Below are 57,671 nucleotides of genomic sequence, written 5' to 3' on the forward strand. Positions count from 1 at the left end.
TATTGAACAGCAATGGATAAACTGCCATATGCCTTAGTATTAGGTTGAGCAGAAATACGATCTGCCACTTCTTTTTGCATCATGACAACAAACTCACTAAAAGGAATTTTACTAGCAATCAAATGCATGAGAATTGGTGTTGTAATATAGTAGGGTAAGTTAGCGACAACTTTAATGGGAAGATTAGGATTTTTAAAATGTTTGATTTGACTACCTAAATCTGTTTTTAAAATATCTTCATTAACAATAATCACATTGTCAAAATCTCTTAAAGTATCTGATAAGATGGGAACTAGGCGCTCATCAATCTCAAATGCCATGACTTCTGCTGCATTTTCAGCTAAAAACTCAGTTAATGCTCCAATTCCTGGACCAATTTCAATAACATTGACTCCTTCATCAATCTCTGCTGTTGCAACAATTTTTTGAAGAATATTAGTATCGGTTAAAAAATTTTGACCAAATGATTTTTTAAAAGTAAAACCATACCTCTCTAGAATGGCTCTTGTCACACTATAATCTGCTATTCTCATGTTTTTCCTTTTCATACTTTGTTATAGACTTTTCCACATCTTTCAATAAAATCCCGAAAAGTTCTAATCGTTTTAACAGTTGTTTGCCATTGCTATAGCCAACACGTAACTCTTGCCCGAGAAATTCTCTACGTCTGCGACTATCCTTTGATAAAATCAATTTGAGACGAACAAGGTCTGACATGTTAATATCGAATTGATTGTCATCATCAAACGACTGTGTTACGCCTTTTAATGCTTTTTCCAGGTCTTCAAAGCTAGCATGTTCCACCCCAAGTGAACGCCCTTTTGTTTTAGATTTTGGTCTTGCCTCACTTTGGTTTAAAAAGGCGTGTTTAAGGGTTGGTATAGCAGTCATAAGCCTTTTTCTAATTCGTTCTCCACTATAATCTGGATCGGTAAACACAATCACTCCTCGCAACTGATGCAAACGCTCAATCCTTTCAATATCATCTTCTGTTAGGGCGGATCCTTTTGTTTCATAGGTATCCACCTCATAAAAACGCCTCAAATTAACTGAGTCATCCTTACCCTCAACCACAACGACTTCTTGTATCTTAATCTTCTTAGTCAAGTTTAAATATCCTTTTAGCATTTTGATAAGAAGCATCTGCCACTTCTTCCACTGATATTCCTCTTAATTCTGCAATTTTTTCTACAATATAGCGTGTATAGGCTGGCTTGTTTTCACGACCTCTTTTTGGAACAGGTGCTAAATAAGGTGCATCTGTTTCAACTAATAGTTTATCCAAAGGAATATTTTTAGCAACTTCTTGGACATCTCTCGCTTTTTTAAAAGTAACAACACCTGAAAACGAAATCATCATCCCAAGGGCAATCAATTTTTCAGCCATTTCTAATGAACCTGAATAAGAGTGCATAATACCTCCATTTTCTCCAACACCTTCTTCCTTCAAAACTTGATAAGTGTCTTCTAGAGCGTCTCTTGTGTGAATAACAAAAGGCAACCCATGGTCTTTAGCCAGTTTAATTTGTCGTTTAAAAACAGTCCTTTGAACTTCTTTTGATGCTGTCATCCAGTGGTAATCAAGGCCAATCTCACCGACAGCGACCACTTTCTCATCTGACAAATGAGACTTCAAAAAGTCCTCAACCTCATTAGTGTATGTTCCTGCTTCTGTTGGATGCCAACCAATGGTTGAATATAAATTAGAATATTTTTTGGAAAGTTCAAGACTTCTTTCAATCGTTTCTTGATCAAATCCAACAATATTCATCTTGATGACACCGAATTCTTTGGCGAGAGCTATTTCCTCTTCTTCACGACCCAAAAAATGAGAAACATTTAAATGAGTATGGGTATCAAAAATCTTCATCATTGCTATGAAATAGGTGGTTTTTCTAGTTATGCTAAAACACCTATTTTCTTCCTTTCTAACACTTACTATAATACTTATCTATGATTGGTTTTATTTATTATATCATACTTTCTATCTTCTTTAGCTTATCTATTAAATAAGAGTTTTTCAACAAAAAAATCAACAGGCTCGAGTTCCCGCTGATTTTGTTTTCATATCTTCTGTTATTATGCAGACAATACTTTGCGTCCTTTACGACGACGGCTTGCTAATACGCGACGGCCATTTTTTGTTGCCATACGATGACGGAAACCATGCTTACGTTGACGACGAATTTTACTTGGTTGAAAAGTACGTTTCACTTTGAATACCTCCTCATTAGATTTTTGTATTCGTTTAGCCGGCTATTTCTTTGATCAGTTACTAAACATACTAAACCATTCTATAATAAATGAGAAAACTTGTCAAGCTAGCCTTTCTTTTTTTTGAGTTTATCATTGATTTCTTGCACCTGTTTTTTAGAAATTAAAAACATGATAAATGAAATGGCAAAATAAATGATGAAAAATTGGATAATAAAGCCTAAGTAAACACCGATATTTGACCCAAAATCAACCCAATGATTAAAATAATTCATGGCAAAAACGATAAGAAAAACAACCGTTAAATGACTAAGAGATTTTTGTAAAAAAGACCAGCGTTCTATCTCATAAAATAGTGATGCCAAGCCGATAAAACCACTTAAAACAACTGTTATTATTATTTGTTGAACAGTTTGTACGGGTATTTTAAAAACTAAAAGGCATAAAATGTAGATAATCATCCCAATCCCTATCCCAAAAATGTAATGTGTCCAATATTTTTTCATAATACTTCTCCTTATAAGCCTAAACGGGCTTCTAAATCTTTTAAATACCTACGACTAACAATGGTTCTAATATTTCTATCTAATCTAGCCGTCATATTCCCTGAAAAACTGGCTTCTAAATAGTTTAAATGATTGATGTTGATGATGCTTTGTTTTGAAACTTGGACAAAATCAGGATTTTTCAAGCGATCCTTAAATTTATAAAGACGGTCATTTGTGCGAAGTGTCCCTGTCATAGTTTCTAAAATGAGTTGTGTTGCGTCAACATCGACTAAAATCAATTCTTCCACTTTTAGGAGGACAATGCGATCTTCTGTTTTAACTGGAATGACATTTGGTGTGATGTCTGAAAAAAGTTCTAGATAGTGAAGCAAATCAGCCACTTCTTTATCATAGCTTGCTTTTTTGATAATAATTTCTAACTGTTTTTTTGAACGATCTTCTTCAAAGCGACAATCCATTTGCAACAACCTCCTTTTTCACTAATTTGTTTAAACTAATCAGTATAACACTAATAAAAACAACAATAATCACTAATACTATGGCATCTTCTCTAATAGTTGTCAAGTGCTCCCATTTCACTCCAATACCAAGAAATTCTCTCATTGGTTTTGTAAGACCATGAAAATGATTGTCTAAAAGAATCTGACGGTACAAGGAAGATAAGTAAAGGGCGGGTGTGTAGCTCAAAATTTTTTGAGCAAGAGTTGGTAAGACACCAATACTAATGTAAGTACCCGCTAAAAATCCAGCCAAAGTTCCTACGATATTACCCAAAACCTCCAAGGTACTACTTTTTTTAATAAAATAGAGTACTAGCATGGCCATTAACGAGCAAACAAGAAAAGTCAAACAAACGGCTAAAAACAATAAAAGCAATTTTTGAACAGACAAGATTAGTTGATAGTGGAGATAAAAAGTGACTAGACTCACTAGAGAAATAAGTAGTTGCATCACTATTCCAATCATTGTAGCACTAAAAAAATAAGAAAGTTGCAAACCAAATAATCCAATTTCAGTTAATAATAAATCCGCAAAGACTTGACGTTCTCTATCGTAGACAAAACATGAAACCGCAGATAAAGTGGTACTAATAGCAGCCGTTGCTAGAACACCTCCCATCATCCACAAGTCTAATAATTTGTCAGAGTCAGCTAGTGCAGAAAAAGCTTCTAGCAGATTATCTCGTAGAAATAAAAGATACAGTCCATAGCCGATAAGGGCTCCTAACATCGAAAAAAAGACTCTTGCTTTATTACTAAAATAAAGACTGATGTGACGTTTCATCAAAGTATATATCATTTGATCTCCTTTCCGGTCAGCGCCATAAAAGCATCACTCAAAGTGGCCTTTTGATAGTTAAAATCAAAAATATCATCCTTGTGATAACTTAAAATAGTGATAGCATCTTTTATTGTCATATCTTCAAAAACAAAAGTATCTGCCTCTATCAGCCTTGCCTTTTCAAAATGATGATGAGACTTTGGACGACAAGTAATGGTGAGACGATTTTTAGCATAAGTAGCTACCAAATCAGAGACTTTCCCTTGAGCAAGGAGTCTTCCTTCTTCCAGAATATACACCTTATCTGCTTCTTGAGCTTCTTCGAGATAATGAGTGGTTAGAAAAATGGTTAATCCTTTTTCTTTCAAACGACTCAAAAATTGCCACAAAAGTGTTCTCGTTTGTATATCTAAGCCCGTTGTCGGCTCATCTAAGAATAAAATATCTGGTTGATGAAGAAGGGCTCTGGCAATATCAACACGACGTCTTTGTCCTCCAGATAATAGACCATAGCGTTTTAACAAAAGTGGCTTTATTTCTAATAAGTCAAGTAACTCGTCATACCATTGCTTATTTTTGTGTTGATATAAGGCAAAGCGCGTTTTTAAATTTTGTGCCACAGTTAAATCACTGTCTAAAACACTCTCTTGAAAAACAACACCAACGGTCAATCCTTCTTTTTTAATCATTTGACCTGAACTAGCCTCTAAAAGACCAGTCAATAATTTCATTGTTGTTGATTTTCCTGCCCCGTTTGTTCCTAGATAGGCGACCAATTCTCCTTCAAGCAATTCAATGGTAAGATCTTTCAGTGCTTGATTTGTTCCAAACGATTTACTGAGATGATTTGTTTTGATAAGCATCGTATTTCTCCTTACAGTCTTATCATAGCAAAAAGAAAAAAACTTGACACAAGAATCAAGGTAAGTGGTCAATTTATCACGATAAGTGGTTTAAAAAAGATATTAAAAAGATTTTCAACTAAGAGAAAAGTCGTTAGAATACTCTAACGACTTTTTATTATCATTTGCTAATTATTCAACACTCATCAAGTATGGATAAACAGGTTGATCTCCTTGGTGAACTTCAATGTCTAAATCATCATAAGTTTCCTCAAGATAACTAACAATCTTGTCTGATATTTCTTTTGAACCGTCTTCACCGACGTAAATGCTAATAATCTCACTATCTTCATCAATCATCTGATTGAAAGTTTCTTTAAGAGCACTCTCCATATCAGGGTTTGAGACAACAATTTTACCATTAACCATTCCTAAAATATCATCTTTTTTAATAGCTAATCCATCAATGGTAGTATCTCTCACCGCTAAAGTCACACTACCACTAGTCACATCTGATAGACTCTCAGTCATGGCTTCAAAATTTTCTTCTAGTGAATTTGATTCATTAAAAGCTAAAAGACTGGTAAATCCTTGCGGGATAGTTTTTGTTTCAATGACTTTAGTTGGCACATCAACAACCTCAGCGGCTGTTTGAGCAGCCATAAAGATGTTCTTATTGTTAGGTAAAATAATAATGTTATCAGCATTAACTACCTCAATCGCTTTAACAATATCTTCTGTTGAAGGGTTCATTGTTTGTCCACCAGAAATGACATAATCAACACCTTGTGATTTAAAGATATTTGCTAAACCATCGCCAGCAACAACAGTAATAATACCATATGATTTACGCTCTTTTGGTTCATCATCAGTTACTTTTTGAACTTGGGTGTCATGTTGATTTCTCATATTATCAACTTTAACTTTCATCAAAGCACCATATTTGAGACCTTCCTGAATGACAAGGCCTGGGTCTTCAGTATGAACATGGACTTTGACAATCTCATCATCATTGACGACTAAAAGAGAATCACCGAGATTGCTGAGATAATTTTGAAATTCATTGTAATCAAATTCTTTCACATAGGTAGGACCTTGTTTAAGGCCAACCATTATCTCTGTACAGTAGCCATAAGTAATATCTTCAGTTGCTACATGACCAATAACAGCTTTATGATGTTCAGCGTTTATCATCTCACTCATAATAGCAGGAGTAGCCTCAAACTCTTCTGATATCATATAATCACCAGTTAAAGCTGATAAAAAACCCTCATAAATGTAAACAAGACCTTGGCCACCTGAATCAACAACACCAACTTCTTTAAGAACTGGAAGTAAATCGGGAGTCTTAGCTAAAGCGGCTTTGGCCCCATCAAGAGCAGCACGCATAACTTCAATAGCATCATCTGTTTCTTCTGATTTTTTAATAGCAGCTCTTGCCGCTCCTCGAGATACTGTTAAAATAGTCCCTTCAACAGGTTTCATAACAGCATTATAAGCGACTTCAACGCCTGATTGGAAGGCTTGCGCTAAATCTTTACCACTGAGCTCTTCTTTTCCTTTAATGCTTTGGCCAAAGCCACGAAACAATTGTGATGTAATGACTCCAGAGTTTCCTCTAGCACCCATTAAAAGACCTTTAGAGAGAATTTCTCCCACTTCACCAACTGTTTTAGCGGGTTTTCCGGCAACTTCTTTAGCACCATTTTCCATAGTCATACCCATATTAGTCCCGGTATCACCATCAGGCACTGGAAAAACATTTAATGAATTGACATATTCTGCTTGTTTGTTAAGACGAGTACTTGCGGCTTGTACCATTCCTTGGAATAAACTTGTTGTAATATTTGACACTAGTCTTCTCCTACCACCTTGATATTTTGGACATAGACATTCACCATATCCGTTGAAATTCCCAATTGGTTTTCAAGATTAAATTTAACACGTTCTTGAATATTTTTTGACACTTCACTAATTTTAACACCATAACTCATAACAGTGTAAACATCGATAGAAATGCCTTCTTCTGTTGATCTCACAACAACACCTTTTGCGTAGTTTTCTTTGCGCAAAAGAGCTTGAAAGTTATCTTTTAGTGTGCTTTTACTTGCCATTCCAACAACACCAAAAATTTCTGTTGCTGAACCGCCAACGACTGTTGCAATAACATCGTCCGACAATTCAATTTGACCATCTTTTGTATTAATTTTTACAGTCATATTTGCTACCTCAAAAGTTTTTATTACCTTATTTTATCATATTATCAAAACATTGTAAAAAATTCCTTACCTTTTCAATTATCTCATTATTTTTTTGATTTTAAGCAATATAAAAAGAGCTTGCGCCCTTTCCATGAAACAAGAAATCTTGTTTTAACGTTTCTTAAACACGTTCTACTTTTCCAGATTTAAGTGCACGAGCTGATACCCAAACTTTTTTAGGTTTACCATCAATCAAAACAGTTACTTTTTGAAGATTTGGTTTAACAGTACGTTTTGTCTGGTTCATTGCGTGTGAACGGTTGTTTCCTGATACAGTCTTACGACCCGTAAAGTAACATACTTTAGACATTTGTGTTTCCTCCTACGTAGAATATATAAGGATGTGCTAGCACCACATACCGTAGTATTATAACATAAGCTAAAAAAGATAGCAAGGACATTTTCTGAAATGTTTTCTTAAACGGCTTACAATAGATATGAGCCATCAACATAAAAAAGAACCCACCTTAAACGGTAGGCTCTTATAATAACTTATGGCTAGGCTTTGTTTAAATCAGAGTGAACATTTTCTCATACAGAATTTTATTTTTAATGTGCTGGTTGCTGTTGAGTGATACAGTGAATATTCCCTCCTCCATATGCAACCTCTTCTGTACGAACACCTATAATTTTATGCTCTGGAAACATTTTTTGTACTTGTTGAAACGCAAGCTTATCATTTTCGTCTCCATATTGAGGTAAAATGATACCACCATTTACAATGAGAAAGTTCATATAAGAGGCAATCGATACTTCTCCTTCTTCACGAGGTAAAGTACCTTGTACAAAATCAATAGTGTCAGCTCCTTTTAGATAACATGGTTTTTTTGTCAAACAAAGTTTATGAATTTTTAATTGACGTCCCTTAGCATCTGTTGCTTGTAAAAGTGTTTCATAAGCTGCTTTTGCTTCTTTATAAAATGGATGATTGACATCATCAGTGTAAATACAAGCTACTTCTCCCGGGCGAATAAAACAAGCCACATCATCAATATGACCATTTGTTTCATAAGGGTCAATACCATCTTTTATCCAGATAATTTTTTCAAGGTTGAGATGTTCTTTTAATTTTTCTTCAATTTCTTCTTTTGTCATTTCAGGATTGCGTCCCTCGCTTAGAAGACACATTTCAGTTGTAATAAGAGTTCCCTCTCCGTCTACTGTAATCGATCCTCCTTCTAAAACAAAATCTTCTGTTCTATAACTATCTACATTTTCAATTTCACAAATTTTTTGGGCCACTTGATCATCGTTTGCCCAAGGGAAATAAAGTCCGTCAAAAAGCCCTCCCCAAGCATTAAAAGTCCAATCGTTTGCTCTTATTTCTCCTTTGTCATTGATGACAAAGGTTGGACCTGAATCTCTAACCCATGAATCATCACTAGTAATTTCCACTACTCGAATATTTTCTGGCAATTGCGCACGCGCATTTTGATACTGACTAGGATTAACACACATGGTCACTGGTTCAAATTGACGAATAGCTTTTGCTACATTTACAAAAGCTTTCTGAGCCGGCTTAGCTCCTTCTCGCCAGTTATCTGTTCTTTCTGGCCAGACCATCCAAATTTGTTCTTGTTTTTCAAATTCTGCTGGCATTCTAAAGCCATCTTGTTTAGGGGTTGTCCCTTCAATACGTTTAGCCATAATGAACTCCTTTCATTTTTTAATTTTTTTTACTGTTATTATAACTTCACCTAATATAATAAAGATAAATGATCCTATTGTTATCGGTAACATAGATGTCAATGTTTCAGTGTCAAAAGATAACGGAAAAGCTGTAAAAATCAAAGAAATTAAAATGATAATCATAGGAACAATCACCATGATTTTCAACATCAAATCATTTCCACCAACTTTAAAAGGACGAGATGTATCAGGGTCAATTTTCCGCAAACGATAAAAGGCTGGAAATACTGGTACATATGAAAGTAAGAACATAACAAGATTTAATGAAAAAAAGGACCAGAATAAGTCTTGATTGGGTAAAAATGGCGCTATAATCACTACAAAACTTGCGACAAAACCATTCATAAGAGCTGCGCCGGTTGGCATATTGTCTTTTCCACTACGCTTTAAGAAGAAAGATGGCATATCGCCATTTTCCGCAGCGTAACAAGCAGTATTATTAATACCTAAAGACCATGAAATCATATTACCAAATAATGTTAACAAGAATAAAAGAGCCATTAGAATGATAAACCAGCCACTTGTGGAATTTGTTAACAATTTGAAACTGTCCATCATACCACTACTTGTTGAAATTTCATCAACAGGAATAGCTACTCCAATTCCAAAAGCAGAAAAAATATAAATTGCTGCAATAACGATACCAGCCACGATAATTGATTGTGGAATTTGTTTCTTTGGATTCTCCATATCATCTGCAAAAGTACAAATAACTTCAAACCCTAATAAGTTAAAAATGATAACAGATATGAAAGATAAACTATTCAAATCAAAGCTTGGCAACAACGATTTTAGACTCATTTCATTAGCCATTCCTTTTGTAAAAGCAACATAAAGGCCTAATAAACCCACTAGCATTGCTAAAATCATTTTTATAACAGCAGCACTATTTAATATCCATAGACTATCACTAACAGGATAAAAACTAATCCATACAATGATCCAAATAAAAATCAACTCTATCACTATTGCCCATATGGTGGAGAATTCAATACCTGTTATCGTTGTCAATAAATCAGGAACCATAACAGCTAAAGAAGCTAACCACAACGGGAAATTAATCCAATAATACCATGAAACACGTGATCCCCATCTATGACCGAATGCTTTTGTAACCCAATCATAAATTCCACCCTCACCAATATAGGTCGTTCCTAATTCTGAAGAGATTAAACCATATGGTAAAAGAAATGCAATTAAAAGAAAGAGCCACCAAAAAAACTGTGAACTCCCAATAGCTGCAACAGGCGCTGCGGCCTCAGCTACAAATACCACACAAATAACAGATAAAACTGCACTAAATAAACTAAATTTTTTCTTACCTTCCATCTTACTCATCCTTTCTGATAAGTAGGGAAGCAGGAGAACAATCTATAAAGGTTCCCCAACCTCTAATTGTTTTTTTCCTAATAAAACTTCCAAATCTACCTTTGCTTTTGCTTGTTTGTCTAAATCATATGGATTTTGCTTGTAATAATCATTTAACAAGTAAACTAATAATCCACGAATAGAAGTCAATCGATTCTCAGCTTCATCAAAACAGATAGAATTAGTACCATCCATAACTTCATCCATTACTTCTTCACCACGAGTCGCAGGCAAACAATGCATGAACTTACAATTTTTGCCAGCTTTTGCCATCATTTCAACATCAACTTGATATTTAGGGAAAAATACTCTCATACGTTCTTCTTCAGATAATTCAGATTCATAAAGACCATACCAGACATCCGTATAAAGAAAATCTGCACCTACAATAGATTCTTCATTATCAGTTACAGTATATCTTCCACCTGAAACCGCACAAATTTTATCTAATTTTCCTTTGTGCATATCATTCAATTGGAACCCTTTAGGACCAAAATGAACAAATTCCATCCCCATTTTGGTTGTGATTAGACCAAGTGAAAAACATACTTGCGTTGCATCTCCAACAAATACAACCTTGCAGTCTTCCAATTTTTTACCTTTCGGTATATTCTCCACTATTGTGCACAAATCTCCCAACTCTTGAGTTGGATGATTATAATCTGACATTCCATTAATGACTGGTACAGAAGCGTATTTAGCTAAAGCAACAATACTTTTATGTTGCTCAACCCTACTCATAATAATATCTGTTAGTCGTGATATGACTGTAGAAGTGTCCTCAATTGTTTCATGACCTCCAAGTTGAATCTGTCCCGGTGCCAAATATTGGGCGTGCCCTCCAAGTTGTGTCATCGCAGTTTCAAATGATACTCGAGTACGTGTTGAGGATTGTTGAAAAATCATCCCTAATGTTTTATTTTTCAAAAGCGGGGGATAATAACCGTTCTTGATACATGCTTTAATTTTGAGGGATAACTCTACCAGATAAAGCAATTCCTCTTTTGTATAGGTTTCTGTTGTAATATAGTCACGTTTTGTCATACTCAACGACCTCCTGCATTTGATAGTCTTACTTTATAACATATTGTATGCGTTTACAATAAGATTCATGGTATAATCTAGGATTAAATTATTTATTTTACTGAAACGATGATTTCAATAATAGTTTAATAAAAGTTTACAGAGATAACCCATGAGTTTAAAACTCTCATATATCAAATTATGTTATAATTTAAGAAAAGGTTTACGGAGGTGGAGTAAATATATGGCTGAATTAACTTATCTATACAACACTTTCATCATAATTGCTTATGTAGCAGTTTTTACACTAGCAATTGCCAAAAGTTTAAAAGAAGACAATTCTTCTAAAAAAAACTTTCATCAAATACTAGCACTCTATTTTATATTCTTTATAATTGATAATACTATTATTTCAATGACAGAGTTAATCTTCTCATTTTCGAAAGTCTATAATCAAACCTTTTCCGGTATGCCTTTTATAAAAACTATTGTTTTTACCGTCAATAATTTTTGCCAATTTTGGTTAATTCAATACATTGGAAAAACAAAACTAAGAAGCTCTCACTATGTACTGGTCATACTAATTTCATTATGGATGGCACTCTGCTCATTATTTCCAAATTCTGCCTATGCTGTATTTTTTTATTATTTTCCCAACCAATTACTCTTATTTTATACTGGAACTTTAGCTTTTAAGAATTTCAATAAAAATCAAACAGTCTTCTATTTAAATCAACTAGGATGGATTTGTATTGTCTTTGCAATTCTAATCTCCATAGAGGATTTCTTTGTTATCTTTAATATAGATAATTATCATTTTCTTAATATCAAAATACAAAATCGTAATTTTTCTGAAGATATTTTTTCTCTTTTTATTTCCGGAGAAGCATTACATTACTACTTGATAGATAAACAATATAGTTTATTTTCAAAATATCCAATAGGAAGCAAAGAATTATTTGAATCCAATGACTCTCTTAACTTATTCTTTGATAATTACCAATTAACTGATCGTGAAAAAGAAATTTGTGAGCTTATTCTTAAAGGAAAAAATAATCAAGAAATCGCACAAGAGCTTTTTTTATCTGTCGGTACCGTAAAAGCTCATATTCATAATATTTATTCAAAAATGAATATCCATACTCGAAAAGAATTCTTTGATTTAAAAGAAAATTTTTTAAAATCATATCGCAAATAATTTATTATCAATCTTTGCTATTATTAAAAAGCCTGTCATTCAATTGATGTCAGGTTTTATTTATTATTTTCTATATTTAATATTAATTCTAAAAATTTCATTATAAATAATAAAAAAGAACCCACCTTAAACGGTAGGCTCTTATAATAACTTATGGCTAGGCTTTGTTTTCTGAACCGAAAACATCGATACGTTCTTCAATAGCTTCTTGAACAGCTTTAATACCTGGTGCTAAGAATTTGCGTGGATCAAATAATTTTTTCTTGTCGTATTCTGCTGGATTAGCATTGTAGTCTGCTGCAAATTTACGAGTAGCATCTGAAAAGGCAATTTGACCTTCAGTGTTAACATTAACTTTAGCAACACCTAATTTAATTGCTTCTTTAATTTGCTCATCAGGAATCCCTGAACCACCATGTAAAACAATTGGCACACCTGGAAGAGCTTCTGTTAATTTCTTCAAGTGATCAAGGTCTAATCCTTCCCAGTTTTCTGGGTATGGTCCATGGATATTTCCAATACCTGCTGCTAAAAAGTCAATACCTGTTGCAACCATTTCTTTAGCATCTTCAACTGGAGCAAGCTCACCCTTACCAATGATACCATCTTCTTCACCACCGATAGTTCCTACTTCAGCTTCAACTGAAATACCTTTAGAATGAGCTAATGCAACTACTTCACGTGCTTTTTCTAGATTTTCTTCAATTGGTAAATGAGAACCATCAAACATGATTGATGTGTATCCTGCTTCGATAGCTTCTAGTGCATCTTCGTAGTGACCATGGTCTAAATGAATAGCTACTGGAACTGTGATGTTCATTGCTTCAACTAAGTTAGCAATAAGGTTACGAGCAACGCGATAACCACCCATGTATTTTGCAGCTCCCATAGATGTTTGGATAAGAACTGGAGCTTTTTTAGCTTCTGCGGCACGCAAGATAGCTTGTGTCCACTCAAGATTATTTGTATTAAATCCACCAACAGCATAACCGTTTTCACGTGCTGCCTTGACGAATTTTTCTGCTGAAACGATTGGCATTTTAAAAGCCTCCTCAATATTTTTTAGGATTTTTCCTATTACTCGTTCATTTTATCACATTCTCTCTAAAAACACCAGTCTTTAGAAATCAGAAAAAACGCTTTCTTAAAGGGAAAATAAAAAAAACCAGCAAAGCTGGTTCTAATTTGCGGAGAGAGGGACTTGAACCCTCACGACCTAAAGCGGTCACAGGATCCTTAGTCCTGCGCGTCTGCCAATTCCGCCATCCCCGCGATTGACAACACAGTAAATTATATCAATTTCTTTATTTTCTGTCAATATTATTTATCGTATTTCTTTAAAAAGCTAGCAATTTTTTCTTCATAGGTCTTAATGTCAGTCGAAAAGGTTTTAGCGTGGTCTGCTCCCTTAACAATATAAAGTTCTTTTGGAGCTGCAGTGGCTTCATAATTCTCATAAACCATTTCAGTAGGAACAAATTTATCCTCTGAACCATGGATAAAGAGAATTGGTCTGGTATTTTTTTCTAATTGTTTAATTGAGCTAGCTTCTCCATAGGTAAATCCTGCACGAATTTTTGACATAGCAGAAACTTGATATAGAATTGGAAAAGCTGGTAAGTTGTACATATCTTTTGCTTGATAAACTAATTCATCCCAAACACTGGTATATCCAGCATCCTCAATGATTGCCCTTACTTGTTTAGGGAGTGCCTCTTCTCCGCTAGCCATCATGACTGTAGCTCCTCCCATTGATAAACCATAGAGAATAATATGGCTGTTTGGGTTAGTCTCTACCAAAATTTCTGACCACTTAATTATATTGAAACGATCATTCCAGCCATAACCAATGATTCGTCCTCCACTGTCTCCAGAAGCAATATTATCTGGCATCAAAACATTATAGCCTAATTTGTGAAACAACCAACCATAAGCCATCATTCTTTCTTTGCTTGATGAAAAACCATGAACAATAATAACTGTTTTCTCAGTCTTTTTAGGAGCCTCTACATACCAAGCCACCTGTTTGAGTCCACCATTTGTCATTTTTAGGGTTGTCTTTTCTAAAGCTGCAAATTCTTTCTCATAAGCATAGAGAGGATCTGTTTTAGGAGTTGGCTTATTATTAATAAACGACTTTTCAGCTCTTACTTGGGCTTCATTAAAAAAATAAAAAGTTACCGCAAGAGAAATCGTACTTAAAGTACCTATAACAATAATAATGATTTTTGATAATGTTATCTTTTTCATAGTTGTTATTATAACTTATTTCAAATAAAAGATAAAGAACTCCAAACCAATTTGAAGTTCTTTCTTTTACACTATTGACTATTTTTAACAGCAGCTGTCACAAAAGCAGTGTATAATTCTTCTGGACGGTTTGGTCGGCTATGAAGCTCTGGATGGTACTGTGCTGCCACAAAGAATTTTTTATCAGGCAATTCAACAACTTCCATCAAACGATTATCAGGTGAGACACCTGAAAAGACAAAGCCTGCTTCTTCAAACTGTTCACGGAATTTAGTATTAAATTCATAACGATGACGGTGACGTCTTTGAATCACCTCTTGATCACTATAAGCTTTAGCAGCAACACTACCACTTTTTAGTTTACATGGATAAAGACCAAGTCTTAACGTACCTCCCATATTTTCAATATCAATTTGATCACGCATAATATCAATAATTGGGTAATCTGTTTTAGGATTAAGTTCTGCAGAATTAGCATCTTCTAAGTGTAAAACATGTCTTGCAAACTCAACACAGACAAGCTGCATGCCAAGACAAATCCCTAACATTGGAATATCCTTTTCACGCGCATAACGAATGGCTTCAATTTTACCTTCTGTACCCCTTTCACCGAATCCACCAGGAACAATGATACCGTCTACCTCAGATAATAAGGTGTCAACAGTCTCTCTTGTGACATCGTTAGAATTGATCCATTTCAAGTCAATCATTGAATCATTAACATAACCAGAATGTTTGAGTGCTTCAACAACTGATAAGTAAGCATCAGGCAGTTCTACATATTTACCAACAAGCGCAATTCGAGTTTTCTTTTTAAGCGACATGACTTTATCAACCATTGCTATCCATTCACTCATATCAGCTTCTGGGACATCAAGATGAAGATGATCACAAACAATTTGATCCATGTTTTGAGCCTGCATATTTAATGGGATTTGATAGAGATGTTCAACATCACGTGATTCGATAACCGCTTCTGGTGCGACATCACAAAATTGGGCTAATTTATTTTTAATACCTTGCTCAACTGGTTTTTCTGTTCTAATCACCAACATGTTGGGTTGAATCCCCAATCCTCGTAATTCTTTAACTGAATGTTGAGTTGGCTTAGTTTTCATTTCACCAGCCGCTTTTAAATAAGGTAGTAGAGTTGTGTGGATATACATGACATTATCACTACCAACATCTGATTTCATTTGGCGAAGAGCCTCTAAAAATGGTAGACTCTCAATATCACCAACAGTACCACCAACTTCTGTGATAATAACATCAGAGTCTGTTGTTGAAGCAGCTCTTTTGATTTTTTCTTTTAAAGCATCTGTAATATGAGGAATGACTTGAACAGTGGCACCAAGATACTCCCCTTTACGTTCTTTTTTTAGAACCTCACTATATATCTTACCTGTTGTAACGTTAGAATATTTATTGAGGTTAATATCGATAAAACGTTCATAATGACCTAAGTCAAGATCAGTCTCAGCACCATCATCTGTTACATAGACTTCACCGTGCTGATAAGGGCTCATGGTTCCTGGGTCAATGTTGATATAAGGATCAAATTTTTGAATTGTTACTTTTAAACCACGATTTTTAAGTAGTCTTCCTAAACTAGCTGCTACAATCCCTTTACCGATAGAGCTAACAACACCACCCGTCACAAAAATATACTTTGTCATCTTCTACTCCTTTAACAATCTTTTAAAAATAAAAAATGCTCCCTAATTGCTTAGGGAGCTTAGTCGACCTCAAAAAGAGGTGCCCAATAAATAATATAAACTATCTTAGAAGATTTGTCAATCGTCAATTAACTAAATCTCATCTGAAGCATCATCATCTGAATAGTCATCATCGTCATCTTCTTCCTCATTAATAACAACATCCTCATCAAGTTCGTCTTCTGGAATGATTTCATTTAACTCTGAATCATAGGATTCTACTTCTGATTTTTCATCTTCTGGATCATCATCATCATACTCCAAATCATCGCTATTAGTATCAAAGTCCTCATCTTCTGGATCATCATCACTATAATCGATAGCATCATCATCACCATCCATAAAGGCATTGACTCTCTTTTTCTTACGTTTTGGAGCACCATCTTCTTCATCTTCTAGAGTGATAATCTCTTCATCAATCTCATCAACCGCATACCAAGATCGAAGTCCCCATTTATTTTCCCCTAGTGGAATAAAACTACCGTCAGTATTCAAATCCGCATAAAAATAGGGTAAACCTTCACGAATGTCAGCGTCTGATTTGCCTAAATAGCTTTGAATGGCGTTAACAAGATCACTAAAGTGCATTTCATTGTCTCGGCCACGCTCTTCTAAAATGGCACGTGCCACCTCAATCATTGATAATTCACTTTTTTCTTGCCCAGCAAATACTCTTAATTCCAAAGTTATTCTCCTTATCCTTGTCATTATTCTTTATTTTACGCTAAATTTAATGTTTCGTCAAAACTTTTTATCAAAAAACAAGATTAGTTAAAAACTTTTCAGCATTATGGCAACTATTAAATATTAACATTTAAATAAAATGAATTGACTACTACAAATGAAAAAGCCAAAGCTAATCATACGATAGCCTGACTTTTAAGAATAGATATTATTTTACTTTAACTGTGCTTGTAATAAGTTCCACAGCTTTTTTCATCATAATATCATGTTTTAACATATCTTCTGACAATAGTGAGCGTACTTGTTTAACATCCATATTGTAGTCTGATGCCAAAGTTGTGATTTCATTTTCAATTTCTTCATCAGTTGTTTCAAATTTCTCTTGTTTTGCAATAGCCTCAATGACAAGATTAGTCTTTGTACGTTTTTCAGCATCTTCTCCATATTGTTTATGAAGGTCCTCTTCAGTTGTCCCAGTTAATTGATAGTACATTTCCGGTGAAATCCCTTGACGTTGCATATTACCCATAAACTCATTCATTGCTCTATGCACTTCGTCGTGAACCATCTCTTCTGGTAAATCAACAATCTCAGCATTTTCAACAGCAAGTTCCAAAGCAGCCGTTTCTATAGCATCTTGATAAGCTGTTTCTTTAGCTTCTTCTAATTCTTTACGATATTTAGCTTTTAATTCATCAAGTGTTTCCACTTCTTCATCAATGTCTTTTGCCAACTCATCATCAAGTTCTGGTACTTCTTTAGTCTTTACTTCATGAATAGTTGTTTCAAATTTAGCAGGCTTTCCAGCCAGGTCAGCTGCTTGATAATCTTCTGGGAAAGTAACCTCAACAGTCACACTATCACCAGCTTTAGCACCAACTAATTGGTCTTCAAAACCTGGGATAAATTGACCGCTACCAAGCTCAAGTGAGAAGTTTTCACCTTTTCCACCATCAAATTCTTTGCCATCAACAGAGCCAACAAAGTCAATGACAACAGTGTCACCATTTTCAGCAGCGTCTTCTTTAATAATTAATTCAGCAAGGTTTTGACGCTCACGTTCAATTTTGTCATCAATTTCACTGTCAGCAACAGCTTTTGTTTCTTCTACAGATACTACAAGATCCTTATAATCTCCTAGTTTAACCTCAGGTTTAGTCACTACTTCAGCAGTCAAAACCCAGTCTTTTCCTTTTTCCATTGAAACGATGTCGATTTTTGGCTGAGTAACAACATCTAAAGCAAGTTCAGCAACAGCAGCTTCATAAGCATCAGGAAGGACGCTATTTAAAGACTTTTCATACAATGCTTCTTCACCAAAACGTTGGTTAAATACTGATCGAGGAATATGCCCTTTACGAAATCCAGGTACAGCTAAATCTTTCTTTAATTGATTAAATGTTTTGTCAAGAGCTGGTTTAATTTTGTCTTGACTAATTGTAAATGTGATAACACCTTTATTTGTTGATTTGTTTTCAAACGATGTAGACATGAAGTCATTCTCCTTAAATAATATGATTACAGTTTAGTTTATCATATTTATTGCATTTTTTAAACCATTTTATATGAATTCATTAGATTTTTCCTATTTTGAAAGTGATGCACGAATGGAAGAATAATATTATTAAAATAATTTTTTCAATGCTACTTGTGATTTATTATAAAAAATTTGTTACACTAATAAGGATGAAAAGGAGTTATTATGTCACAATCTATAAATTATTGGAATCAATTTTTTACTAGTGAATTGATAGAAAATATCATTTCAAAAAGTATTTCTTTAATCATTCTCATCATCTGTTTTTATATTGGCAGATGGATTTTTCAATTTTCAATCCATCACATTTTCAATCGAGTCTTATTAGCATCACAGGTTGATGACAAAAGAAGAGAAACCTTGCTAAAACTTTTTCAAAACTTATTGAATTATCTTCTCTACTTCTTTTTCATTTATTCCATCTTAGTTATTCTTGGGATACCTGTCTCTGGGCTATTAGCTGGTGCAGGAATTGCTGGAGTAGCTATTGGCTTAGGAGCTCAAGGTTTTCTAACCGACGTTGTCAATGGGATATTTATTCTTAGCGAGCGTCAATTGGATGTCGGTGAAAATGTTGTTTTAGGAAATATTGATGGTATAGTTACAAGAGTAGGCATTAGAACCACTCAGATCAAAGATTTTGATGGGACTATGCATTTTATCCCTAATCGCAACATCACTGTTGTTAGTAATCTCTCGCGTTATCCGATTCGTGCAAGAATTGATATTCCTATCTTTCCTAGCACAGATGTTACTGAGCTTAGACGTGTCATAGAACAAGTCAATCATGAAGAGACATCCCATTATCCAAAAATTACTACTGCGCCTGAAATTTTAGGTGTCACAACTTTACCTAATGGTCAACTCGTTTTTAGAATTGATATTTTTGCTAAAAGCGGTTTTCAACTACCAATAAAATATACTTTTTATACGCTTTATCAAAAAGCTTTAACAAAAGAAGGCGTTTTTAAAGAAGGAGAATTACCTTTGCTACACAAACAATAAGTTGAATCGTCATCAGTAAAACGATTCAAACAACAATATCCACTTTTTTCAACAAATTTATGAACTAAAAAAGCCTGGATTAAAATCTAGGCTTTTTCTTATTTAAAATTTACGAATAGGGTCTTTAGCATACTGGGCTCTTTGTCCTCCAATTAATTTTGGACGGCTAGATAGAGCTGTGACATGGGCTTTACCCAATTTTCTCATCACTGGTCGAAGAGGTACTTGAACATGCTTAATATGCATACCAATACTTGTATCTCCAATATCAAGACCAGCAAAAGCAACCACGTGTTCCACTTCAACAGGATCCTTCATATATTTAAAAGCCGCCATTTGGCCACTTCCACCAGCATGAAGAGTTGGTAAGACACTGACAATTTCAAGATTGTGTTTTTCAGCATACTTGCGTTCCACAACAAGTGCACGATTGATATGCTCACAACCCTGTACTGCTAAATAAATCTTTTTTTCTGATAAGGTATCTAAAAGCTCTTTCACAACGACCTCACCAATTTCAAGGCTTGAAGTTGTTCCGATATGATTGCCTAAAACTTCACTACTTGATAGACCCAAAACAAATAATTGGCCACTTCCTATCTGACTTCGTTCAATGATATCAAGGCTTATTTTTTGAGTTTCTTTTCTTAATTCGTGTAAATCCATTTTAACCTCTTACTCTTTTTTATTAGTGGTTAGTCGAATGTTTTTTAGTTTTTAAGACGTTTTAAGGCTTGGCTAACACTGAAGCCAACAGCCATTCCTACCATATTTTGCAATAAATTACCATAAATATCTGATAAAGCAGCACCATAACCATACATCACAATACTAGCCAAAAAATAACAAAGTACCATGGTAAGTGTCGCAAAAATTAATCCAAAAACTCTTTTTCGTCCAGTCCATCCAGCAAAAAAACCTTGCCCGCCGTGAGCAATCAAACTAATAAACATCCAGTTTGGATAGCCTAAAATAAGGTCAATAAGAAAACCAGATAATCCACCGACAATGGCACCTTCTTTACTACCAAAATAAAAGGCTGTAAAAAAAATACCAGCATCTAATAGTGTCAAAAATCCAGTTGGTGTTTTAATTTGAATGTAGATTCCTAGAATAATACTAAGTGAGGTAATAATTGCAAGTGTTGTTAATTGTGATAAATTAGTTTTTTTCATCTTGTTGTATAACTCCATATTCATTAGCATTAGCAATTGCTTGGTAGACAAAGTTTTTGGCGATTCGTGTTGCCAAAAGAGGGCTCTCTCCCTTGGCTAAGAAACTTGATAAGGTTGATGCGAATGTACAACCAGCACCTGTATTATTCATGGATAGGAGTGGTTTTTTAAGTTTAACATAATCTTTCCCATCATAAAAAAGATCAATAGCTTCGTTTTGATTGAAACGCGAACCACCTTTAATAACTACCATTTTAGCACCAGCTTCATGTAATTGTTTAGCTGCTTTTTTCATGTCCGAAAAAGTAGTAATTCTAATATCAGATAAAAGTTCAGCCTCTTTCAAATTGGGAGTAATGATAGTTATATAGGGGAAAAATGATAAGAGGAGTTTACGCATGCTTGATACTTCAGCATCATTATTCTCTTTAAAAACAAGGACAGGGTCTAAAACAATAGGCGTGTCTTTCTTTATTTTTAGAAAAGCCAATGTTTTTTTAGCAATCGCCTCATTGGGTAAAAGACCAATTTTTATAGCAGAAAATGATATATTTTTCAAACTATCAAGTTGTTTTTGAAAAACAGTTTCATCAATCGCTGTTATTTCAAACCCAGAATCAGAAATAGTAGCAATGCTGGTTAGTGCTAAAAAACCAAAGAGATGAAAATGATGAAAAGTGGCTAAATCAGCTTGCAAACCTCCACCACTCAATACATCACTTCCAGCAATGGTTAAAATATAATTAGTCTTCATAACTAATCTCCTTTAGGTAAAGACCATTTGGTGTAGCAGTTGGTCCTGCTAAGCGACGATCTTTTGAAGCAATAATCTTTTGAATCTGATTGATAGGCATTCGTTTATTACCAATCTTCAGAAGTGTACCAACCATATTTCTCACTTGCTTGTATAAAAAGCCGTTCCCTGTGAAAACAAAAGTGAGAAAGTGACGACCTTCATCATAACTAACTTTAGCAGTTGTGATTGTCCGTACTTTATTTTCAATAGAGGTTCCTGCTGCTGTAAATCCTGTGAAATCATGTGTTCCCTCTAAATCTTTAATAGCTTGTTTTATTAAAGAAAAATCGATCGAGTAGGGAAAATGAGTAGCGTAATGACGCATCATTGGATTTTTTGGTCGACCAATATCGACTAAAAATTCATAGGTTTTGGTGTGTTTTTGATAACGGCAGTGAAAATCATCAGAAACAACTTCTATTTTTTTGACATCAATATCATCAGGTGTTTGAGTATCAAGTGCAAAACGTAGTTTTTCAAGATCACGAAGATTAGGGAGGTCAAAATGAATGACTTGACCATAAGCATGAACACCTGCATCCGTTCGACCAGCTCCTTGAATAAGGACTTTTTGCCCGCTATTTATTTTTAATAAAGTTTTTTCAATTTCTTCTTGAATGGTTCTTTGATGAGGTTGTCTTTGAAAGCCGGAAAATCGACTGCCATCATAGGCTATGGTTGCTTTATATCTTGTCATGCTTAAGATTATAACAAGATGACTATAAATAAGCAACTATGTTTTACTGAGTTAAAAATTTTTAACAAATCTCAAATTAATATTAAAAGAAACTCAAAAAGTCTAGTTTAACTAGACTTTTTATTATTTTATTCTCCTTCAAAAACATCTTTGACTTTATCGAAAAGACCTTTCTTCTTAGGATATACTTCCTGACCACTTGCTTTAGCAAAATCTTTCAATGCTTGTTTTTGAGCATCATTTAATTTGGTAGGTGTTACTACATTAACCGTTACATGTTGGTCTCCTTGAGTACCACCTCTTAATCTTGGTGCTCCTTTGCCTTTTAAACGGAAAATTTTACCAGTCTGTGTGCCAGCAGGAATGGCCATGTCAACAAAGCCATGGACTGTTGGAATTTCAACTGTATCACCTAAAGCTGCCTGAACAAAATTAATATTTAGTGTGTAGTAAATTGTTGAACCTTCTCGTTCAAATTGTTTTGATGGTTTAACATTAACAACAATATAAAGATCGCCATATGGGCCACCGTTAAGACCAGCTTCTCCTTGACCTTGAAGACGAATTTGTTGACCAGTCTCAACACCAGCAGGAACTTTCACAGAAACTTTATGGGCTTGTTTCTCATGTCCAGTTCCATGACAAGTTTGACAAGGAGTTTTAATTTCTTTACCTGTACCATGACAGACATCACAAGTTACTTGACGTCGCATCATTCCCAGTGGTGTTTGCGTATCAACATTAATAGCCCCTGAACCATGACACTTTTGACAGGTTATTGGACTAGTTCCAGGCTTTGCACCTGAACCACTACAGGTATGACAGATTGCTTCTCGATTATAACGAACTTCTTTTTCGGCACCAAAAACAGCTTCTTCAAAGCTTAAATCAACGCGATACTGTAAATCATCTCCTTGACGTGGTGCATTAGGATTACGAGTAGCACCCCCACCAAAGAAACTTGAAAAAATATCCTCAAAACCACCAAAACCAGAACTGTCAAAACCGCCAAAGCCAGAGCCACCAAATCCAGAGCCAAAGCCACCATTAGCACCAGCAGAGCCAAATTGATCGTAATTAGCTCTCTTTTGTTCATCACCTATAGTTTCATAAGCTTCCTGAACTTCCTTATATTTTTCTTCAGCACCAGGTTCTTTATTAATATCTGGATGATATTTTTTTGATAATTTACGATAGGCTTTTTTGATTTCATCTTGGGAAGCATTTTTTGAAACACCCAATCGATCATAATATTCTGTATTATTCATCTTTTATCCTTTACTATTGAAAAATTTAGACGAAGCTCTTGCCTCGCCTAAATTATAATCAGAAATTATTTTTCTGTAAATTCACCATCAACGACATCATCATCTGAATCAGTTTTTTCTGTAGTAGCTGTATTTTCTGCATTAGCTTGTGCTTGCTGGGCTGCAGCCGCTTGTTCATACATTTTAACTGCAAGAGCTTGTGCTTTTTCATTTAGAGCTTCAAGCTTAGCTTTCATATCTTCAAGATTTCCTGATTCTTGAGCTGCTTTTAATTCATCAAGAGCTGATTGAGTCGCATCTCTTTCTGTATCAAAGCCTTTTCCTTCAGTTTCTTTAAGTGTTTTTTCAGTTGCAAAGATAGTTTGGTCCACATCATTTTTAAGGTCAACTTCTTCTTTACGTTTAGCATCAGCTTCTGCATTAGCTTCTGCATCTTTCATCATTTTTTCAATTTCTTCATCTGTTAAACCACTGTTTGATTGGATAACAATAGTTTGTTCTTTTTGTGTACCAAGATCTTTAGCCTTAACAGAAACAATACCGTTTTTATCGATGTCAAACGTTACTTCAATTTGTGGGATACCACGTGGTGCTGCTGGAATATCTGTTAATTGAAAACGACCAAGTGTTTTGTTATCAGCAGCCATCGGACGTTCCCCTTGAAGAACGTGGATATCAACAGCTGGTTGGTTATCTGCTGCAGTTGAGAAAACTTGAGATTTAGATGTTGGAATAGTGGTATTGCGATCAATTAATTTTGTAAAGACTCCACCCATCGTTTCAATACCAAGTGATAGCGGTGTCACATCAAGAAGAACGATATCTTTCACATCACCAGTAATCACACCACCTTGGATAGCCGCACCCATGGCTACCACTTCATCAGGGTTAACTGATTTGTTTGGTTCTTTTCCAGTTTCTTTACGAACCGCCTCAACAACTGCTGGGATACGAGTTGATCCACCAACTAAAATCACTTCATTGATGTCGCTTGCTGAAAGGCCAGCATCTGAAAGGGCTTGACGAACAGGACCTTTAGTACGTTCAACAAGATCAAATGTCAATTCGTCAAATTTAGCACGTGTTAAGGTCATCTCTAAGTGAAGAGGACCAGCATCACCTGCTGTGATAAATGGTAAACTGATTTGCGTTGAAGTCACGCCTGATAAATCCTTCTTAGCTTTTTCAGCTGCATCTTTCAAACGCTGAACAGCCATTTTGTCCTTAGAAAGATCGATACCATTTTCTTTTTTGAATTCTGCAACAAGATGATCAATAATTTTTTGGTCGAAGTCATCCCCACCAAGTTTGTTATCTCCTGATGTTGCCAGTACATCAAAGACACCATCGCCAAGCTCAAGAATAGAAACATCAAATGTTCCACCACCAAGGTCAAAGACAAGTACTTTTTCTTCATGGTCAGTTTTATCAAGACCATAAGCTAAAGCAGCTGCAGTTGGTTCGTTAACAATACGTTCTACTTCTAAACCTGCGATTTTACCTGCATCTTTAGTTGCTTGACGTTGTGCATCATTAAAGTAAGCAGGTACAGTGATAACTGCCTTAGTTACTTTTTCACCAAGATAATCCTCAGCGTATCCTTTAAGATATTGAAGAATCATTGCTGAAATTTCTTGTGGTGTATATTCTTTACCATTAGCAGAAACTTTTTCACTTGTTCCCATTTTTGATTTTATAGAAATGATTGTATCTGGATTAGTCACTGCTTGACGTTTTGCAGCATCACCAACAATGATTTCACCATTTTTGAATGAAACAACTGATGGTGTTGTGCGATTTCCTTCTGGATTAGCAATAATTTTACTTTCTGATCCTTCAAGAAGAGCAACTGCTGAGTTGGTTGTTCCTAAGTCAATACCAATAATTTTAGACATGTAAGTTACCTCTTTTTTTTATTTTCTTATTACTAGTTTTATGACATCTCGGTCACAGTAATTTATTATTTTATTATGTAGTTTATACTTAATTGTAGACAATAACCATAGCTGGCCTTAATAACCTATCATGAAGTTTATAGCCTTTTTGGAAAACTTCAGCAATAGTATCTACTGGGTGATCTTCATCTGCTGGCAAAGTTTGTACTGCCATGTGAAGATTATGGTCAAAGTTTTCAGTAGCAACAACTTCAACCCCCTCTTCTTTGAGTGCTTGTAGAAGACTTTCTTGAACCATTTCAATTCCTTTTTTGACATCCTCTGTTAACCCTTCAACTAAGAGAGCACGCTCAATATTATCAAGACTTGGTAGGATTTTTTTAGCTAAATCTTGTGATCGATAACGCTGTAGACTTTGTCGTTCTTCATTACTACGACGTTGAATGTTTTGTGTTTCTGCCATAGCCCTCAAATATTTATTTTCAAAATCTTCTGCTTTTTCTTGAGCTAATTCTAATTCTGTTTTTTGAGGTTGTGATTCGACTGTTTTTTCTTGCTCTACGGCTTCTTCAGTATTTTTTACTTCCTCTTCTTGTTGCTTTTCTTTTGCTTCTTTTTTTGACATATCCTGCCTCCTTTAGTTAACTTCATAATGATTGCTATTAAGATAACGATAATAATCTCCTAGTTTAATAGCTAAGACTTTAGTAACAATTGTTATAATACTAAACATTTTTTTATAATCCATATCTATTGGACCAATCAAACTCATCGTTGCAAAACCTCGATAAGGGATTAAAAACTTTTGACTAATAATACTAACATTGGCTAATGCTTTTTCTAAACTATCAGCCACTCGAATACTGAACATCTCTTCTTCTGCCATACTATTTCTAATTTCCAAGGAAACTAATTGAGGATTATCCAAATATTGGTAGGTAGTCAAATCAGCGTACGACAGTGATGCAACCTTTCCTGAGATAAAAATCAATTCTTTAAATAGCTGTTCAAAAATATAATCAAATAAATCAAGCACGTTGTCGGTTGTAGTAAAGTATTTCTGAATGACCTGAGGAATTTCTGTTCTTAGATTATAATGGATATCTAGGACTGTTTTAGAAACCAGTCGTGTTTCAACCAACATCTTTATTGTGTCTAAATCTTTTTTTAAAAAATTTTTTGGAATGGCAAATTGAACTGTTACTGGCTTTGAGCCATCTAGGGTTAATATTGCAAGAGCATCATGACTACTTAACTGAACAATATCAAATGAGGTTAAATATTGTCTAGTTGGTACAACATCTAAAACAATGCCCGTATAACCTGTTAGTTTCGCTAATATCTGAGAAGCCTTCTCAAGAATATCTTCAAGTTTAAAAGCTTCAAAATCAAAAGCTTTCACCACTTGATAAACATCTTTTTCATCTAGACAATCAATACGCAAGGAGTGTTCTACAAAGTATTGAAAACCTGATTTACTAGGCATGCGACCACTAGAAGTATGTGCTTTTTCAAGTAATCCTAGTTGCTCTAGTTTCGCCATATCATTTCTAATGGTGGCACTACTAGAAGAAATAGTTTTTTGTAAGGTCTTAGAGCCAACGGGCTCATGGGTTTGTGTAAACAATTCCACAATGAGATTTAAAATATCATTTTGACGTGGTGTAATCATAAACCCTCCCTATTAATTTCCAAACTAGTCAATAACAATTTTTAGCACTCTTACTTATAGACTGCTAAACTATACTCTCATTATACGCTATTCTAAAAACTTGTCAAGAGAAAAGCACAAAATTTTAGCACTCTTTAATTAAGAGTGCTAAATTATCGATTTTTTCTATATTGTCATTTATTGTATATCGTATCGTGTCAAATCCTCTTCATCAATCAAGTCAATAATTTTTGTAGCATACTGTGGATCACTACTAAAACCTATATCTTGTAGTAATTTTGCTGCACTGTGATAGTCTTTTGTGTCAAGTAAAGCCAAATAAAGATCTCCACCCCAAAAATCATCTTCTTGAATAATCATCATATAATCATAAACAGACTCTTCCCAAGAAGTATAAACTTTGAAAGGTTTTTGTTTCTCCTTCCAAATACTTCCATCATATTCATTGATAAATAATCTAATGGTTGGTTCGTCTTTTTTTGCTAATGTATTAAATAAATTATGATAATTTCTTGCTAAATAGCTAGAACCATTATTTGAAGATATAATGGCTTGAGCTATGACAACTGACGGCCTAATACCATAGGCTTGTGCAACTTCTTCAATTGTCGGCGCTATTTGTTGAATGAATTGGTCACGACTAATAGTAGGTATGGTCTCTTTATCTGCAAATATTATTTTAGGCTTTGAAAAAATGATATATACACTGCCTAAAAAAAATAGGCTAACCATGATAAGAATACTAAAACGTGAGAATCTTCTTCTCATTAGTTATTTCCTCTTAACCTTTCTACATATTCTTCCAAACTGAGATTGTTTTTTACCATGTATTTGGCAGACTCTACCCCCACATATCTGAAATGCCAATCTTCATAACCGATACCAGTAAAAGGTTTTTTCTCTTCATTGAAACGAAGAACAAAGCCATATTCTGGTGCCAAAGCAACTACTTGTGAGACAACTTCTGGATCACTTTGGTTGAGTAAATCGACTGTGCTCATATCAATAGCTAAACCAGTTTGATGCTCACTAGCTCCAGCAGGTTGTGAATATTCTTTAGCAAAATTTTCGGCTTCTTCTCTACTAATATTTCGTTCAGCCATTTCCTGCTCAACATAGCTGTTGAAAATTTGTTCTTGATATGCAACGCTGCGATAGCCTGATATTAAATGTTCATTTGGGTCAATAGTTTTTGCAGTTGCTAAAAACTCTCGAACATTTTCAGCAATTCGTGCATCAACTAAAATACCTTCTACTTCTTCCAATTGTGGATTTAACTCAGGTGTAATATTATCACGATTCACTAGTATCAATTCCCAATCATCTGCTGAAACGTTAGGAAGACTTGTTGTTTTTTCTTGATTGGTTGCTTCTGATTTTTCTGTTTTAGCTGTATCTTGTTGGGTCACTCTATCTTTTGACGTTGTTTTGTCTACTGATTTTGTTTGTTTCCAAAAGAAAGTAAAATAAAGACCAACAAAAACTACTATGATAACAAAAATAACAACTATTAAGCCTAGAGGAGATTTTTTTTGTGCTTTTCTATGACGTCTCTTTTCCATTTTTTGCTCTCAACTCCTTTCCTTTATGACGGTAACACATATCGGCAACTTTTTCTATCGTAAATCGATCATTTTCATAACTAACTACAGTTATACTACCATTATCAATTTCTGTTTTTTCTTGTTGATGATCGATTAACCAAAGCAAAGTACCTATGGTTAAACCATGACATACAACAATAGCGTTACCACCACCTTGTTTTTCTAATTTTTTAGCGATAGCTGTAAAACCATCAATAATACGCTTGCTTAATATTTCCCATGGCTCTGCCCAGTTGGCTGTGTCTACTTCAACAATACTTTGAGCCAGCTCTTCATAAGAAATATCTTTTAGAGAACGGCCATCTTTAAAAGCATCTGTTCGAGGTAAAATTCCATAAAACAACTCACCATCATAGGCACCATCTAAGCTACCAAAGCACCATTCTCGAATCCTTTTATCGCGAGTATATGGAAGAAATTTTTGATCTAATTCTTCCAAAATGATTGACATGGTCTCTAAAGTCCTACCACTATCACTTGAAAAAGCCTCTTTAAAAGAGATACCAGAAGCTTTTAAACCAGCTCCAAGTTCTCTTATCCCTTCTATCCCAGTTTCAGTGAGTGGAGTATCACTCCAACCTTGGGCTCTTCCTAAAGTGTTAAACATTGTTTTGCCATGACGAGCAATATACAAATTTATTTTTCCCATTGTCCTACCTCTCATCTTATTTTCTTCTATATTATATCAAAAATAAAAAGGACATAAAAGATTGGATCTAGCTCCCAATCTTTTATATCTTAATTTTTAAAACTATGAATAGGAGCAGGGATTTGTCCGCCTCTTTGAATAAATGTAGCACTAGAGTAGTGATTAACTTTCATAACAGGCGCTGAACCAAGTAAACCACCAAAAGTAATCATGTCACCTTCTTTACCCTTTGGAATAATACGCACCGCTGTTGTTTTGTGATTAATAACCCCAATAGCGGCTTCATCAGCAATCATAGCTGCAATTGTCTCATAAGGAGTATCTTCAGGAATAGCAACCATATCAAGACCAACTGAACAAATCGCTGTCATAGCTTCTAATTTTTCAAGATTTAAAGAACCACTTTTAACAGCTTCTATCATCCCTTCATCCTCTGAAACGGGAATAAAGGCACCTGATAGGCCACCAACTTGGTTACAAGCCATGACACCACCTTTTTTCACCTGATCATTTAAAAGAGCTAGGGCTGCTGTTGTACCATGTGTCCCTACAGCTTCAAGTCCCATTTCCTCAAGAACTCTTGCCACTGAATCCCCTATTTTAGGTGTTGGGGCTAAGCTAAGATCAACAATACCAAATTTAACTCCCAGACGTTCACTTGCCATTTGACCAACTAATTGACCGATTCTTGTGATTTTAAAAGCCGTCTTTTTAACAGTTTCAGCGACAACATCAAAGCTTTCACCTCTAACCTTTTCTAAAGCACGTTTGACAACCCCAGGGCCTGAGACACCAACATTAATCACAACATCAGCCTCACCAACGCCATGGAATGCTCCTGCCATAAAAGGATTATCTTCTACAGCGTTAGCAAAAACAACCAATTTGGCTGCTCCCAAATCAGATAATTGAGCTGTTTCTTTAATGATACGCCCCATATCACTAACAGCTGTCATATTAATTCCTGATTTGCTACTACCAATATTAACAGATGCACAAACTTTATTTGTATCGGCTAAAGCTCTAGGAATAGAGTTGATAAGAATTTTGTCACCTTTTTGATAACCCTTTTGAACTAAAGCCGAAAAACCACCAATAAAATCAATACCAATAGCCTCTGCTGCTCTATCTAGCGCATGAGCTAAAGGAAGATAGTCTTCACTATCAGTAGCAGCACCAATAATGGCTATCGGGGTCACACTAACACGCTTATTGACAATTGGAATACCTAATTCATTTGAAATCTCTTCTCCAATTGCTACTAATTTACCAGCTTTGTTAACAATTTTTTGGTAAATCTTTTCAGCGGCCTTATTGATATCAGAATCAATACAATCTAACAACGAAATCCCCATTGTGATGGTTCTGATATCAAAGTTTTGCTCATCAATCATTTCAATTGTTTCTAAAACTTGCCTTAAATCCATACTTATCCCCTTAACTCTTATAAACGATGCATTGATTCAAAAATTGTGGTACTTTGGATTTTAATAGAAACATTAATTTCTTTCCCATACTCACTCAATTCACGACGCAATCGATCAAAATCCAATTGATGGGGACTTGACACCACCATCATCATTGTAAAAAATTCATCTAAGACAGTTTGTGAAATATCATCAATATTTAAATCTAGGTCAGCTATCTTAGTAGCTACTTTAGCCACAATACCAGTCCTATCCTTACCAATAACTGTAACAATTGCTTTCATCCTTTTTCTCCTTGTCAATCATTGCAATATCTTACGAATGGATAGTAAAATTATTATCCTTCTAATATATTCATTTTATCATAGCTTTAGCTAAAAAAATAGCCTTTTAGAGAACAGTGCTAATATTAAGGCGCCCTAAAGTAATCATTAGTGATTTTATTATTTTGTAAAGATGATATTCAAAAAGTAAGTGAACCTTTTCTATCAAAAATAATTGATTTAAATCTTATCGTTTACTCACGCTATCGCTCAGCTATTCGAAATAGAGACTAGCTTTATTATGTTACACGATAAGCTTGGATATAAAAAGTGTTCTAGGGTGTTTTTTGCTTTAGAGAACTACTGAGCGATTTATTCCGAGAAAACTCTTGACCATAAGCAATGACAAAGGACGTCAGTCATTGGTTACTTGTGGTCAAGAGGAAATTGGAATAAAGAAAGCTGGCATGCTATAATAACAAATGCTTTAGTCGACTTTCTGCTAGCAAAGCGAAAGGAGTTGAAAGCTATGCGGTACGTATTCGACGTCTTACTTGCTATTTTGGCAAATGTAACGGCATATTACATTTGTAAGTGGTCAGATAGCAAGGGCAAAGACTAAAGCTAACCTAAAAACACCCGTTAATTTTCAAAGAACGTAAAAAAAGCCCTAGGGAACTGTCAATCCTTAGGGATTTGGTGTATCTATACGGTACGTATTCGTAACTATATTGTATCACGTGCTAAAGCACGTGTCAAAATTTGGAAATTTTACTTAAAAAATAATTTGTTGTGAGTGCGTATATGTATTTAATACATATACGCACTCGAAAAAACTTGAGCTTTAAGGTTTCGCTCGTTATGGATGTAGAAATGTTGGTTTATTAAGAACAAAAAATTGACTTAATGAGGGTGAGGCTACTACGACCCCTATTAGAATCCGTAGTAAGATTTTTACAATCTACGAAGTAAACCCTCCTTAAACGTATGTGGGGGTAATGGTTTACAAATTTTAGAGAGAGGTTACATTATTAAAAAAATAAAGAACTATCTCTAAAACGCCCTAAAATCGATTTTAGGGCGTTTTTTTTTAATGTCTAATACCAAATTAAAAGCTTTTTAAAACGCAAATATGAGCTTTTTAAGGGGTTCTAGTGGCGTATAAGAGAAAATATGTGGTATAATCTATGTGAGGCACCTCAGCGAATGCGGTCGGTGGTGTGTATCTCATTTTTGTCGGGCGACTGGAAACGGATAGCTCAAAGGGAACTTTTAAAGTTTCGGGTGTGGGACTGCCTTCAACTTCAAGTTGTAAAGACCCCCTAAATTTTAAAATGAGATTGACCCGAGAGGGTCTTTTTTTGGGCAAAAAAGGGGGCTACTACGACAGTCGCAATCACTATACTGAGCAAGTGGGAGGTGATTATAATGCGTATGTTTACCGAATTTTTAAGCACTATTATTATCTCATACCCCTTATTTTTTTGTCAATTTTTCAAGAGTTAATATTTTTTTTAGCTTTTTTTAGGAGTAAGATACTTTTATATATACTTTATATTACTTTAGGGAGGAGGAAAAGTCAGTGATATCAAGGGGTTTCAACTTCATTTATGACAAAAAAGTACGTGAGGATTTAGACGAATGGCAAGATTGGTTTCTAGGCTCTGAAAAGAGAATCCCTCCGGCAATTTTCAAAAGAAATTGTTTGACAGTTGGCGCTGAAGAGCTTGAGAAGAAAATTGGAGCAGAAATCTTCCTGAACACCATAAAGAATGGGCGGAAGGTTGTCGGATATGAAATGCAGATTATCGATAATAGACCACCGACAACAGCTGATATTTACAAGCAAGAAATGAAAGATTATCAAGCCAGTTTATTTAATTAGAAATTAGAATATCGTGTAACTCTTTTCACGTAACCTGTGTAATTTGCATTTTTGTAGTAACTTGTTACAGTCTTAAGCTGTCTGTTCTGAGGGTGTACGTACAATGTTGTTTTGTAGTATGCACCAGGAGCACTTGGAGCAATCATAGATATTAAGATAGATCCTATACTATAAGCAATGCCAGCAGGCTCCCAACCAAATCCTAAAAGCAAACCAATTACAGAATTAACTAAATTATTAGAATTAGCAGCCCCTCTGCTGTACCTTGAGATGTTCCCACATAATACCATTTATTCAGAGTAGGTGTAGAACGAAATGCAACACCATTAGAAGATGGAGTATCTAATAAAGGCATGTAGAATGAACCGTTCAGGTAAACTCCATCATTCCTTCTTTCCATGATGTCAATTGTGCCATCCGCATTGACAATTTTCACAGTTGTATCATTAACAGCTTCCACTGTTATGTCGGATATTCTAGAATCATAAGGAGCAACAGATTCAATGGTGTTCGAAATGTCGTTAGACAATGCATAAGCACTTACTGGCGCAATAATCTGTGGCAACAGCAAAGAAGACAACAATAAAACAGCAGCTGCCTTAAATTTTCTCATAAAGCGTTCCTCCTAAGATTTGATTTTTTGATAAGAATATTATAGCATGGTTGTAAGCGGTTAACAAATATTTATCCAAAAACAAAGTAAAGAAAATAAAGAGGGAAGTTTTATGAGAAAAAAAATAATAGAGTCATTCATTTTTACGATTACTTTTCAAATCATGATTTATATTTTTATATATAAAAATATTATCCCTGAAAATAGAGGAGTGGTTTTGATATTCTTCCTTCTGTCATTGTTAAACATAATCGTAACCTACCTAAAGCTAATAAAGAATCAAAAATAAACCTATAAACGTTACTCTTTTTTCTCGTTAAACCGGTTTTATTTTGAATCTCATTTCTCAACATGATTCACCACCTACTTTATTTAAAGGATAACATTGTCCCAAAGGGACAGGTAAAGTCTTATATTTATTATCATATAAAAAAGAGAGAGGAAGACCTCTCTCTTTTTTAATTAACTAATTATTTTTTCAAACCATCAATAACGCCTTCTACAGCATCTTTAGCGTCTGTTGCTAAATCTTTTGCTTTGTCAGCAACGTCTGCAGCTACTTCTTTAGCTTTTCCAGCTACTTTTTCAACAGCTCCTTCAACTTCTGTTTTTTTATCACCAGTTAAATTACCAATGCATTCTTTTGTAGAGCCTTTTGCTTGCTCAAAAAGACCTTCTAATTTTTCTTTAGACATAATTGTCACCTCTTTTTTTTATTTAAATAATCATATTTTTCTAGAAAAATAATTATTATTTAAGAATATTATAGCATGACTACCTCTCTTCTTCAAATATTATGTATTCTTTTAACAACATAACTTTCTTATAAAACAAGTCTAAACTCCTTTTAATACAAAATTAATTTTACTTTGAGATTAAACTACTAGAGGAAAATCAGTCTTAAGACTGATATATTTGTTCTACCTTAATAGTACAATGGAATTGTATACTAAAGTTAGGAAAAATTATTTTCTAATGATTGGCCACTATTGAAAAACCTTCTGATTAATCAGAAGGTTTATTTTGTTTCATTTATCAAGTGATATTTTGGAAAATAGAGGCTAACTTTTGTATATTCATTTTCTTTTGAATCTACCTCCATGTGATATTCCTTACCAAATTGCAATCTTAAACGTTGGTCAACATTTTTTAAGCCAACGCCACCACGGCTTAGTTTGGTTTGACTACTCTCAGACGATGGGGCAGTTGTAATCATCCCCTTACCATTGTCATAGACGCTAACGACTAGATGATTTTCTGTTTCAGTCACTGAAATCTTAATAAGCCCAGAACGATCAACTTCTTTAATGCCATGATAAATCGCATTTTCAACGAGTGGTTGCAAAATCAGTTTTGGTAACTGATAATCGCTATAAGTTTCTACCGAAGAAATCTCATAAGACAGTTTATCACCATAACGCTGTTGTTGGATAAAAAGATATTGCCTCACATGCTCTAACTCATCTCTCAAAGCAATTTTCTCATTGCCTTTGTTTAAGGCTAATCTAAAATATTTGGCTAATGATTTGGTGATTTCAACAACCTTTTCACTGTCATTAAACTCTGCCATCCAAACAATTGTATCAAGCGTATTATAAAGAAAGTGAGGGTTGATTTGACTGGCTAACGCTTCTAATTCAAAACGTCTGATATCTTGTTCTTTTTCCTTAATAGCCGTCATCAAACTATCAATTCTATCTAGCATATTATTAAATTGATGAGACAACTGCACTAACTCAGGAGAACCTTTTTCAGCAGCTCTTAGATGGGCATTGCCTTGACCAATTTCTAAAATGATGGCTTGTAAATCACGAATCGGCTGCAACCATAATTTTAAGATAAACCACATGGCAAAACCACTAATGATAACTGTTAGTAAACCAATCCCAACAAATGACAAGAGAATTTGCTTTTGAATCATTTGCAAGGAATCAAGTGAAGCAACTCCGATTAATGTCCACTGACTATCAGAAACTGGCAACTGATAAACAAAATAGTTACCATTTCCAGTATAACCATCTTTTTGTGTGATAAAAGGAGTCATTTCAGCCATCTTTTTTTTTGAGGAATAGACACTTTTTTGAGGATGGTAAATGAACTCTTTTTGGTCATCAATAATGAAAGTGAAGCCACTAGAACCTAATTTTAATTGATCTAAATAGGTCTCTAGAGTCTCATAACCTGTATCTAATCTTAAAACACCTAAATTTTCTCCCTTATCATCAACAACTTCCTGAGTGATTGAAATCACCCATTCTTCGTTTGAAACATCGGACATTTTTCTAAACGGCATAAGAACTGGCATTCCATTTTGATGAATAGCTTCTTGATACCAAGATTCTCTCATCATGTCATCAGAAGTTGTCATCACTAGGTCTTCATTAGTTGAAATGGTATCACCATTTTTGCCAACAAAGATAATTGACACAAAATCCTTATCTGTCTCTAGAATAGCCTGAAAGAGTTGATTGAGGTCTGATTTTTTACGACTATCAGCTTCTAAGGCATAATCTTTTAACTCTTTATTGGTTACCAAACTATTAGTAGTCTGTTGTAATTTTTGAAGATAGGTACTAATAAATTGTTGCCCTTGATTAAGGGTATCTCTGGTATTTTGTTCTGTTGTTTGACGAATAGCTGATGAACTGGTTTGGTAGTATAAACCACCTACGGTGACAAGCAAGACAAAAACAATAATAAAAACATAAATCACTAATTGGGCTAATAGTGGGTAGCGTTTCATTACTGTTCTCCTTTTTTAAATTGACGTGGAGTCACACCAACAACCTGCTTGAAACGTTGTGAAAAGTAGTTCATATCCTCAAATCCTACTTGCTCTGCAATTTCATAAACTTTTAAATTGGTTGTCAATAAGAGGCGTTTTGCCTTTTTTAAGCGTTCTTGAATCAAATAGTCTTGAAAACTCATCCCCAATTCTTTTTTGATTAAAACACTTAGATAATTTGGACTAAAAGACAGTTGGTTAGCTAAAGATTTAAGAGACAAATTCACATCCGATAGTTGGTTTTGAATCAATTGCTCAATTTCTGACTGTGGTGATTTTTCCATAAGACTTTCCAATTGCGTCTTTTTTTTAGCCTGTTCTATCTTTGGAATAATTTGATGGAGAATCTGAAGGACATCTTTTTTTGAGAAGGGTTTTAAGAGGTAATCATCAGCTCCGAGTTTTAAGGCAGATAAAGCATAATCAAAATCATCATAGCCTGTTAGAAAGACGATGTGAGTTTGAGGTAATTTTTCTTTGATGAGTCGAGCCAATTGAATCCCGTTCATAAGAGGCATATTAATATCTGTTAGGATAATATCATAGTGCTTCTCTTCAAAAAGTTGCCAGGCTTCTTGACCATTTTGTGCCTCATCAACACAAGTAATAGATAGTTTTTCAAAATCAACTAAAGAACGAATCCCACGTCTTACTAAAGGTTCATCTTCAACAATTAATAATGAATACACATCAGACTCCTTACCTATCAATCAACATACTCAAGGAGATGTCCATAACCTTGACTTTCCATTTCAGTTTTTGGAATAAATTTGACAGATAAGCTATTGATACAATATCTAAGACCACCCGCTTCTTTTGGACCGTCAGTAAAAACATGTCCTAAATGAGAGTCTCCTACTCGACTACGTGCTTCAATTCGTTCCATATTAAAACTGGTATCTTTTTCATAGTCAACCACATCAGGACTAATTGGACGACTAAAGCTTGGCCAACCACAACCTGATTCAAATTTATCTTTAGAGGAAAAGAGAGGTTCTCCGGTAGCAATGTCGACATAAATGCCCGACTCAAAATTATCCCAGTAACGATTTGAAAAGGCTCTTTCTGTTGCATTTTTTTGTGTCACATCGTATTCTTCTGGAGTGAGTTTTTCTTTTAATTCAGCATCACTAGGTTTTTGATATTGACTATCATCAATGACAGGATAAGAGGCTTGGTTAACATTGATATGACAGTAACCACCTGGATTTTTCTTTAGATAATCTTGGTGATGCTCTTCAGCTAGAACATAATGTTTTAAAGGCTCTTTTTCAACGACAATTGGTTTGTCATATTTTTGACCTTGTTGCTCAAAGACTTGATCGATGACTTGAACATCTGAAGCATCAGTATAGTAGATGCCGGTACGATATTGCGTCCCTCGGTCATTCCCTTGTTTATTGAGACTAGTTGGGTCAATAATCCTAAAAAAATGAAGTAAGATTTCCTTTAGAGAAATCTTATCTGCATCATAAGTCACATGTACTGTTTCTGCGTGTCCCGTTTGGGAGATTAACTCATATTGTGTTATATCACTTTTACCATTGGCATAGCCAGAAGTAGCATCAAGCACACCATCAACGCGTGAAAAGTACTCTTCGACACCCCAGAAACATCCACCTGCTAAATATATATCTTTTTGATTTATTGCTGTCATTTTCTTACCTTCCTTTTTTTTAGTAGCATCATTATCAGAATGATTAACAACAGTATTTTTAATATTCTCAATTGAGGATTGCGTCGTCATCTGATTTTTCCCGAAAAACCAAATCACTAAACCTAGCAGTATGAGACCACTCACAACCATTAGAATGATTTTAAATTTATTATCCATATTGTCCTCCTTATCATTATACCATTACTTTATTTCTTTTAATGTTTTTTCAATCTCATTTTTTTCCATAAATCCGATATGTGTTTTGGCTAAAACACCATCACTTCCAATAAAAGCTGATGTTGGATAGGAGCGAATACCGTAAGCTTTTAGTAACTCACCGTCATTATCTAATAATACTGGTAATTGATCATAACCCAATCCTTGATACCATTTCTTAAACTCACTTTGCGTTTTTTCACCATTATGAGTTGGGGCTACAACCGATAAGATAACATAATCATCAGAAGCCATCTCAGAAAGGTCAACGGTATCTTCTAAAGTTGCTAAACAAATAGAACACCATGATGCCCAGAATTTGAGATAGACTTTTTTACCCTTATAGTCCGAGAGGTGATAGGTTTTGCCATCAACACCTGTTAAAGTGAAATCTGGAGCCATTTCGCCATCATTCATTTTTGTCATGTCATCTGAAGCCTTCATTTCTGAGTCTTTCATATCAGTGTCTGAATCCTTAGCCATTTCATCTTTTTTAGCCATATTGCTAGTTGTTTTTGTTTCTTTAGACATATTTTCCTGGTTAGTGTTTGAACAAGCACCTAGAAGTCCTAAACAAACAAGACCTGTTGTTAATAATGTGATTTTTTTCATTGTGTTCTCCTTTTATTATAGATTTATAAAGATGATTCAAAAAATGCTGCAAGTGCACCTAATTGACCAGTCATTAATAGAATACCCATTAAAATAATCAATGCACCACCAATTTTTTTCATAGTGCTTAGATAAGGTCTAAGACGATTAAAATGCTTAAGCATAGTTGTTGAAGCTAATGCCATCAACAAGAATGGTAAAGCCATTCCTAAAGTGTAGGCAAGCATCAAAAAGCCACCTTGAACAGCACCACTTCCACCAGAAGCAGCAATTGCTAACACCGAACTAAGAACCGGCCCAACACAAGGTGTCCAGCCAAAACTAAAGGTAATACCTAGTAAGAAAGCACCATAAATATCATTTCTTTTTTTATTGGGATTAAAAGTAATACTTTTTTGCATTTGGAGTTTTTTAATGGTAATGATGTCCATTTGATGAATACCAAGAATGATAACAATAGTTCCTAGCACATAACGGAACCAATCGGCATATAAAACAGCTCCTAAAAATCCAGCTCCATAACCAAGAATTAAAAAAATAGTTGATAGCCCAGCAATGAACGAGAGGGTTTTAATGAGCCCGTGCCAATAAACCTTCCTCCCTAAAATAGTGATGGTTCGCTCATCGTCTGAATCCAATAAAATACCAACATAAACTGGAAGTAGTGGAAAAATACAGGGTGAGAAAAATGATAATACTCCAGCTAAGAAAACCGAAATTAAAAAAATAATTGTTTCCATACTGTCTCCTTTCTTTTATTATCTTTAGTATAATCTTCTTTTTAAAAATAAAATAGGAGGATTTTAATGGAAAAACTTGAATTTGATACGATAATGATAAAAAAGAAAGAATTTGATTGATCAAAAGGCTTAATTTTATAACCTTTTTGGAGATTTTTGTTTTTATTTTCAATATTTGAAGCTTTTTAGTATACATTGCCACTCATTCATGTTAATATAAGAGAGTAGAGTTTCAAGAGTTATATTTGTGGCAACATATTTTTTCTCAAGAGTTTACAAATAATAAGAGAGGAAGTATGTTCAATGACACAAGGTACAGTAAAATGGTTTAACGCTGAAAAAGGCTTCGGTTTTATCAGCACTGAAGAAAGTGGCGATGTTTTCGCACATTTTTCAGCCATTCAAACAGATGGTTTTAAAACTATGGATGAAGGCCAAAAAGTAACATTTGATATTGAAGAAGGCGCACGCGGACTTCAAGCAGCAAATATTACATTAAGCTAAAAAATTGTCTCCCTTTGGGAGACTTTTTTGTTGGTTAATTTTTCAAAAACAAAAACTCTAGTAACTTTACTAGAGTTTTTGGCAAATTGGATAGCAATAACTAGTATTTTTCGTTATCAAGCCTACTAATCTTTTATGTTTCTTAGAAATCTATTTTTTCAATAACTTCATCAAGAGTTGAAATGGCTCTAATCAAATAAAGTTTTAATTTTTTTGCCCCTTTTTCTGCCCCAAAGAAGCCCTAAAATATAATATAGTCACAAAAACCCTATGAAATCAAGGATTCATAGGGTTTTAAAAACGAACAAAAAAAGAGCACACAGCTTACATCGCTTAGGGCTGCTGGATTCCTCCCCTGACCCACTTCACGCAAAACTGTTGCTCCATAGTTTATTATAACAGAATTTAAAATTTCTGCAACTAGTCTTCTATCGAATCATTTTCAAGTGTCACGTTTTTCTCACGACGTTTTCGGAAAAAATCTTGCATGATTCGGGCACACTCTTTTTCAAGGATACCTGTTTCAACAGCAACACGATGATTGAGACGTGGATCGCTTAAAATATCATAAAGGCTACCTGCTGCACCAAACTTACTATTTTTAGCACCATAAATAACAGCTGGTATTCTTGCTAAACTAATCGCTCCACTACACATGACACAAGGTTCAATCGTCACAAATAGAGTGGTTTCCAGTAAACGCCAATTGCCTTCTGACTGGTTGGCTTCGTTAATGGCCATGATTTCTGCATGCATAATGGCTTGATTGCATTCTTCTCTCGCGTTATGCCCTCGTCCTATAATCTGACCCGCTTTAACAATAACACAACCGATTGGAATCTCATCTTTTTCAAGCGAACGATGGGCTTCTTTTAGGGCTTCTGACATAAAGAATTCTTTTTCAGCTTGAGTGTACATTACAATTCTCCTAAATCCCAAGATTTATGAGGATAGGCCAATTCAACCGGAATATCACCTGAGTGGTTAGCAGATTCTTGTCTTAGGGCTTCAAGATAATCAGCATCATGTTTTCCGTCTTTTGAAAATTGTGGCAGATGCGTCAAGACTAGTTTCTTCACTTCAGCTTCTTTGGCGATTTGACCTGCTTCTTTGCTGGTCAAGTGAGCAAAGTGATTTTCATTCCCCTCAAATAAATAAACATCTGCTAAAAACAAATCGGCATCCTTAGTGAAATCTGCCAAACCATCAAAATAGCCAGTATCTCCAGTAAATACAAGGACTTGGTCGGTAGTTCTTTCTTTAATTCTCATTGCATAACAAGGCACTGGATGAACCGTTTTGATAAAAGTGATTTCAAAAGGACCAATTATCTCAACACCAGAAACATTATAGGCAATTCCCTTGGCCACATCAGGAAAGCTAAGTTTAGCAAATTCGTTTTTATCTTCATCATGACCATAGACAGGTAGAAGTTTTGGCTGCCAAAGTGTTTTCGGATACAAGAGGCGGTAGTGAAATAAGACACCTAAATCAGCGATGTGATCTGGATGATAGTGACTGATAATTACCGCATCTAAAGCTAATGGACTAATTTCTTTTTCCAATTCATTGATGGCTCGACTCCCCACATCCATTAGCAGTTGAAAACCGTCTGAACCGGTGATAAGATAGCTCGTTGTCCCACCATCTTGATAAGGATAGGCTCCCCAACAGCCAAGAGTTGTTACTTTCATGCTTTTCTCCTCTTTTATTTCTGTGTTTATTATATCAAACTTACTGCTAATTAGCAGACTAATTGACAGCTTAATTTTTTTTAAAACAAGTTGTCACCTCCCACACACTTTAAAGAGACTTCTTATGATATAATAAACCTATGAAAAAGAAGAATAAATTACTGTTAATTGATGGCTCATCCATCGCTTTTCGAGCCTTTTTTGCCTTATACAATCAGATTGATCGCTTTAAAAATGCTACTGGTCTTCATACTAATGCTATTTATGGTTTTCATCTAATGCTTGATCACATGATGAAAAGGGTTAAACCTACTCATGTTTTAGTGGCTTTTGATGCCGGTAAAACAACTTTTAGAACTGAGATGTTTTCAGACTATAAAGCTGGTCGTGCTAAGACGCCTGATGAGTTTAAAGAACAATTTCCCTTCATTAAAGAGATGCTGACAGCACTTGGAATCAAGCACTACGAACTTGATCGCTATGAAGCTGATGATATCATAGGAACTCTTGATAAGCTTGCCGAAAATGGAGAGATTTTTTATGATGTCACGATTGTGAGTGGTGATAAAGACCTCATCCAGCTAACTGATGACAATACTGTTGTTGAAATTTCTAAAAAAGGGGTCTCTGAATTTGAAGAATTCACCCCTGATTATCTCATGAAAAAAATGGGAATTACTCCGACACAATTCATCGATTTAAAAGCCCTCATGGGTGATAAATCTGATAATATTCCAGGTGTTACCAAAATTGGTGAAAAGACTGGGATTAAATTACTCCTAGAACACGGAAGTATAGAAGGTATTTATGCAAACATTGATAGTATGAAGCCTTCTAAAATGAAAGAAAACCTCATCGCTGACAAAGAACAAGCCTTTCTCTCAAAGACACTGGCAACCATTGATATCACTGCACCTATAACGATTGGTCTTGATGATTTGACTTACCATGGTCCTGAGATTGAAAAACTCTCACAATTTTATGATGATATGGGCTTTAAGCAATTGAAGGCTAGCCTATCTGGTGCTGGACAAAAAGAAGTGGACGTGACCTTCACAGAGGTAACAGAGCTTCAACCTGAGATGTTTAGTGCTGACCAGTTTTATTATTTTGAGCTCTTGCGTCCCAACTACCATACAGAAAACATCATAGGTTTTGCTTGGGGCAATAAAGAAAAGATTTATGCCAGTTCTGATATCAAACTCCTTCAATCAGATCTTTTTAAACAAGCTTTGGCACAACCGATAAAAACCTATGATTTCAAGCGAAGCAAAGTCTTGCTTAACCATTTAGATGTCTCTTTGCCTGCTTGTGCTTTTGATAGTAGACTAGCCAAGTATCTTTTATCAACAGTTGATGATAATGAGCTAGCAACCATCGCCCATCTCTATGGTCAAACCCCGCTAGCTGATGATAATGATGTCTATGGCAAAGGGGCAAAACGTGCTATCCCAGATAAAGAAATATTGCTCACCCATCTGGCCAAAAAAATTCGTACCTTGGTAGAAACTGAACCAATTATGACAGAATTATTGGCAAAAAATAAACAACTAGACTTGCTTTTTGAGATGGAAATACCTCTTGCCAATGTCTTAGCGAAAATGGAAATTGAAGGGATTTCTGTTGATAAAACAAGCCTACAAGAAATGCAAGCAGAAAATGATGTAACCATTAATCGCCTAACCCAAGACATCTATGACATGGCTGGCGAAGAATTTAATATCAACTCACCAAAACAGTTGGGTCAGATTTTGTTTGAAAAGATGAAATTACCGCTTTGGGCAACTAAAAAAACCAAAACTGGTTATTCTACTGCCGTTGATGTCTTGGAAAAATTAGCACCTAATGCACCCATTGTTGCTAAAATTTTAAACTATCGTCAAATCACTAAACTTCAAAACACTTATGTAGTTGGTCTACAAGATTATATACTGGCTGATGGGAAAATTCATACCTCTTATCTTCAAGATTTAACACAAACGGGACGTTTATCAAGTGTTGATCCCAACCTTCAAAATATTCCTGTTCGTTTAGAACAAGGAAGATTAATTCGAAAAGCCTTCACCGCTAACCAAGAAGATAGTGTGCTTTTGAGTTCTGACTATTCGCAAATTGAACTACGTGTCCTTGCTCACATATCTAACGATGAGCATCTCATTGACGCTTTTAATCACGGAGCAGATATCCATACAGCTACAGCTATGAGAGTCTTTGGTATTGAAAAACCAGAAGAGGTTAGCGCAAACGACCGCCGAAATGCCAAGGCTGTTAACTTCGGAGTTGTTTATGGTATTTCTGACTTTGGCCTCTCAAACAATCTTGGCATTACAAGAAATGCAGCCAAACAATATATTGACACCTATTTTGAACGTTATCCTGGCATTAAAGCCTACATGGATAATATTGTTAAAGATGCTCGTAATAAGGGTTATGTCGAAACACTCTTTCATCGTAGACGTGAGCTGCCTGATATCCATTCACGTAATTTTAATGTTAGAAATTTTGCAGAGCGCACAGCTATCAATTCACCTATTCAAGGATCTGCTGCTGATATCTTAAAACTTGCTATGATAAAGCTTGATAAAGCTCTTGAAAAAGGGAATTTTAAAGCTAAAATGCTTTTACAAGTCCATGATGAAATTGTCTTAGAAGTCCCTAAAAATGAACTTAAGAGTGTCCGGCAACTGGTCAAAGAAACTATGGAATCAGCTTTCGCATTAAAAGTACCACTCATTGTGGATGACAATTCTGGTAAAACATGGTATGAAGCCAAATAAGGAGACTATAATGACTTATCACTTTCAAAATCCTGACCAAGAAACCATCTTTAATTATCTAAGAGACAGTAAAACAATTGCTGTTGTTGGTTTATCTAATCGAAAAGAAAGCCCTGCTTATCAAGTTTCTGAGATAATGCAAAAAGTTGGTTACAAGATTATTCCTGTCAATCCAAGGCTAGCTGGAAAAACAATCTTGGGGGAATTAACCTATCCTTCCTTGAAAGATATCCCAGATGCAATAGATATTGTCAATATCTTTCGTCGTAGTGACTTTTTACCTGAAGTGGCTAAAGAGTTTATCACCACTGATGCTCGCATCTTCTGGGCTCAACTGGGTCTTGAAAATGAAGAAGCCGAGCAAATTTTAAGAGACAATCATTGTCATAACATTGTTATGAATCGATGTATTAAAATTGACTATTTTAACATGTAAAAAGACTGTAGTCTTTCTCTTTGTGAGAAGGCTACAGCCTTTTTTACATCAATTTAATTGGAAAAGATATCTTTTGTAATTGTCTTTTTTCTTGCAGCATTTTTTCATAAAAAATAGTATTACTTGTTAAAAAGTAGGGCATCACGTAAAAACTAGCTAAACCAAATGTTACCCCTACTAAAACATACCAGCCAAAAAAACTAAGGTGAAGGAAAAACAGTTGTCGTTTATACCCCTTCATAAATTGACGACTCGTCGCTAGTAATACAAGAGGATTAATCTTGATATTTTTTTGATAGTACTCATAAAACAAGAGTTCAACAAAGAAATAACGATAAAGGGTGATGAGAAACATGACAAGTGATAATAGAACTAGCACAATACTAGTTAGACTAATACCACTCGTTAAAATCATAATATAACCTATAGAAGAAGCAAAAAACCAAACAAATAAAAGCAGATTTTTCATCATCACAAGACCAAATAATGGTAAAAATAATTTGGTTTCAAAAGCGCGTTGGCTATCAGAAAAACGAACACTTTGGCGTTTTCCTCGAATGACATCAAGTAACGTTAAAAGAGTAGAAAGTACAAAAAAAGTCACCAGGCTACTAAGAGCTAGCGTAAATAAATTATCTCCCCAACTTGTTCTTGTTTGCTCACTTAGCGTAAGTTGTTCAAATACTGTAATTCCCATATAAAATAGAGTTGATAAAACAGGTAATAAGAATAATTGATACTTGCCAGGCAAACGTTTGAGGATTGTTCTAGCTTTCTTTTTAATGATTGATGATTTCATATCTAAATCCTTCTATAAAGATATGCTTATTATAGCATAGTTGACTTAAGAATACCGCTTTGGAAATCTATAAGACCTTTAGACATTAAAGAAAAAATGACAAATCAGACTTATTTTGATAGAATAAATAGGTTAAACTGCCTAGGACTGTTTTTCCTAGAAGCAAAGGAGAAAATATGACAACACAACCAATCAAATATCGTCTGATTAAAAAGGAAAAGTACACAGGAGCAAGACTTGGGGAAATTATCACCCCTCATGGTACTTTTCCAACACCAATGTTTATGCCTGTTGGCACGCAGGCCACTGTCAAAACACAATCCCCTGAAGAACTAAAAGAAATGGGTTCTGGGATTATCCTATCAAACACCTACCACCTTTGGCTCCGTCCAGGGGATGAGTTGATTGCTAAAGCAGGAGGACTTCATCAATTCATGAACTGGGATCAACCTATTCTAACAGATAGTGGTGGTTTTCAAGTTTATTCTTTAGCTGATAGCCGCAACATCACCGAAGAAGGTGTCACCTTTAAAAACCATCTCAACGGTGCAAAAATGTTTTTATCACCTGAAAAAGCCATCAGTATTCAAAATAATCTAGGAAGTGACATCATGATGAGTTTTGATGAGTGTCCGCAATTTTATCAACCCTATGATTATGTTAAAAAGAGTATTGAAAGAACCAGCCGTTGGGCAGAACGTGGATTAAAAGCCCACCGTCGTCCTCATGACCAAGGTTTATTTGGTATTGTTCAAGGGGCTGGCTTTGAAGATCTTCGCCGTCAATCAGCAAATGATTTGGTTAGCATGGATTTTTCTGGCTACTCGATTGGTGGATTAGCTGTTGGAGAGACACATGAAGAGATGAATACTGTTCTTGACTTTACAACTCCTCTACTTCCCGAAAATAAACCACGATACCTCATGGGTGTGGGGGCTCCTGATAGCCTGATTGATGGAGTTATTCGTGGGATTGATATGTTTGACTGTGTCCTTCCAACTCGTATTGCTAGAAACGGGACCTGCATGACAAGTGAAGGTCGCCTTGTCATTAAAAACGCACAGTATGCCGAAGACTTTACCCCACTTGATCACAACTGTGACTGCTATACCTGTCAAAACTACACACGCGCCTATCTGCGTCATCTCTTAAAAGCAGATGAAACTTTTGGCATTCGTCTCACAAGCTACCACAACCTCTACTTCCTCATCAACTTGATGAAACAAGTCAGAGAGGCAATCGTCAATGACAATCTCCTAGAATTTAGAGAAGATTTCATCGAACGCTATGGGTACAATCGTTCAGAACGTAATTTTTAATAGATACAAAAAGCCCAAGAATTTGGGCTTTTGTGTTTTTTATTAATGGTGATAGTCTTCGTCACTTATTTCACTATTATTTTTAGTAACCATTACGTAATGATCAAGCATTAACCACATTAACCAAGCCGTTCCAAAACCAATAAAACTACCTAACAAAACGCCAATAATACGAGATTGAAACAAATGAATCGATAAATCAATGTTATTGGTAACAGATAGTAAAAGAACCATCGGCGTGATAAAAATGTTGGCAACTGCATAATTTCTAGGAACATAGTATTGTGCTAGGGTGTAAAAGACGGTAATCAAGATAATCAAAAGTACTCTAGATAAAGGGAGTATCAATAAAAGACTAGCCCCAATTAATCCAACAAAAGTGCCTGCTAAGTATTGTAAGTGTCGATGTTTCAATGCTTCTAAGTTTTCAGCCAGTAAAATAGCGGCACAGGCAAGCGTCACCCAGTAAGGATTACCTATATGTAAACCGTGGCTCAGATAAACAGACATGAATAAGGCACTACTATAAAATATAGCATCAACCAGTGCCAAAGGATCTTTGAAAAATCTTTCTTTAAGAGTATTGTGAGGCATAGTCACTTCTACTCTGCTTTCCGTTTTTTTAATGATGAAAGCACCAACAAGGCTAATCATGATTCCTAAAAGAAAAAATAAGATAATTTCTCCCAATTTTTTCTCAGGAACCACAATGGTTGTTCCCATAGCTGCCACCATGACAAAAAAGATACCTCCTGGCCTACGAACATTGAATAATCTGGTTAACAATCGACTGATAAAAGCAATAACGCCCACGACTAAAGGTGAAAACCAAGGAGAGTAAGATGAAAAAAATCCCAAGAGAAAAACCAGTAACAAAGAGCCACCGATAATACAAAGATTTCTAAGTAAATAGGGTATGGGAAGATTTTGATAATAAAAAAGGGTAAATAAACCTAATGAGGCAAAATTAGAAATTAAAAAATCGTTTCTCAAATAGCCAACCATTAAAACGATAAAAATAGCAAAACCAATTATTACAACACGGTAAGGGTTATCTACCATTGGCTTTAATTTAAAAAGAGATTTAAGTTGTTTAAAAATAGTCATAATCACATTATATCACTTATTTTTGAAGGCTCAATAAAACCATCTCCTTTAATTAGAGATGGTTTCATTAAATCGCTTTAAATACTTCCCCAAACACTCTCAAGAATATTAGTTTGGTCACGATCTGGCCCAACAGAGAAAGTCGAAATACGAACACCAACTAATTCGCTAATGCGACGGATATAGTTTCTCGCATTTTCTGGTAAATCCTCTAAACGTCTAACACTTGTAATATCTTCTGACCAGCCTGGTAGTTCTTCATAAATCGGTTGACAACGTTTCAACTTGTCAAGACTAGCTGGATAGTAATCAATACGTTCCCCATCTAAATCATAGGCTACACAAATCTTAACGGTATCAAGTCCTGATAAGACATCAATCGAATTTAATGAAAGATTGGTAATCCCTGATACACGACGACTATGTCTCATAACAACGGAGTCAAACCAACCAACACGACGGGGACGACCCGTTGTAGTGCCATATTCATGACCAATTTCACGAATACGATCTCCCGTAGCATCAAACAATTCTGTTGGAAACGGTCCATCTCCTACACGACTAGTATAGGCCTTACAAACACCAACAACTTTATTGATTTTACTTGGGCCAACACCTGAACCAATTGTTACTCCACCAGCAACTGGATTAGAAGAGGTGACAAACGGATAGGTTCCTTGATCGATATCAAGCATGACACCTTGAGCCCCTTCAAATAAAACGCGTTTGCCCTTATCAAGAGCATCATTTAAAATCACAGAAGTATCGGTCACATATTGTTTGATTTGTTGTCCATAGGCATAATACTCTTCAAAAATGTCATCAAACGATGATAACTCACACTCATACATTTTTTCAAAGAGACGATTTTTTTCTTCAAGATTAATACGAAGACGCTCAGCAAAAATATCTTTATCAAGTAAATCAGCAATACGAATACCCACGCGCGCCGCCTTATCCATATAAGCAGGTCCAATTCCCTTATTGGTTGTCCCAATCTTATTAACTCCTTTAGAAGTTTCTTGTAGTTGATCCAACTTAATATGATAAGGTAAAATCACATGCGCTCTATCTGAAATCCGAAGATTGTCTGTTGTCACTCCTTCTTCATGAAGATATTTCAATTCTTTGACCAATGATTTGGGATTAACCACCATACCATTACCAATTACAGAAATTTTTTCAGGGAAGAAAATACCTGATGGAATTAGATGGAGTTTGAATTTTTTTCCATTAATAACGATGGTATGCCCAGCATTATCACCACCTTGATAACGTGCAATAACTTCTGCATCTGATGATAAGAAGTCTGTAATTTTACCTTTTCCTTCATCTCCCCACTGGGTACCTACTACTACTACTGATGTCATAATAATGAATCCTAGCACGACATATTCGTCTGCTAAATCCTTTCTTGATAATAATGGTAGGAGTTTCACCTACAAGCGTATCACCCTACTATTATATGAAATTATGGGGTATTTTTCAACAGACAATTGTGGAATCTTCTTTTTTCATAATCTTTTATTTTCTAACAAAAAACATGATCATTTTTCATGCTTTTCATTGTCATAACGGTGAGATTGCGTTACAATAATAGCAACTATCAAATATTGGCAAAGGATAATCTATGAGAAAGTCAAGTCTATTTGGGAAAATTATTTTTCTAATTTTATTAGTTTATTTTATACAAATAACAATACCATTTGTTGTTGCTGGAGGTATTGGTTTTTTAATCTTTCAATGGTGGAAGAAAAGTCAAAAACCATCAGTTCAGCATAAGAAAGTAGAAAAAATTAGTGATAGTATTGATATTCAAGAATTAAAAGCTTATATCAAATTAACTGATAAGAAACTTAAAAAACTAGAAGGCTATCTTGAAAACGAAAAATGGGATGATTATATCGATTTGGCTAGACAAATTATGCCACAATTAACTCATATTAATGATGAAGCCGATCGCTTGAAAAAAGAAATTGAACCACTTGTTCATAAAAGAATTATTAAGAAAGTTCATACCACTAGACTAGATATTCAAGAACAATTGGAAAAACTTGGACTATCACCTGATATTTCAGCATCAGATAAGGATAGACACATCCTCAAGCTAGCACCTGAGCTTAGTGAAAGCTACCACAATATTCAAAAAGATAATCTATCTATTCTAGAGAAGATTAAACAAGCTGATAATCACGAAGAATTAATCGCCATCCACGAAAGCAATATGAAACGCTTTGAAGATATTTTATCTGGCTACCTTAAAATCAAAGCTAATCCTAAAGATTATTACAATGCAAAAGAACGTTTGGCTCAGGCTAAAAAAACTATTGAAAAATTTGATTTAGATTTAGATGAAACCCTTCGTAAGCTCAATGAAAGTGAGCTAAAAGATTTTGAAATTAGTTTACGTATGATGCAACACAACAAAACGAACTAAAGGAGATAATAATGTCAGATACATTTCACTTTGATATTGATAAAATTGCCAATAATCAGTTAGCTAAAACTGACAAAACAACAGATATTATTCTTGATGTAAAAGAAAAAACAGGGCAAATATCATTCTTAGAAAAATTAAGTCAAGACCAACAAGAAGCTATTAAAGAAAGAACTCCTCAATTAGTTGATGGGTTTATCACTGATCAAAATGCTCTGTTAGACTTTGGGCAATCAGCTGTTGAAGAGGTCAATGCTACCGTTAATCACATCTTGTCTGAGCAGAAGAAATTAGAAATTCCTCAGGTTGATGACCTTTTACAAAACACTAACCGTGAACTCAATGGTTTCATTGTTAAATATAAGGATGTGACACCAGCAGAATTAGAGAAAAAACCAAATTTTATTCAAAAATTATTCAAACAAGGCCGAAATACCCTTCAAGAATTTTATTTTGATGCTCAAAATGTTGAACAAAAAATGAACAGTATGGCTGCAACCATTGTCAAGCAAGAAGAAGTATTAGCAAGAAATATTGTTTCAGCAGAAATACTGATTGAAGATAATACCAAGTCGATTGAAAATCTTGTTGGTGTTATTGCTTTTATCGAGTCTAGTCAACAAGAAAGTGCTAATCGTGCTAAAACACTACAAGAGACAATTACTAAACTAGATAGTACAACGCCTGAATACCATGTTAAATCTGAGGAACTGGCAAGAATAACGGAAGTCATCAACACTTTGGAGCAACAACATACTGAATATATGAGTCGTCTTTATGTGGCTTGGGCAACAACACCTCAAATGAGAAATCTCGTCAAAGTCTCATCTGATATGCGTCAAAAACTAGGCATGCTTCGTCGTAACACAATTCCAACAATGAAATTATCTATCGCTCAGTTAGGTATCTTGCAACAATCTGTCAAATCAGGAGCAACAGCAGATGCCATTATCAATGCTAATAATGCGGCCCTTCAAATGCTCGCTGAAACCAGCAAAGAAGCTATTCCAGCGCTTGAGAAATCTGCTCAAAGTCCAACACTTTCAATTGCTTCTGTAACCAGTTTAGCAGAAAGTTTGGTGGCTCAAAACAATGGGATTATTGCCGCTATTGATAACGGTAGAAAACAGCGTGCCCAACTTGAAACAGCTATCATCAAATCAGCCGAAACAATTAACGACACAGCAAAACTACGTGATGAAAAAATTGTTCAAGCTCTTTTGAACGAAGGAAAACTAACACAGGAACAAGTTGACAATAAGCCTGAAAATGGAGAAAACTAACAACTATTGAAAAACAAGTCACCATTGTGGCTTGTTTTTTTATAGGAAAAGCAAATTACTTTTTCAAGAATAACTAGCTGCTAAAATGAAGAATAATATGATATAATATGGGTTATGGATAAATTAATTAAGACAATATCGGCTACCGGTTATTTTCGTGCTTATGTGCTAGATAGTACCCAAACCGTTAAAAAAGCTCAAGAAAAACATCAAACCTTAGCAAGTTCTACAGTGGCTCTTGGTCGAACCTTGATTGCCAATCAAATATTAGCTGCCAATCAAAAAGGAGACAGTAAAATTACAATCAAAGTGATTGGTGATAGTTCTTTTGGCCATGTGATTTCTGTTGCTAATACCAAAGGGCATGTCAAAGGTTATATCCAAAACAAGGGAATTGATATCAAAAAAACAGCAACTGGGGAAATTATTGTAGGTCCACTCATGGGAAATGGACTTTTTGTTGTCATTACTGATTATGGCACTGGAAAACCCTATACATCAACAACTCCTCTAATCACTGGAGAAATTGGTGAAGATTTTACTTATTATCTCACAGAAAGTGAACAGACGCCATCAGCTGTTGGATTAAATGTTCTTCTTGATGAGAATGACCAGGTAAAAGTCGCTGGTGGTTTTATGCTACAAGTCTTACCAGGTGCTCCAGAAGAAGAAATTGCTCGCTATGAAAAACGTATTCAAGAAATGCCTGCCATATCTAGTCTCTTGTCTTCAAAAGATCACATTGAAGCCCTTTTAAAAGCTATTTATGGGGATGAATCCTTTAAACGATTATCAGAAGACGAACTATCCTTTCAATGTGATTGTTCTAAAGAACGTTTTCAAAAGGCTCTAGCTACACTTGGCAAAAAAGAATTACAAGAAATGAAAGATGAAGACCATGGTGCTGAAATTGTCTGCCAATTTTGTAACACTAACTATACCTTTAACGAAGAAGAGTTGGAGAAGATAATCAATGACAAATCTTAATAGCTCCTTTATGATTGGAGATGTTTTCATTCCACACAGAACTGTTTTAGCCCCAATGGCTGGTGTGACTAACTCAGCTTTTAGAACCATTGCTAAAGAATTTGGTTCTGGACTTGTTGTTATGGAAATGGTCTCAGATAAAGGGATTCAGTATAATAATGAAAAAACACTACACATGCTTCATATTGATGGGGAAGAACACCCTGTTTCTATTCAGTTGTTTGGTAGTGATGGAGACAGTCTAGCAAGAGCTGCTGAATTCATTCAAGAAAATACCAAGGCTGATCTTGTTGATATCAATATGGGCTGTCCAGTTAATAAAGTCGTGAAAAACGAAGCTGGGGCAAAATGGTTAAAAGATCCTGAAAAAATTTATTCAGTGATTAAAACCGTTAAATCTGTTCTAAATATTCCTTTAACTGTAAAAATGAGAACAGGCTGGGCTGATAGTTCACTAGCTGTTGAAAATGCTTTAGCTGCTGAATCAGCTGGTGTTTCTGCATTAGCCATGCATGGTAGAACAAGAGAACAAATGTATACTGGTCATTGCGACCACGAAACCTTAAAAAGAGTAGCAAAAGCTGTCACTAAAATCCCTTTTATTGGTAATGGTGATATTAAGACTGTCCAAGATGCAGCTTATATGATTGATAAGATTGGAACAGATGCTGTCATGATTGGACGTACAGCTATGAATAATCCTTATATTTTTACTCAAATTAATCATTATTTTGAAACAGGTGAAATCCTACCAGATTTACCATTCAAAAGAAAATTAGATATTGCATTTGATCATTTAACACGTCTTGCTTCTCTTAAGGGAGAGCACATTGCTGTTCGGGAATTTAGAGGGCTTGCCCCACATTACTTGCGTGGAACATCTGGCGCAGCCAAAATTCGTGGTGCTGTCTCAAGAGCAGAAACCATTGAAGAAATTGAAAATTTGTTTACTCAAGCTCGCATGAGCTTATAAATAAATTGTTACCTTATTGAAAATTAAGCATTTTTTATAAAATGATAACGTCATATAAAGTTAGGAGAAGTATGTTGATTGTATTAGCAGGAACCATTGGAGCTGGGAAGAGCTCCCTCGCAGCTGCACTTGGAGAACATTTAGGAACAGAAGTCTTTTATGAAGCTGTTGACAATAATCCCGTTTTAGATCTTTATTATAAAGATCCAAAAAAATATGCCTTTTTGTTGCAAATTTTTTTCTTAAACAAACGCTTCAAATCTATCAAAGAAGCCTATAAAGCAGATAATAATATTTTAGATCGTTCAATCTTTGAAGATGAGTTATTTTTAACAATTAATTATAAAAATGGTAATGTCACAGAGACTGAATTAAATATTTATAAAGAATTATTAGAAAATATGCTAGAAGAGTTAGAAGGCATGCCTAAAAAGAGGCCAGATTTACTCATTTATATTGATGTCTCATTTGAAAAAATGTTAGAGCGGATTAAAAAACGTGGTCGTGATTTTGAACAAATTGCCGAGAATCCTGAATTGTACAATTATTACAAACAAGTTCACGGAGAATACCCTGAATGGTATGAAAACTATAATGCCTCACCAAAAATTAAAATTAGCGGTGATGAGTTTGATTTTATTGAGAATCCCAAAGATCTACAAACTATTTTTGAAATGGTTGATAAGCAATTAAAAACCCTTGATTTATTAAACTGACTAAAAACCCTTGAGAGCTTAATGCTCTCAAGGGTTTTTAGTTATCTGGATGAACAATTGTAAAATACAACTGTTTTTTTCTTATCCCAATTTTCAAAATATTACCAGAGGTTAATTCTCCCGATAAAATCAATTCTGATAAATGATCTTCAACTTTTTCCTGAAGGGTTCGACGTAGGGGTCTTGCTCCCATTTCACTATCATAACCTTCTTTAGCTAAATAATCTAGAGCAGATGGTTGGAATTTAAGAATAATATTTTTTTCTGCTAAAGCTTTTATGAGAGGTGATATCATAATCTTAATAATTGCACGCATATGCTCTGGCATTAAACTATGAAAAACAATCTTTTCATCAATACGATTGATAAATTCTGGACGATAAGCTCTCTTTAATTCTTCCATGATACGTTTTTGCATGGCTTCGTAATCATTAGAATAATCTTTTGCACCAAATCCAACTGTCTTATCATCACGAAGGGCAGTTGCACCAAGATTACTTGTCATAATGATAATAGTATTTGAAAAGTCTACCTTACGACCTCTACTATCTGTTAGTACACCATCATCAAGAACTTGTAATAAAACATTAAAGATGTCAGGATGAGCTTTTTCTACCTCGTCAAAGAGAAGAACTGAATAAGGTTTATGACGAACTTTTTCAGTCAATTCCCCACCCTCATCATAACCGACATAGCCTGGAGGTGCACCATTTAAACGACTTGCTGAGAATTTTTCCATATACTCACTCATATCAAAACGAATAAGGGCTGATTCATCATCAAATAGAATTTCAGCAAGGGCCTTGGCTAATTCTGTTTTACCAACTCCTGTCGGTCCAAGAAACATGAAAGAGCCAATCGGACGTTTACCGACTCTAATACCAGATTGATTACGTCTAATGGCACGACTAATACTTGATACCGCCGCATCTTGTCCGATAACACGTTTATGCAATTCTTTTTCCAAATTGAGGTAGCGCTGAGCGTCTGTCTGAGAGAGTTTGGTAACTGGTATTCCAGAGAGTTGACTAAGCGTTTTCTTAATATGATCCTCATCAACAGGAACTGGGTCTAGATTTTCACTTTCATCTTCCTTAGCTAACCATTTTGATACCTGATTTAATTTCCCTGCCATTAAAGCTTTATCAGCTTTTGATAAGGTTTCAGGGGTTGTTTTTTTAACTAGAGATTGTACGGTTGCACTCGCCTCATCTAGTAAATCAATGGCCGAATCAGGTAAATTTTTATTCGTTAGGTAACGATGAGCCAGTTGAACAGCTGTTTTAACAGCCATATCACTAATAACAACATTATGATATAATTCATAACTCTTCTTTAGACCTAATAAAATCTGATAGGCATCCTGAACACTCGGTTCATCTACTAAAATTTTGGCAAATCGACGAGAAAGAGCTGCATCTTTTTCAATATGTTTTTGATATTCATCCTGAGTAGTTGCACCTACTGCTCTGAGGGTGCCACGGGCAAGTGCTGGTTTTAAGATATTTGCAGCGTCAAGTGTGCTGTCAATGCCACTACCTGAACCCATAATGGTATGAAGTTCATCAATAAAAAGAATGATATGACCATCAGCCTCAATATCTTCAATAATTTGATTCATCCGCTCTTCAAAATCACCACGAAATCGAGTTCCCGCAACGACACTCATCATGTCAAGCTCTAACACTCTCATATCAGCAATTTCATACGGCACATCACTTGTTACAATACGCTGAGCAAGCCCATAAGCAAGAGCTGTTTTACCAACACCAGAATCACCAACCAAAACAGGATTATTTTTAGTTTTACGGCTTAATATTTGAACCATTCGTGTGATTTCTTTTTCACGTCCAATCACAGGATCAAGATTACCTAAACGAGCCATTTCTGTTAAATCTCTAGTAAATTCTGATAATTCTCCAATTGATGATGGGGGTTTCATTAAATCAGAAAAATGACTATTTTTATTTTTTTGTGGTTTTAATAAATGTTGAATATTTTTTAAATCTTCTTTTGAGAAACCAGCATGACGTTCAAGTGATTTACGAAGATCGATAAGACGTAATTTGGCATCGCTATCTTTCATCTTAAAGCCAGCCAATTCTAAGATGCGAGTTGACAATAAATCAATATGTAACAACATAGCAAATAAGACATGTTCTGTCCCAACCTCTTCATCACCAGTCACTTGACTAATAGCTTGAGCAAATCTTAGTGTATGTGCTAAAGCTTTTGATTGTTCAAAAAAAACTAACCCTTTAATTTTTTCTTTAGGTATTTTATTAACAGCTAATCTTGCGGCTTCTTCATAGGCTCTTTTTGGAACAAGATTATCAAACTCTAAAAAAACGTGTCCTGCAATCGAATCGGGTACGTAAATCATTGCCAATAAGATATGCCAGCTTTCTAAATAGAGACTGTCATATCTAGCTGCTTGATACTGTGCATGTTTAAAAACATCATGCATTTTAGGAGAATATTGAATCATAAATGAGGTCCTTTTCTATCTAATTGTTGTAAAATTTTTTTAAGCATACGAGCACGAATTTGGGGAGCAAAATTTCCTAATACATCATCCATCGAGGTGGCTAGTATCAAGTTTCCTTCACGCTCACTAATAATTCTTTCATCAAATAAGACTTGAATCAAATCTGTAAAAATTTGCTCACTTATACGATCACCAATTGTTTCTGACAACTCTCTTAACATCTGGTGATTATCTGAATAGCGAACCTTACAAATTCTGATATAGCCTCCTCCTCCACGTTTACTCTCAACAATGTAACCCTTACTTTCAGGGAATCGGGTTTTAATCACATAATTAATCTGACTAGGAACAACTTGAAAGGTATTAGCTAGACTAGAACGTCTGATTTCTGCAATACCAGATTGAGCTAATATCTGTTTAATATACTCTTCAATAATATCAGATATATTTTTCGAACTCATCTCAAACTCCTCTCTATCATCTTTGACTATCTCTGACTATTATACCGAAAATACTCATATTTGAAAACCAAAAAACAAGATAGAGCTATTGATTGAAACAAAAAAGATGGGAAACCCACCTTTTTTGTAATATTACTTGTTGAGTGCCGCAGCCATTGTT

General features: G+C 35.0%; 59 protein-coding genes, 1 tRNA gene and 1 other RNA gene (2 of these 61 cut by a window edge). 12 read left to right on the forward strand and 49 right to left on the reverse strand.

The features are described 5' to 3' along the window. From rsmA to ptcA, 14 genes are all read right to left on the reverse strand, one after another. Nucleotides 1–533 carry the 5' portion of a 16S rRNA (adenine(1518)-N(6)/adenine(1519)-N(6))-dimethyltransferase RsmA gene (gene rsmA / locus A3I1_RS0105700; protein ID WP_018370322.1) on the reverse strand. Its footprint begins 340 nt before the window's first position, so 533 of the gene's 873 nt are visible here — the first part of the coding sequence; its start codon is at nucleotides 531–533; its stop codon lies off the left edge, out of view. Next, the gene (gene rnmV / locus A3I1_RS0105705) at nucleotides 514–1,128 is read right to left on the reverse strand and encodes a ribonuclease M5 (protein WP_026216782.1); all 615 of its coding nucleotides are present in this window, start codon (nucleotides 1,126–1,128) and stop codon (nucleotides 514–516) included. Before rnmV ends, rsmA begins: the two co-directional genes overlap by 20 nt. Beyond that, complete coding sequence (locus A3I1_RS0105710) at nucleotides 1,100–1,873, reverse strand: TatD family hydrolase (RefSeq protein ID WP_026216783.1); 774 nt, start codon at nucleotides 1,871–1,873, stop codon at nucleotides 1,100–1,102. The genes rnmV and A3I1_RS0105710 overlap by 29 nt, the downstream gene beginning before the upstream one ends. Before the next feature lie 206 nt (nucleotides 1,874–2,079). After that, a complete protein-coding gene (rpmH, locus tag A3I1_RS0105715) occupies nucleotides 2,080–2,214 on the reverse strand; it encodes a 50S ribosomal protein L34 (protein WP_018370325.1) in 135 nt (44 codons plus the stop codon). A 107-nt stretch (nucleotides 2,215–2,321) separates the two neighbouring features. Further along, a complete protein-coding gene (locus A3I1_RS0105720) occupies nucleotides 2,322–2,720 on the reverse strand; it encodes a DUF3021 domain-containing protein (protein WP_018370326.1) in 399 nt (132 codons plus the stop codon). Nucleotides 2,721–2,731: 11 nt separating this feature from the next. Further along, nucleotides 2,732–3,181 carry a LytTR family DNA-binding domain-containing protein gene (locus tag A3I1_RS0105725; protein WP_018370327.1) on the reverse strand — a complete coding sequence of 150 codons (450 nt, stop codon included), beginning with the start codon at nucleotides 3,179–3,181 and terminating at the stop codon, nucleotides 2,732–2,734. Then, nucleotides 3,165–4,022 carry an ABC transporter permease gene (locus A3I1_RS0105730; protein ID WP_018370328.1) on the reverse strand — a complete coding sequence of 286 codons (858 nt, stop codon included), beginning with the start codon at nucleotides 4,020–4,022 and terminating at the stop codon, nucleotides 3,165–3,167. The genes A3I1_RS0105725 and A3I1_RS0105730 overlap by 17 nt, the downstream gene beginning before the upstream one ends. Further along, entirely contained in the window at nucleotides 4,019–4,867 is an 849-nt protein-coding gene (locus A3I1_RS0105735) for an ABC transporter ATP-binding protein (protein ID WP_018370329.1), read from the reverse strand. Before A3I1_RS0105735 ends, A3I1_RS0105730 begins: the two co-directional genes overlap by 4 nt. A 171-nt stretch (nucleotides 4,868–5,038) precedes the next feature. Then, nucleotides 5,039–6,700, reverse strand: a complete 1,662-nt coding sequence (locus tag A3I1_RS0105740; protein ID WP_018370330.1) for a DAK2 domain-containing protein — start codon at nucleotides 6,698–6,700, stop codon at nucleotides 5,039–5,041. Then, nucleotides 6,700–7,065, reverse strand: a complete 366-nt coding sequence (locus A3I1_RS0105745) for an Asp23/Gls24 family envelope stress response protein (RefSeq protein WP_018370331.1) — start codon at nucleotides 7,063–7,065, stop codon at nucleotides 6,700–6,702. Before A3I1_RS0105745 ends, A3I1_RS0105740 begins: the two co-directional genes overlap by 1 nt. Before the next feature lie 163 nt (nucleotides 7,066–7,228). Next, the gene (rpmB, locus tag A3I1_RS0105750) at nucleotides 7,229–7,417 is read right to left on the reverse strand and encodes a 50S ribosomal protein L28 (protein WP_018370332.1); all 189 of its coding nucleotides are present in this window, start codon (nucleotides 7,415–7,417) and stop codon (nucleotides 7,229–7,231) included. 239 nt (nucleotides 7,418–7,656) lie between these two features. Continuing rightward, nucleotides 7,657–8,754: an agmatine deiminase gene (aguA, locus tag A3I1_RS0105755; RefSeq protein ID WP_018370333.1), complete on the reverse strand. Its 1,098-nt coding sequence runs from the start codon at nucleotides 8,752–8,754 to the stop codon at nucleotides 7,657–7,659. Nucleotides 8,755–8,766: 12 nt separating this feature from the next. Continuing rightward, nucleotides 8,767–10,125: an APC family permease gene (locus A3I1_RS0105760; RefSeq protein WP_018370334.1), complete on the reverse strand. Its 1,359-nt coding sequence runs from the start codon at nucleotides 10,123–10,125 to the stop codon at nucleotides 8,767–8,769. A gap of 42 nt (nucleotides 10,126–10,167) precedes the next feature. Further along, nucleotides 10,168–11,208: a putrescine carbamoyltransferase gene (gene ptcA, locus A3I1_RS0105765; protein WP_018370335.1), complete on the reverse strand. Its 1,041-nt coding sequence runs from the start codon at nucleotides 11,206–11,208 to the stop codon at nucleotides 10,168–10,170. A gap of 223 nt (nucleotides 11,209–11,431) precedes the next feature. Between ptcA and A3I1_RS0105770 the strand changes: the two genes are divergently transcribed. After that, complete coding sequence (locus tag A3I1_RS0105770; RefSeq protein WP_018370336.1) at nucleotides 11,432–12,385, forward strand: helix-turn-helix transcriptional regulator; 954 nt, start codon at nucleotides 11,432–11,434, stop codon at nucleotides 12,383–12,385. A 157-nt stretch (nucleotides 12,386–12,542) separates the two neighbouring features. On the opposite strand, the gene A3I1_RS0105775 is transcribed toward A3I1_RS0105770, so the two are convergent. The 6 genes from A3I1_RS0105775 to tig all read right to left on the reverse strand — a co-directional run bounded on the left by A3I1_RS0105775 (nucleotide 12,543) and on the right by tig (nucleotide 18,526). Then, complete coding sequence (locus A3I1_RS0105775; RefSeq protein ID WP_018370337.1) at nucleotides 12,543–13,424, reverse strand: class II fructose-bisphosphate aldolase; 882 nt, start codon at nucleotides 13,422–13,424, stop codon at nucleotides 12,543–12,545. 147 nt (nucleotides 13,425–13,571) lie between these two features. Beyond that, nucleotides 13,572–13,657, reverse strand: a tRNA-Leu gene (locus tag A3I1_RS0105780). Nucleotides 13,658–13,705: 48 nt separating this feature from the next. Further along, entirely contained in the window at nucleotides 13,706–14,635 is a 930-nt protein-coding gene (locus tag A3I1_RS0105785; protein WP_018370338.1) for an alpha/beta hydrolase, read from the reverse strand. A 71-nt stretch (nucleotides 14,636–14,706) separates the two neighbouring features. Beyond that, nucleotides 14,707–16,311 carry a CTP synthase gene (locus tag A3I1_RS0105790; RefSeq protein ID WP_018370339.1) on the reverse strand — a complete coding sequence of 535 codons (1,605 nt, stop codon included), beginning with the start codon at nucleotides 16,309–16,311 and terminating at the stop codon, nucleotides 14,707–14,709. Between the two features lie 132 nt (nucleotides 16,312–16,443). After that, the gene (gene rpoE, locus A3I1_RS0105795; RefSeq protein ID WP_018370340.1) at nucleotides 16,444–17,034 is read right to left on the reverse strand and encodes a DNA-directed RNA polymerase subunit delta; all 591 of its coding nucleotides are present in this window, start codon (nucleotides 17,032–17,034) and stop codon (nucleotides 16,444–16,446) included. A 208-nt stretch (nucleotides 17,035–17,242) separates the two neighbouring features. After that, complete coding sequence (gene tig, locus A3I1_RS0105800; protein ID WP_018370341.1) at nucleotides 17,243–18,526, reverse strand: trigger factor; 1,284 nt, start codon at nucleotides 18,524–18,526, stop codon at nucleotides 17,243–17,245. A gap of 210 nt (nucleotides 18,527–18,736) precedes the next feature. Between tig and A3I1_RS0105805 the strand changes: the two genes are divergently transcribed. Further along, nucleotides 18,737–19,576 carry a mechanosensitive ion channel family protein gene (locus A3I1_RS0105805; RefSeq protein WP_018370342.1) on the forward strand — a complete coding sequence of 280 codons (840 nt, stop codon included), beginning with the start codon at nucleotides 18,737–18,739 and terminating at the stop codon, nucleotides 19,574–19,576. Nucleotides 19,577–19,678: 102 nt separating this feature from the next. Here A3I1_RS0105805 and A3I1_RS0105810 read toward each other — a convergent pair whose 3' ends face one another. The 13 genes from A3I1_RS0105810 to A3I1_RS0105870 all read right to left on the reverse strand — a co-directional run bounded on the left by A3I1_RS0105810 (nucleotide 19,679) and on the right by A3I1_RS0105870 (nucleotide 31,043). Next, nucleotides 19,679–20,242 carry a TIGR01440 family protein gene (locus A3I1_RS0105810; RefSeq protein ID WP_018370343.1) on the reverse strand — a complete coding sequence of 188 codons (564 nt, stop codon included), beginning with the start codon at nucleotides 20,240–20,242 and terminating at the stop codon, nucleotides 19,679–19,681. Between the two features lie 44 nt (nucleotides 20,243–20,286). Next, nucleotides 20,287–20,751, reverse strand: a complete 465-nt coding sequence (locus A3I1_RS0105815; RefSeq protein ID WP_018370344.1) for an ECF transporter S component — start codon at nucleotides 20,749–20,751, stop codon at nucleotides 20,287–20,289. Continuing rightward, a complete protein-coding gene (locus A3I1_RS0105820) occupies nucleotides 20,738–21,505 on the reverse strand; it encodes a bifunctional hydroxymethylpyrimidine kinase/phosphomethylpyrimidine kinase (RefSeq protein WP_018370345.1) in 768 nt (255 codons plus the stop codon). The genes A3I1_RS0105815 and A3I1_RS0105820 overlap by 14 nt, the downstream gene beginning before the upstream one ends. Next, nucleotides 21,495–22,244: a tRNA pseudouridine(38-40) synthase TruA gene (gene truA, locus A3I1_RS0105825; protein WP_026216785.1), complete on the reverse strand. Its 750-nt coding sequence runs from the start codon at nucleotides 22,242–22,244 to the stop codon at nucleotides 21,495–21,497. Before truA ends, A3I1_RS0105820 begins: the two co-directional genes overlap by 11 nt. Nucleotides 22,245–22,372: 128 nt before the next feature. After that, nucleotides 22,373–23,512, reverse strand: coding sequence for a molecular chaperone DnaJ (dnaJ, locus tag A3I1_RS0105830; protein WP_018370347.1), 1,140 nt, complete (start codon nucleotides 23,510–23,512; stop codon nucleotides 22,373–22,375). 65 nt (nucleotides 23,513–23,577) lie between these two features. After that, on the reverse strand, nucleotides 23,578–25,407 hold the full coding sequence (gene dnaK / locus A3I1_RS0105835) for a molecular chaperone DnaK (protein ID WP_018370348.1): 1,830 nt from the start codon (nucleotides 25,405–25,407) through the stop codon (nucleotides 23,578–23,580). Nucleotides 25,408–25,495: 88 nt separating this feature from the next. Beyond that, the gene (gene grpE / locus A3I1_RS08555; protein WP_018370349.1) at nucleotides 25,496–26,032 is read right to left on the reverse strand and encodes a nucleotide exchange factor GrpE; all 537 of its coding nucleotides are present in this window, start codon (nucleotides 26,030–26,032) and stop codon (nucleotides 25,496–25,498) included. Between the two features lie 12 nt (nucleotides 26,033–26,044). Next, nucleotides 26,045–27,079, reverse strand: coding sequence for a heat-inducible transcriptional repressor HrcA (gene hrcA, locus A3I1_RS0105845; protein WP_018370350.1), 1,035 nt, complete (start codon nucleotides 27,077–27,079; stop codon nucleotides 26,045–26,047). Between the two features lie 177 nt (nucleotides 27,080–27,256). Continuing rightward, entirely contained in the window at nucleotides 27,257–27,847 is a 591-nt protein-coding gene (locus tag A3I1_RS0105850; RefSeq protein ID WP_018370351.1) for a glycoside hydrolase family 73 protein, read from the reverse strand. After that, on the reverse strand, nucleotides 27,847–28,641 hold the full coding sequence (locus A3I1_RS0105855; protein WP_018370352.1) for a M15 family metallopeptidase: 795 nt from the start codon (nucleotides 28,639–28,641) through the stop codon (nucleotides 27,847–27,849). Before A3I1_RS0105855 ends, A3I1_RS0105850 begins: the two co-directional genes overlap by 1 nt. Further along, on the reverse strand, nucleotides 28,622–29,332 hold the full coding sequence (locus tag A3I1_RS0105860) for a histidine phosphatase family protein (protein ID WP_018370353.1): 711 nt from the start codon (nucleotides 29,330–29,332) through the stop codon (nucleotides 28,622–28,624). Before A3I1_RS0105860 ends, A3I1_RS0105855 begins: the two co-directional genes overlap by 20 nt. An 89-nt stretch (nucleotides 29,333–29,421) precedes the next feature. Further along, nucleotides 29,422–30,759 carry a PFL family protein gene (locus tag A3I1_RS0105865; RefSeq protein WP_018370354.1) on the reverse strand — a complete coding sequence of 446 codons (1,338 nt, stop codon included), beginning with the start codon at nucleotides 30,757–30,759 and terminating at the stop codon, nucleotides 29,422–29,424. Nucleotides 30,760–30,776: 17 nt separating this feature from the next. Beyond that, nucleotides 30,777–31,043: an ACT domain-containing protein gene (locus tag A3I1_RS0105870; protein WP_018370355.1), complete on the reverse strand. Its 267-nt coding sequence runs from the start codon at nucleotides 31,041–31,043 to the stop codon at nucleotides 30,777–30,779. Nucleotides 31,044–32,604: 1,561 nt separating this feature from the next. Between A3I1_RS0105870 and A3I1_RS0105875 the strand changes: the two genes are divergently transcribed. Continuing rightward, complete coding sequence (locus A3I1_RS0105875) at nucleotides 32,605–32,907, forward strand: replication initiation protein (RefSeq protein WP_018370356.1); 303 nt, start codon at nucleotides 32,605–32,607, stop codon at nucleotides 32,905–32,907. Between the two features lie 229 nt (nucleotides 32,908–33,136). On the opposite strand, the gene A3I1_RS08240 is transcribed toward A3I1_RS0105875, so the two are convergent. From A3I1_RS08240 to ccdA2, 7 genes are all read right to left on the reverse strand, one after another. After that, nucleotides 33,137–33,520 carry a hypothetical protein gene (locus A3I1_RS08240; protein WP_018370357.1) on the reverse strand — a complete coding sequence of 128 codons (384 nt, stop codon included), beginning with the start codon at nucleotides 33,518–33,520 and terminating at the stop codon, nucleotides 33,137–33,139. Nucleotides 33,521–33,990: 470 nt separating this feature from the next. After that, complete coding sequence (locus A3I1_RS0105885) at nucleotides 33,991–34,215, reverse strand: CsbD family protein (protein ID WP_018370359.1); 225 nt, start codon at nucleotides 34,213–34,215, stop codon at nucleotides 33,991–33,993. A gap of 323 nt (nucleotides 34,216–34,538) precedes the next feature. After that, the gene (locus A3I1_RS0105890; RefSeq protein ID WP_018370360.1) at nucleotides 34,539–36,263 is read right to left on the reverse strand and encodes a cache domain-containing sensor histidine kinase; all 1,725 of its coding nucleotides are present in this window, start codon (nucleotides 36,261–36,263) and stop codon (nucleotides 34,539–34,541) included. Then, a complete protein-coding gene (locus A3I1_RS0105895; protein ID WP_018370361.1) occupies nucleotides 36,263–36,994 on the reverse strand; it encodes a response regulator transcription factor in 732 nt (243 codons plus the stop codon). The genes A3I1_RS0105890 and A3I1_RS0105895 overlap by 1 nt, the downstream gene beginning before the upstream one ends. Nucleotides 36,995–37,011: 17 nt before the next feature. Beyond that, complete coding sequence (gene msrB / locus A3I1_RS0105900; RefSeq protein ID WP_018370362.1) at nucleotides 37,012–38,139, reverse strand: peptide-methionine (R)-S-oxide reductase MsrB; 1,128 nt, start codon at nucleotides 38,137–38,139, stop codon at nucleotides 37,012–37,014. Nucleotides 38,140–38,163: 24 nt separating this feature from the next. Beyond that, nucleotides 38,164–38,790: a peroxiredoxin family protein gene (locus A3I1_RS0105905; RefSeq protein WP_018370363.1), complete on the reverse strand. Its 627-nt coding sequence runs from the start codon at nucleotides 38,788–38,790 to the stop codon at nucleotides 38,164–38,166. Nucleotides 38,791–38,813: 23 nt separating this feature from the next. Further along, a complete protein-coding gene (ccdA2, locus tag A3I1_RS0105910; RefSeq protein WP_018370364.1) occupies nucleotides 38,814–39,530 on the reverse strand; it encodes a thiol-disulfide oxidoreductase-associated membrane protein CcdA2 in 717 nt (238 codons plus the stop codon). A gap of 303 nt (nucleotides 39,531–39,833) precedes the next feature. On the opposite strand from ccdA2, the gene A3I1_RS0105915 reads away from it, so the two are divergent. After that, the gene (locus A3I1_RS0105915) at nucleotides 39,834–40,034 is read left to right on the forward strand and encodes a cold-shock protein (RefSeq protein ID WP_018370365.1); all 201 of its coding nucleotides are present in this window, start codon (nucleotides 39,834–39,836) and stop codon (nucleotides 40,032–40,034) included. 296 nt (nucleotides 40,035–40,330) lie between these two features. Here A3I1_RS0105915 and ffs read toward each other — a convergent pair. The 3 genes from ffs to A3I1_RS0105925 form a co-directional block, all read right to left on the reverse strand. Continuing rightward, an RNA gene (ffs, locus tag A3I1_RS08385) (signal recognition particle sRNA small type) lies at nucleotides 40,331–40,429 on the reverse strand. Between the two features lie 25 nt (nucleotides 40,430–40,454). Next, nucleotides 40,455–40,952, reverse strand: a complete 498-nt coding sequence (gene tadA, locus A3I1_RS0105920) for a tRNA adenosine(34) deaminase TadA (protein WP_018370366.1) — start codon at nucleotides 40,950–40,952, stop codon at nucleotides 40,455–40,457. Continuing rightward, nucleotides 40,952–41,728 carry an MBL fold metallo-hydrolase gene (locus A3I1_RS0105925; RefSeq protein ID WP_018370367.1) on the reverse strand — a complete coding sequence of 259 codons (777 nt, stop codon included), beginning with the start codon at nucleotides 41,726–41,728 and terminating at the stop codon, nucleotides 40,952–40,954. Before A3I1_RS0105925 ends, tadA begins: the two co-directional genes overlap by 1 nt. 140 nt (nucleotides 41,729–41,868) lie before the next feature. On the opposite strand from A3I1_RS0105925, the gene polA reads away from it, so the two are divergent. Together polA and A3I1_RS0105935 are read left to right on the forward strand one after the other, a co-directional pair. Continuing rightward, nucleotides 41,869–44,505 (forward strand): DNA polymerase I, encoded by a 2,637-nt coding sequence (gene polA / locus A3I1_RS0105930; protein WP_018370368.1) that lies wholly within the window; start codon nucleotides 41,869–41,871, stop codon nucleotides 44,503–44,505. Nucleotides 44,506–44,515: 10 nt separating this feature from the next. Then, a complete protein-coding gene (locus tag A3I1_RS0105935; protein WP_018370369.1) occupies nucleotides 44,516–44,941 on the forward strand; it encodes a CoA-binding protein in 426 nt (141 codons plus the stop codon). Between the two features lie 43 nt (nucleotides 44,942–44,984). On the opposite strand, the gene A3I1_RS08245 is transcribed toward A3I1_RS0105935, so the two are convergent. Next, entirely contained in the window at nucleotides 44,985–45,740 is a 756-nt protein-coding gene (locus A3I1_RS08245; protein ID WP_018370370.1) for a DUF975 family protein, read from the reverse strand. Nucleotides 45,741–45,916: 176 nt separating this feature from the next. On the opposite strand from A3I1_RS08245, the gene tgt reads away from it, so the two are divergent. Continuing rightward, a complete protein-coding gene (tgt, locus tag A3I1_RS0105945; RefSeq protein WP_018370371.1) occupies nucleotides 45,917–47,059 on the forward strand; it encodes a tRNA guanosine(34) transglycosylase Tgt in 1,143 nt (380 codons plus the stop codon). Nucleotides 47,060–47,101: 42 nt separating this feature from the next. Here tgt and A3I1_RS0105950 read toward each other — a convergent pair whose 3' ends face one another. Both A3I1_RS0105950 and A3I1_RS0105960 read right to left on the reverse strand, forming a co-directional pair. Next, entirely contained in the window at nucleotides 47,102–48,166 is a 1,065-nt protein-coding gene (locus A3I1_RS0105950; protein ID WP_018370372.1) for an FUSC family protein, read from the reverse strand. 77 nt (nucleotides 48,167–48,243) lie between these two features. After that, nucleotides 48,244–49,536 (reverse strand): adenylosuccinate synthase, encoded by a 1,293-nt coding sequence (locus tag A3I1_RS0105960; RefSeq protein WP_018370374.1) that lies wholly within the window; start codon nucleotides 49,534–49,536, stop codon nucleotides 48,244–48,246. Nucleotides 49,537–49,796: 260 nt separating this feature from the next. On the opposite strand from A3I1_RS0105960, the gene A3I1_RS0105965 reads away from it, so the two are divergent. From A3I1_RS0105965 to A3I1_RS0105985, 5 genes are all read left to right on the forward strand, one after another. Further along, a complete protein-coding gene (locus tag A3I1_RS0105965; RefSeq protein ID WP_018370375.1) occupies nucleotides 49,797–50,603 on the forward strand; it encodes a hypothetical protein in 807 nt (268 codons plus the stop codon). An 11-nt stretch (nucleotides 50,604–50,614) separates the two neighbouring features. Continuing rightward, nucleotides 50,615–51,886, forward strand: a complete 1,272-nt coding sequence (locus tag A3I1_RS0105970; protein WP_018370376.1) for a toxic anion resistance protein — start codon at nucleotides 50,615–50,617, stop codon at nucleotides 51,884–51,886. Between the two features lie 114 nt (nucleotides 51,887–52,000). Next, nucleotides 52,001–52,873, forward strand: coding sequence for an Hsp33 family molecular chaperone HslO (hslO, locus tag A3I1_RS0105975; RefSeq protein WP_018370377.1), 873 nt, complete (start codon nucleotides 52,001–52,003; stop codon nucleotides 52,871–52,873). Next, nucleotides 52,860–53,846, forward strand: a complete 987-nt coding sequence (dusB, locus tag A3I1_RS0105980; protein ID WP_018370378.1) for a tRNA dihydrouridine synthase DusB — start codon at nucleotides 52,860–52,862, stop codon at nucleotides 53,844–53,846. The genes hslO and dusB overlap by 14 nt, the downstream gene beginning before the upstream one ends. 71 nt (nucleotides 53,847–53,917) lie before the next feature. Further along, nucleotides 53,918–54,562, forward strand: a complete 645-nt coding sequence (locus tag A3I1_RS0105985; protein WP_018370379.1) for a deoxynucleoside kinase — start codon at nucleotides 53,918–53,920, stop codon at nucleotides 54,560–54,562. Between the two features lie 37 nt (nucleotides 54,563–54,599). Here A3I1_RS0105985 and A3I1_RS0105990 read toward each other — a convergent pair whose 3' ends face one another. The 3 genes from A3I1_RS0105990 to tsf form a co-directional block, all read right to left on the reverse strand. Then, complete coding sequence (locus A3I1_RS0105990) at nucleotides 54,600–57,050, reverse strand: ATP-dependent Clp protease ATP-binding subunit (protein WP_018370380.1); 2,451 nt, start codon at nucleotides 57,048–57,050, stop codon at nucleotides 54,600–54,602. Further along, complete coding sequence (locus A3I1_RS0105995; RefSeq protein ID WP_018370381.1) at nucleotides 57,047–57,511, reverse strand: CtsR family transcriptional regulator; 465 nt, start codon at nucleotides 57,509–57,511, stop codon at nucleotides 57,047–57,049. Before A3I1_RS0105995 ends, A3I1_RS0105990 begins: the two co-directional genes overlap by 4 nt. A gap of 132 nt (nucleotides 57,512–57,643) precedes the next feature. Next, on the reverse strand, nucleotides 57,644–57,671 hold the end of the coding sequence (tsf, locus tag A3I1_RS0106000; RefSeq protein ID WP_149031805.1) for a translation elongation factor Ts. 1,013 nt of this gene lie beyond the right edge of the window; only the last 28 of its 1,041 coding nucleotides appear in the window; the start codon falls outside the window, past its right edge — the gene reads right to left on this strand; it ends in the stop codon at nucleotides 57,644–57,646.

The organism is Streptococcus marimammalium DSM 18627 (assembly GCF_000380045.1).
Taxonomy (GTDB): Bacteria; Bacillota; Bacilli; order Lactobacillales; family Streptococcaceae; genus Streptococcus; species Streptococcus marimammalium.

What these genes read in the sequence shown, in the direction of transcription:
- rnmV (WP_026216782.1), bottom strand. Translation starts at nt 1,128, where the DNA reads ATGCTAAAAGGATATTTAAACTTGACTAAGAAGATTAAGATACAAGAA.
- A3I1_RS0105710 (WP_026216783.1), bottom strand. Translation starts at nt 1,873, where the DNA reads ATGATGAAGATTTTTGATACCCATACTCATTTAAATGTTTCTCATTTT.
- A3I1_RS0105720 (WP_018370326.1), bottom strand. Translation starts at nt 2,720, where the DNA reads ATGAAAAAATATTGGACACATTACATTTTTGGGATAGGGATTGGGATG.
- A3I1_RS0105725 (WP_018370327.1), bottom strand. Translation starts at nt 3,181, where the DNA reads ATGGATTGTCGCTTTGAAGAAGATCGTTCAAAAAAACAGTTAGAAATT.
- A3I1_RS0105730 (WP_018370328.1), bottom strand. Translation starts at nt 4,022, where the DNA reads ATGATATATACTTTGATGAAACGTCACATCAGTCTTTATTTTAGTAAT.
- A3I1_RS0105735 (WP_018370329.1), bottom strand. Translation starts at nt 4,867, where the DNA reads ATGCTTATCAAAACAAATCATCTCAGTAAATCGTTTGGAACAAATCAA.
- A3I1_RS0105745 (WP_018370331.1), bottom strand. Translation starts at nt 7,065, where the DNA reads ATGACTGTAAAAATTAATACAAAAGATGGTCAAATTGAATTGTCGGAC.
- rpmB (WP_018370332.1), bottom strand. Translation starts at nt 7,417, where the DNA reads ATGTCTAAAGTATGTTACTTTACGGGTCGTAAGACTGTATCAGGAAAC.
- aguA (WP_018370333.1), bottom strand. Translation starts at nt 8,754, where the DNA reads ATGGCTAAACGTATTGAAGGGACAACCCCTAAACAAGATGGCTTTAGA.
- A3I1_RS0105760 (WP_018370334.1), bottom strand. Translation starts at nt 10,125, where the DNA reads ATGGAAGGTAAGAAAAAATTTAGTTTATTTAGTGCAGTTTTATCTGTT.
- ptcA (WP_018370335.1), bottom strand. Translation starts at nt 11,208, where the DNA reads ATGACAAAACGTGACTATATTACAACAGAAACCTATACAAAAGAGGAA.
- A3I1_RS0105770 (WP_018370336.1), top strand. Translation starts at nt 11,432, where the DNA reads ATGGCTGAATTAACTTATCTATACAACACTTTCATCATAATTGCTTAT.
- A3I1_RS0105775 (WP_018370337.1), bottom strand. Translation starts at nt 13,424, where the DNA reads ATGCCAATCGTTTCAGCAGAAAAATTCGTCAAGGCAGCACGTGAAAAC.
- A3I1_RS0105785 (WP_018370338.1), bottom strand. Translation starts at nt 14,635, where the DNA reads ATGAAAAAGATAACATTATCAAAAATCATTATTATTGTTATAGGTACT.
- A3I1_RS0105790 (WP_018370339.1), bottom strand. Translation starts at nt 16,311, where the DNA reads ATGACAAAGTATATTTTTGTGACGGGTGGTGTTGTTAGCTCTATCGGT.
- tig (WP_018370341.1), bottom strand. Translation starts at nt 18,526, where the DNA reads ATGTCTACATCGTTTGAAAACAAATCAACAAATAAAGGTGTTATCACA.
- A3I1_RS0105805 (WP_018370342.1), top strand. Translation starts at nt 18,737, where the DNA reads ATGTCACAATCTATAAATTATTGGAATCAATTTTTTACTAGTGAATTG.
- A3I1_RS0105810 (WP_018370343.1), bottom strand. Translation starts at nt 20,242, where the DNA reads ATGGATTTACACGAATTAAGAAAAGAAACTCAAAAAATAAGCCTTGAT.
- A3I1_RS0105815 (WP_018370344.1), bottom strand. Translation starts at nt 20,751, where the DNA reads ATGAAAAAAACTAATTTATCACAATTAACAACACTTGCAATTATTACC.
- A3I1_RS0105820 (WP_018370345.1), bottom strand. Translation starts at nt 21,505, where the DNA reads ATGAAGACTAATTATATTTTAACCATTGCTGGAAGTGATGTATTGAGT.
- truA (WP_026216785.1), bottom strand. Translation starts at nt 22,244, where the DNA reads ATGACAAGATATAAAGCAACCATAGCCTATGATGGCAGTCGATTTTCC.
- dnaJ (WP_018370347.1), bottom strand. Translation starts at nt 23,512, where the DNA reads ATGAATAATACAGAATATTATGATCGATTGGGTGTTTCAAAAAATGCT.
- dnaK (WP_018370348.1), bottom strand. Translation starts at nt 25,407, where the DNA reads ATGTCTAAAATTATTGGTATTGACTTAGGAACAACCAACTCAGCAGTT.
- grpE (WP_018370349.1), bottom strand. Translation starts at nt 26,032, where the DNA reads ATGTCAAAAAAAGAAGCAAAAGAAAAGCAACAAGAAGAGGAAGTAAAA.
- hrcA (WP_018370350.1), bottom strand. Translation starts at nt 27,079, where the DNA reads ATGATTACACCACGTCAAAATGATATTTTAAATCTCATTGTGGAATTG.
- A3I1_RS0105850 (WP_018370351.1), bottom strand. Translation starts at nt 27,847, where the DNA reads ATGAGAAGAAGATTCTCACGTTTTAGTATTCTTATCATGGTTAGCCTA.
- A3I1_RS0105855 (WP_018370352.1), bottom strand. Translation starts at nt 28,641, where the DNA reads ATGGAAAAGAGACGTCATAGAAAAGCACAAAAAAAATCTCCTCTAGGC.
- A3I1_RS0105860 (WP_018370353.1), bottom strand. Translation starts at nt 29,332, where the DNA reads ATGGGAAAAATAAATTTGTATATTGCTCGTCATGGCAAAACAATGTTT.
- A3I1_RS0105865 (WP_018370354.1), bottom strand. Translation starts at nt 30,759, where the DNA reads ATGGATTTAAGGCAAGTTTTAGAAACAATTGAAATGATTGATGAGCAA.
- A3I1_RS0105870 (WP_018370355.1), bottom strand. Translation starts at nt 31,043, where the DNA reads ATGAAAGCAATTGTTACAGTTATTGGTAAGGATAGGACTGGTATTGTG.
- A3I1_RS08240 (WP_018370357.1), bottom strand. Translation starts at nt 33,520, where the DNA reads ATGAGAAAATTTAAGGCAGCTGCTGTTTTATTGTTGTCTTCTTTGCTG.
- A3I1_RS0105885 (WP_018370359.1), bottom strand. Translation starts at nt 34,215, where the DNA reads ATGTCTAAAGAAAAATTAGAAGGTCTTTTTGAGCAAGCAAAAGGCTCT.
- A3I1_RS0105890 (WP_018370360.1), bottom strand. Translation starts at nt 36,263, where the DNA reads ATGAAACGCTACCCACTATTAGCCCAATTAGTGATTTATGTTTTTATT.
- msrB (WP_018370362.1), bottom strand. Translation starts at nt 38,139, where the DNA reads ATGGATAATAAATTTAAAATCATTCTAATGGTTGTGAGTGGTCTCATA.
- A3I1_RS0105905 (WP_018370363.1), bottom strand. Translation starts at nt 38,790, where the DNA reads ATGAAAAAAATCACATTATTAACAACAGGTCTTGTTTGTTTAGGACTT.
- ccdA2 (WP_018370364.1), bottom strand. Translation starts at nt 39,530, where the DNA reads ATGGAAACAATTATTTTTTTAATTTCGGTTTTCTTAGCTGGAGTATTA.
- A3I1_RS0105915 (WP_018370365.1), top strand. Translation starts at nt 39,834, where the DNA reads ATGACACAAGGTACAGTAAAATGGTTTAACGCTGAAAAAGGCTTCGGT.
- tadA (WP_018370366.1), bottom strand. Translation starts at nt 40,952, where the DNA reads ATGTACACTCAAGCTGAAAAAGAATTCTTTATGTCAGAAGCCCTAAAA.
- A3I1_RS0105925 (WP_018370367.1), bottom strand. Translation starts at nt 41,728, where the DNA reads ATGAAAGTAACAACTCTTGGCTGTTGGGGAGCCTATCCTTATCAAGAT.
- polA (WP_018370368.1), top strand. Translation starts at nt 41,869, where the DNA reads ATGAAAAAGAAGAATAAATTACTGTTAATTGATGGCTCATCCATCGCT.
- A3I1_RS0105935 (WP_018370369.1), top strand. Translation starts at nt 44,516, where the DNA reads ATGACTTATCACTTTCAAAATCCTGACCAAGAAACCATCTTTAATTAT.
- A3I1_RS08245 (WP_018370370.1), bottom strand. Translation starts at nt 45,740, where the DNA reads ATGAAATCATCAATCATTAAAAAGAAAGCTAGAACAATCCTCAAACGT.
- tgt (WP_018370371.1), top strand. Translation starts at nt 45,917, where the DNA reads ATGACAACACAACCAATCAAATATCGTCTGATTAAAAAGGAAAAGTAC.
- A3I1_RS0105950 (WP_018370372.1), bottom strand. Translation starts at nt 48,166, where the DNA reads ATGACTATTTTTAAACAACTTAAATCTCTTTTTAAATTAAAGCCAATG.
- A3I1_RS0105960 (WP_018370374.1), bottom strand. Translation starts at nt 49,536, where the DNA reads ATGACATCAGTAGTAGTAGTAGGTACCCAGTGGGGAGATGAAGGAAAA.
- A3I1_RS0105965 (WP_018370375.1), top strand. Translation starts at nt 49,797, where the DNA reads ATGAGAAAGTCAAGTCTATTTGGGAAAATTATTTTTCTAATTTTATTA.
- A3I1_RS0105970 (WP_018370376.1), top strand. Translation starts at nt 50,615, where the DNA reads ATGTCAGATACATTTCACTTTGATATTGATAAAATTGCCAATAATCAG.
- hslO (WP_018370377.1), top strand. Translation starts at nt 52,001, where the DNA reads ATGGATAAATTAATTAAGACAATATCGGCTACCGGTTATTTTCGTGCT.
- dusB (WP_018370378.1), top strand. Translation starts at nt 52,860, where the DNA reads ATGACAAATCTTAATAGCTCCTTTATGATTGGAGATGTTTTCATTCCA.
- A3I1_RS0105985 (WP_018370379.1), top strand. Translation starts at nt 53,918, where the DNA reads ATGTTGATTGTATTAGCAGGAACCATTGGAGCTGGGAAGAGCTCCCTC.
- A3I1_RS0105990 (WP_018370380.1), bottom strand. Translation starts at nt 57,050, where the DNA reads ATGATTCAATATTCTCCTAAAATGCATGATGTTTTTAAACATGCACAG.
- A3I1_RS0105995 (WP_018370381.1), bottom strand. Translation starts at nt 57,511, where the DNA reads ATGAGTTCGAAAAATATATCTGATATTATTGAAGAGTATATTAAACAG.